The sequence below is a fragment of the Alcaligenes sp. WGS1538 genome (assembly GCF_043187505.1).
Classification (GTDB): Bacteria; Pseudomonadota; Gammaproteobacteria; order Burkholderiales; family Burkholderiaceae_B; genus Alcaligenes.
The window spans coordinates 1,357,155-1,413,298 of sequence record NZ_CP171109.1 but is presented as its reverse complement, the minus strand read 5'-3'; the positions used below and the strand labels follow the sequence as shown (position 1 = coordinate 1,413,298).

Annotated in this window: 50 protein-coding genes (2 of these 50 cut by a window edge); 18 read left to right on the top strand and 32 right to left on the bottom strand. The window is 66.8% G+C overall.

Annotated features, from left to right (window positions below):
- Both nhaA and ACF3ND_RS06525 read left to right on the top strand, forming a co-directional pair.
- Positions 1-538 carry the 3' portion of a Na+/H+ antiporter NhaA gene (nhaA, locus tag ACF3ND_RS06530; RefSeq protein ID WP_394065267.1) on the top strand. 818 nt of this gene lie to the left of the window's left edge, so 538 of the gene's 1,356 nt are visible here — the last part of the coding sequence; its start codon lies off the left edge, out of view; its stop codon occupies positions 536-538.
- A gap of 66 nt (positions 539-604) precedes the next feature.
- A complete protein-coding gene (locus ACF3ND_RS06525; RefSeq protein ID WP_394065266.1) occupies positions 605-1,072 on the top strand; it encodes a hypothetical protein in 468 nt (155 codons plus the stop codon).
- On the opposite strand, the gene ACF3ND_RS06520 is transcribed toward ACF3ND_RS06525, so the two are convergent.
- Both ACF3ND_RS06520 and ACF3ND_RS06515 read right to left on the bottom strand, forming a co-directional pair.
- The gene (locus ACF3ND_RS06520; protein WP_394065265.1) at positions 1,069-1,830 is read right to left on the bottom strand and encodes a hypothetical protein; all 762 of its coding nucleotides are present in this window, start codon (positions 1,828-1,830) and stop codon (positions 1,069-1,071) included. The genes ACF3ND_RS06525 and ACF3ND_RS06520 overlap by 4 nt on opposite strands.
- 152 nt (positions 1,831-1,982) lie before the next feature.
- A complete protein-coding gene (locus ACF3ND_RS06515) occupies positions 1,983-2,348 on the bottom strand; it encodes a YgiW/YdeI family stress tolerance OB fold protein (RefSeq protein ID WP_394065264.1) in 366 nt (121 codons plus the stop codon).
- Positions 2,349-2,501: 153 nt separating this feature from the next.
- On the opposite strand from ACF3ND_RS06515, the gene mgtE reads away from it, so the two are divergent.
- The 3 genes from mgtE to ACF3ND_RS06500 all read left to right on the top strand — a co-directional run bounded on the left by mgtE (position 2,502) and on the right by ACF3ND_RS06500 (position 7,996).
- Positions 2,502-3,842: a magnesium transporter gene (gene mgtE, locus ACF3ND_RS06510; protein ID WP_394065263.1), complete on the top strand. Its 1,341-nt coding sequence runs from the start codon at positions 2,502-2,504 to the stop codon at positions 3,840-3,842.
- A 187-nt stretch (positions 3,843-4,029) separates the two neighbouring features.
- Complete coding sequence (locus ACF3ND_RS06505; protein ID WP_394065262.1) at positions 4,030-6,990, top strand: MHYT domain-containing protein; 2,961 nt, start codon at positions 4,030-4,032, stop codon at positions 6,988-6,990.
- Positions 6,983-7,996 carry an HD-GYP domain-containing protein gene (locus ACF3ND_RS06500; RefSeq protein ID WP_394065261.1) on the top strand — a complete coding sequence of 338 codons (1,014 nt, stop codon included), beginning with the start codon at positions 6,983-6,985 and terminating at the stop codon, positions 7,994-7,996. Before ACF3ND_RS06505 ends, ACF3ND_RS06500 begins: the two co-directional genes overlap by 8 nt.
- Here the strand turns inward: ACF3ND_RS06500 and ACF3ND_RS06495 are convergent.
- The 3 genes from ACF3ND_RS06495 to ACF3ND_RS06485 are packed head-to-tail and all read right to left on the bottom strand — an operon-like array spanning position 7,993 to position 11,425.
- Positions 7,993-9,651, bottom strand: coding sequence for an ABC transporter permease (locus ACF3ND_RS06495; RefSeq protein WP_394065260.1), 1,659 nt, complete (start codon positions 9,649-9,651; stop codon positions 7,993-7,995). The two genes, ACF3ND_RS06500 and ACF3ND_RS06495, sit on opposite strands and share 4 nt — an antisense overlap.
- A gap of 39 nt (positions 9,652-9,690) precedes the next feature.
- Positions 9,691-10,614, bottom strand: a complete 924-nt coding sequence (locus tag ACF3ND_RS06490) for an ABC transporter substrate-binding protein (protein ID WP_394065259.1) — start codon at positions 10,612-10,614, stop codon at positions 9,691-9,693.
- Between the two features lie 40 nt (positions 10,615-10,654).
- Positions 10,655-11,425: an ABC transporter ATP-binding protein gene (locus ACF3ND_RS06485; RefSeq protein ID WP_394065258.1), complete on the bottom strand. Its 771-nt coding sequence runs from the start codon at positions 11,423-11,425 to the stop codon at positions 10,655-10,657.
- 64 nt (positions 11,426-11,489) lie between these two features.
- On the opposite strand from ACF3ND_RS06485, the gene ACF3ND_RS06480 reads away from it, so the two are divergent.
- Entirely contained in the window at positions 11,490-12,083 is a 594-nt protein-coding gene (locus ACF3ND_RS06480) for a helix-turn-helix domain-containing protein (protein ID WP_394065257.1), read from the top strand.
- On the opposite strand, the gene ACF3ND_RS06475 is transcribed toward ACF3ND_RS06480, so the two are convergent.
- The 11 genes from ACF3ND_RS06475 to ACF3ND_RS06425 all read right to left on the bottom strand — a co-directional run bounded on the left by ACF3ND_RS06475 (position 12,077) and on the right by ACF3ND_RS06425 (position 26,389).
- Entirely contained in the window at positions 12,077-12,505 is a 429-nt protein-coding gene (locus ACF3ND_RS06475) for a hypothetical protein (RefSeq protein WP_394065256.1), read from the bottom strand. The two genes, ACF3ND_RS06480 and ACF3ND_RS06475, sit on opposite strands and share 7 nt — an antisense overlap.
- A gap of 14 nt (positions 12,506-12,519) precedes the next feature.
- Entirely contained in the window at positions 12,520-13,632 is a 1,113-nt protein-coding gene (locus ACF3ND_RS06470; RefSeq protein ID WP_394065255.1) for an aminotransferase class V-fold PLP-dependent enzyme, read from the bottom strand.
- Between the two features lie 21 nt (positions 13,633-13,653).
- Complete coding sequence (locus ACF3ND_RS06465) at positions 13,654-14,952, bottom strand: MFS transporter (RefSeq protein ID WP_394065254.1); 1,299 nt, start codon at positions 14,950-14,952, stop codon at positions 13,654-13,656.
- A 101-nt stretch (positions 14,953-15,053) separates the two neighbouring features.
- Positions 15,054-17,408, bottom strand: a complete 2,355-nt coding sequence (locus ACF3ND_RS06460) for a mechanosensitive ion channel domain-containing protein (protein ID WP_394065253.1) — start codon at positions 17,406-17,408, stop codon at positions 15,054-15,056.
- A 105-nt stretch (positions 17,409-17,513) separates the two neighbouring features.
- Positions 17,514-19,970 carry a DUF3772 domain-containing protein gene (locus ACF3ND_RS06455; RefSeq protein ID WP_394065252.1) on the bottom strand — a complete coding sequence of 819 codons (2,457 nt, stop codon included), beginning with the start codon at positions 19,968-19,970 and terminating at the stop codon, positions 17,514-17,516.
- Positions 19,971-20,208: 238 nt separating this feature from the next.
- The gene (locus ACF3ND_RS06450; protein ID WP_394065251.1) at positions 20,209-21,810 is read right to left on the bottom strand and encodes a phytoene desaturase family protein; all 1,602 of its coding nucleotides are present in this window, start codon (positions 21,808-21,810) and stop codon (positions 20,209-20,211) included.
- 66 nt (positions 21,811-21,876) lie between these two features.
- Positions 21,877-22,701: an SDR family oxidoreductase gene (locus tag ACF3ND_RS06445; protein WP_394065250.1), complete on the bottom strand. Its 825-nt coding sequence runs from the start codon at positions 22,699-22,701 to the stop codon at positions 21,877-21,879.
- Positions 22,702-22,721: 20 nt separating this feature from the next.
- Positions 22,722-23,318, bottom strand: a complete 597-nt coding sequence (locus tag ACF3ND_RS06440) for a cysteine hydrolase family protein (protein ID WP_394065249.1) — start codon at positions 23,316-23,318, stop codon at positions 22,722-22,724.
- Positions 23,318-23,854 (bottom strand): aromatic-ring-hydroxylating dioxygenase subunit beta, encoded by a 537-nt coding sequence (locus ACF3ND_RS06435; RefSeq protein ID WP_394065248.1) that lies wholly within the window; start codon positions 23,852-23,854, stop codon positions 23,318-23,320. The genes ACF3ND_RS06440 and ACF3ND_RS06435 overlap by 1 nt, the downstream gene beginning before the upstream one ends.
- A 15-nt stretch (positions 23,855-23,869) precedes the next feature.
- Positions 23,870-25,168, bottom strand: coding sequence for an aromatic ring-hydroxylating dioxygenase subunit alpha (locus ACF3ND_RS06430; protein ID WP_394065247.1), 1,299 nt, complete (start codon positions 25,166-25,168; stop codon positions 23,870-23,872).
- 27 nt (positions 25,169-25,195) lie between these two features.
- Positions 25,196-26,389 carry an ABC transporter substrate-binding protein gene (locus tag ACF3ND_RS06425; RefSeq protein ID WP_394065246.1) on the bottom strand — a complete coding sequence of 398 codons (1,194 nt, stop codon included), beginning with the start codon at positions 26,387-26,389 and terminating at the stop codon, positions 25,196-25,198.
- Between the two features lie 196 nt (positions 26,390-26,585).
- Between ACF3ND_RS06425 and ACF3ND_RS06420 the strand changes: the two genes are divergently transcribed.
- Entirely contained in the window at positions 26,586-27,569 is a 984-nt protein-coding gene (locus ACF3ND_RS06420) for an AraC family transcriptional regulator (protein WP_394065245.1), read from the top strand.
- Positions 27,570-27,588: 19 nt separating this feature from the next.
- On the opposite strand, the gene ACF3ND_RS06415 is transcribed toward ACF3ND_RS06420, so the two are convergent.
- Positions 27,589-28,749: a 2-methylaconitate cis-trans isomerase PrpF family protein gene (locus ACF3ND_RS06415; RefSeq protein ID WP_394065244.1), complete on the bottom strand. Its 1,161-nt coding sequence runs from the start codon at positions 28,747-28,749 to the stop codon at positions 27,589-27,591.
- Positions 28,750-28,751: 2 nt separating this feature from the next.
- Complete coding sequence (locus tag ACF3ND_RS06410; protein ID WP_394065243.1) at positions 28,752-29,711, bottom strand: FCD domain-containing protein; 960 nt, start codon at positions 29,709-29,711, stop codon at positions 28,752-28,754.
- A gap of 155 nt (positions 29,712-29,866) precedes the next feature.
- On the opposite strand from ACF3ND_RS06410, the gene acnA reads away from it, so the two are divergent.
- Positions 29,867-32,521, top strand: a complete 2,655-nt coding sequence (gene acnA / locus ACF3ND_RS06405) for an aconitate hydratase AcnA (protein ID WP_394065242.1) — start codon at positions 29,867-29,869, stop codon at positions 32,519-32,521.
- Positions 32,522-32,542: 21 nt separating this feature from the next.
- Here the strand turns inward: acnA and ACF3ND_RS06400 are convergent, their stop codons facing one another.
- The 4 genes from ACF3ND_RS06400 to ACF3ND_RS06385 form a co-directional block, all read right to left on the bottom strand.
- On the bottom strand, positions 32,543-33,073 hold the full coding sequence (locus ACF3ND_RS06400; protein WP_394065241.1) for a CinA family protein: 531 nt from the start codon (positions 33,071-33,073) through the stop codon (positions 32,543-32,545).
- A gap of 243 nt (positions 33,074-33,316) precedes the next feature.
- Positions 33,317-33,784, bottom strand: a complete 468-nt coding sequence (locus tag ACF3ND_RS06395) for a MarR family winged helix-turn-helix transcriptional regulator (protein WP_394065240.1) — start codon at positions 33,782-33,784, stop codon at positions 33,317-33,319.
- Positions 33,781-35,700, bottom strand: a complete 1,920-nt coding sequence (locus ACF3ND_RS06390) for an FUSC family protein (protein WP_394065239.1) — start codon at positions 35,698-35,700, stop codon at positions 33,781-33,783. Before ACF3ND_RS06390 ends, ACF3ND_RS06395 begins: the two co-directional genes overlap by 4 nt.
- 159 nt (positions 35,701-35,859) lie before the next feature.
- Positions 35,860-36,309 carry a GNAT family N-acetyltransferase gene (locus tag ACF3ND_RS06385; RefSeq protein ID WP_394065238.1) on the bottom strand — a complete coding sequence of 150 codons (450 nt, stop codon included), beginning with the start codon at positions 36,307-36,309 and terminating at the stop codon, positions 35,860-35,862.
- A gap of 253 nt (positions 36,310-36,562) precedes the next feature.
- Here ACF3ND_RS06385 and ACF3ND_RS06380 point away from each other — a divergent pair, with 253 nt between their 5' ends.
- Positions 36,563-38,269, top strand: coding sequence for an FMN-binding glutamate synthase family protein (locus ACF3ND_RS06380; RefSeq protein WP_394065237.1), 1,707 nt, complete (start codon positions 36,563-36,565; stop codon positions 38,267-38,269).
- 25 nt (positions 38,270-38,294) lie between these two features.
- On the opposite strand, the gene ACF3ND_RS06375 is transcribed toward ACF3ND_RS06380, so the two are convergent.
- Entirely contained in the window at positions 38,295-38,456 is a 162-nt protein-coding gene (locus ACF3ND_RS06375) for a hypothetical protein (protein WP_394065236.1), read from the bottom strand.
- An 81-nt stretch (positions 38,457-38,537) separates the two neighbouring features.
- Between ACF3ND_RS06375 and ACF3ND_RS06370 the strand changes: the two genes are divergently transcribed.
- The 4 genes from ACF3ND_RS06370 (at position 38,538) to ACF3ND_RS06355 (ending at position 40,745) form a co-directional block, all read left to right on the top strand.
- Positions 38,538-38,948, top strand: a complete 411-nt coding sequence (locus ACF3ND_RS06370; protein ID WP_394065235.1) for a hypothetical protein — start codon at positions 38,538-38,540, stop codon at positions 38,946-38,948.
- Positions 38,949-39,005: 57 nt separating this feature from the next.
- The gene (locus ACF3ND_RS06365; protein WP_394065234.1) at positions 39,006-39,623 is read left to right on the top strand and encodes an SCO family protein; all 618 of its coding nucleotides are present in this window, start codon (positions 39,006-39,008) and stop codon (positions 39,621-39,623) included.
- Positions 39,624-39,642: 19 nt separating this feature from the next.
- Positions 39,643-40,113 (top strand): copper chaperone PCu(A)C, encoded by a 471-nt coding sequence (locus tag ACF3ND_RS06360; RefSeq protein WP_394065233.1) that lies wholly within the window; start codon positions 39,643-39,645, stop codon positions 40,111-40,113.
- A 302-nt stretch (positions 40,114-40,415) separates the two neighbouring features.
- Positions 40,416-40,745: a PsiF family protein gene (locus tag ACF3ND_RS06355; RefSeq protein ID WP_394065232.1), complete on the top strand. Its 330-nt coding sequence runs from the start codon at positions 40,416-40,418 to the stop codon at positions 40,743-40,745.
- An 88-nt stretch (positions 40,746-40,833) separates the two neighbouring features.
- Here the strand turns inward: ACF3ND_RS06355 and ACF3ND_RS06350 are convergent, their stop codons facing one another.
- Positions 40,834-41,412, bottom strand: coding sequence for a DJ-1/PfpI family protein (locus ACF3ND_RS06350; RefSeq protein ID WP_394065231.1), 579 nt, complete (start codon positions 41,410-41,412; stop codon positions 40,834-40,836).
- A 266-nt stretch (positions 41,413-41,678) separates the two neighbouring features.
- On the opposite strand from ACF3ND_RS06350, the gene ACF3ND_RS06345 reads away from it, so the two are divergent.
- Complete coding sequence (locus ACF3ND_RS06345) at positions 41,679-42,251, top strand: HdeD family acid-resistance protein (protein WP_394065230.1); 573 nt, start codon at positions 41,679-41,681, stop codon at positions 42,249-42,251.
- A 57-nt stretch (positions 42,252-42,308) separates the two neighbouring features.
- Here the strand turns inward: ACF3ND_RS06345 and ACF3ND_RS06340 are convergent, their stop codons facing one another.
- From ACF3ND_RS06340 to ACF3ND_RS06305, 8 genes are all read right to left on the bottom strand, one after another.
- On the bottom strand, positions 42,309-42,920 hold the full coding sequence (locus tag ACF3ND_RS06340) for an HAD-IB family hydrolase (RefSeq protein WP_394065229.1): 612 nt from the start codon (positions 42,918-42,920) through the stop codon (positions 42,309-42,311).
- 67 nt (positions 42,921-42,987) lie between these two features.
- Positions 42,988-44,367, bottom strand: a complete 1,380-nt coding sequence (locus ACF3ND_RS06335; protein WP_394065228.1) for an NCS2 family permease — start codon at positions 44,365-44,367, stop codon at positions 42,988-42,990.
- A gap of 345 nt (positions 44,368-44,712) precedes the next feature.
- Entirely contained in the window at positions 44,713-46,014 is a 1,302-nt protein-coding gene (locus tag ACF3ND_RS06330) for a sulfatase (protein WP_394065227.1), read from the bottom strand.
- 9 nt (positions 46,015-46,023) lie between these two features.
- The gene (locus tag ACF3ND_RS06325) at positions 46,024-46,992 is read right to left on the bottom strand and encodes a Bug family tripartite tricarboxylate transporter substrate binding protein (protein ID WP_394065226.1); all 969 of its coding nucleotides are present in this window, start codon (positions 46,990-46,992) and stop codon (positions 46,024-46,026) included.
- Between the two features lie 27 nt (positions 46,993-47,019).
- A complete protein-coding gene (locus ACF3ND_RS06320) occupies positions 47,020-47,973 on the bottom strand; it encodes a tripartite tricarboxylate transporter substrate binding protein (RefSeq protein WP_394065225.1) in 954 nt (317 codons plus the stop codon).
- 163 nt (positions 47,974-48,136) lie between these two features.
- Positions 48,137-49,882, bottom strand: coding sequence for an FUSC family protein (locus tag ACF3ND_RS06315; protein WP_394065224.1), 1,746 nt, complete (start codon positions 49,880-49,882; stop codon positions 48,137-48,139).
- The gene (mdtN, locus tag ACF3ND_RS06310) at positions 49,869-50,918 is read right to left on the bottom strand and encodes a multidrug transporter subunit MdtN (protein WP_394065223.1); all 1,050 of its coding nucleotides are present in this window, start codon (positions 50,916-50,918) and stop codon (positions 49,869-49,871) included. Before mdtN ends, ACF3ND_RS06315 begins: the two co-directional genes overlap by 14 nt.
- 7 nt (positions 50,919-50,925) lie before the next feature.
- Positions 50,926-51,180: a YtcA family lipoprotein gene (locus ACF3ND_RS06305; protein WP_394065222.1), complete on the bottom strand. Its 255-nt coding sequence runs from the start codon at positions 51,178-51,180 to the stop codon at positions 50,926-50,928.
- A gap of 227 nt (positions 51,181-51,407) precedes the next feature.
- Here ACF3ND_RS06305 and ACF3ND_RS06300 point away from each other — a divergent pair, with 227 nt between their 5' ends.
- The 4 genes in view from ACF3ND_RS06300 to ACF3ND_RS06285 are tightly spaced (at most 58 nt apart) and all read left to right on the top strand, a layout consistent with a single transcriptional unit that may run on beyond the window.
- On the top strand, positions 51,408-53,036 hold the full coding sequence (locus ACF3ND_RS06300) for a Na+/H+ antiporter (protein ID WP_394065221.1): 1,629 nt from the start codon (positions 51,408-51,410) through the stop codon (positions 53,034-53,036).
- A gap of 44 nt (positions 53,037-53,080) precedes the next feature.
- Entirely contained in the window at positions 53,081-54,547 is a 1,467-nt protein-coding gene (locus tag ACF3ND_RS06295; protein WP_394065220.1) for an amidohydrolase family protein, read from the top strand.
- 25 nt (positions 54,548-54,572) lie between these two features.
- Positions 54,573-55,265 (top strand): MarC family NAAT transporter, encoded by a 693-nt coding sequence (locus ACF3ND_RS06290; protein ID WP_394065219.1) that lies wholly within the window; start codon positions 54,573-54,575, stop codon positions 55,263-55,265.
- Positions 55,266-55,323: 58 nt separating this feature from the next.
- A protein-coding gene (locus ACF3ND_RS06285) for a TolC family protein (protein WP_394065218.1) crosses the window boundary here: on the top strand, positions 55,324-56,144 show its 5' portion. Its footprint extends 604 nt past the window's final position; the window shows 821 of its 1,425 coding nt (coding positions 1-821); its start codon is at positions 55,324-55,326; its stop codon lies off the right edge, out of view.

Here is a 56,144-nt window from a genome sequence, read left to right as displayed (position 1 = left end):
GGCCCAGAAGCTGGAGCGCCAGCAGGATGCCCACGAGGTGCTGCATACCCTGCGCGACATGCAGCTCGCGCAGCGCGAGATGCTGGCGCCCGTGGACCGCATCCCCGCGCTGCTGCATCCCTGGGTCGCCTTCGTCATCATGCCCGTCTTCGCACTGGCCAACGCCGGCGTCAGCCTGGGCGGGCTGGACCTGCAGGCGCCCGGCGCGCAAAGCGCCCTGCTGGGCGTGGCGATCGCGCTGATCGTCGGCAAGCCGCTGGGCGTGCTGCTGGGCACCTGGCTGCCGGTGCGCCTGGGCCTGTGTTCCCTGCCTCCCGGCATGGACTGGAAAGGCGTCACGCTGATCGGCCTGCTGGCGGGGATAGGCTTCACCATGTCCATCTTCGTGGCCAATCTGGCCTTCGATCAGGCCGGGCTGCTGGACGCCGCCAAGCTGGGCGTGCTGTGCGGCTCGCTGGTGTCCGCGCTGCTGGGCCTGGCCTGGGGCCTGGCGCTGCAGCGCCGCTACCGCCGCCAAGCGGCTCTGGCGGCGGCCTAGCAAAGCCCGACAATGGTATGCTGGACGACCCGCAGGCGCGCCTGCCCGTCCAGCCAGGACCACCGCATGACCGAATTCAATATTTCCAGCACCGCGCCGGACTGGCGCGGCCAGGCCCTGTCCAACTTCGTACTCTCGCCCTTCGTGCTGGACGGCAAACTGCTGGCCTCCGTCGAGGGCTTCATCCAGGGCATCAAGTTCGCGCCCCACGACGCGCGCCGCGCCGCTATTTTCGAGACCTTCGGCATGCAGGCCAAGCAAGCCGGCGCCCAGGCCGAGCGCCGCGTGGTCTGGTGGCAGGATCAGGAGCTGGCCTACGGCAGCGCCGCGCACCACGCGCTGATAGGCCGCGCCATCCGCGCGCGCATCCTGCAAAGCGAAGGCCTGGCGGCGGCGCTGGCCAGCACCCGGGGCCACGCCCTGGTGCATCTGACGCCCGAACCCGAATCGCCCGCGACCTCGCTCCCCGCCACGGTGTTTTGCGCCATCCTCACGCAATTGCGCGAGGAAATCCTGGCGGGCCCGTCCGCCTAGTCGATCACCAGCACGCGCTCGTTCAGCACGCGGCGGCAGTCCATCTCGTACTCCAGACCCACCACGGGCGGGCGGGCCAGGTGCCAGCCCAGGCCGTTGCGGATGGCGCCGCGCCGTGCCAGTTCGCTGGCCATGAAGGCATGCACATCGTGCACGGTGTAGGCATGGGTCGCCGTGGCGTCGGCCCACTCGAAGCCCAGCACCTTCATGCGACGCTCCATCTCATCCAGCACCCAGCGGGCTTTCTGCAGCATGCCTTCGGGCGACACGTCCTGGTAGGCCACGACCACATCCTTGTAGTCGCCGGGCGTCTCGGGAGCTTCGCAACTGCCCGCGATCACAAAGGTGGACTCCTCGATGTCGGTGTCCACCGTGTAGCTGAAGGCGTAGAAGCTGGGCCCGGCCGGCGCATCCACCAGGGGCGAGACATTGCTGCGCGCCACGGGATTGTGCTTGCCCTTGATCAGGCCCCAGTCGGTCAGGGTCTGGACATAGCTTTCGTTGAAGCTGTTGAAGCCGCTGTCGCTGACCGGTTCGGGCGAGCGCAGCTCGCAGGCGCACAAGGCGGTCAGGGGGCGTTCCTCGGCCTCCAGCACGGCCTGGATGAGGTCGAACCCTTCCTTCACGGGCACGGGCTCGGAAAACACCACGCGGCAGATCTCGTAGCCGGACTGGGCGGCCACGCCGGCCGAATAGCGGTTCACGCCCGTGGGGACGAAACGGTAGTTGCCCTTGTCAAATACCACTGCATTGCTCATTGTCGTTCCTGGTCTTGCGGCGGGCACCCTGCCCTGCCTGAATGAAGATCGCGCTCCGCCAGCGCGGCGCGAAAGCGGGCACTATAGCACCGTCCGCGCGCAAAAAAGCCCGCAGGCCTGGCCTGCGGGCCCCGGGCGGCGCGAAAAAGCTCCTACTTGAGGATGGCGATCGCCTTGACGTCGATCTCGGACTTGCCCATCAGGCTCTTGTCCATCTCGCCGCTGATCTCGACCGGCGTGTTCTCATCCACCGGCACCTTGGGAAAGATCTTGTCGTCGATCTCGACCTGGACCTCGCCGGTTTCATCAGCAAAGATGTACTTTTCATCCGACACCTTGCGCACCAGCTTGCCCCGCAGCGCCACCTGATCGTCATCCTTGGCATTCTTGAGCACCTGGTCCACGGAGGTCAGGGACTTGTGCTCGGACGGACCCACGTACTGGGCCTGGGCCACAGTCATCATGGCGCCGCCCAGTGCCAGGGCGGCGGCCAGCATCGTCAAGCGAGAGTTCTTCATGCTGCGCTCCTGTTGTAAGAAACAGAATTCATCCTAGCATCAAAGACGCATCGGCCTGCCTTCCTTCGCAGTTGGTTACAATGAGGCCCGTCGGCGACCGCCCTGGCGCGGCCGACTCCGCCTCGAGCCTCAGCATGCCCAACGGAGTTCTCCATGCCCTCTTCCCCAGCGACCTCGCTGCTTGATCTGCAGGCCCATCCGGCCGACCTCGTCCAGACGCTCAATCTGCTGGAACGCCGGCAGGCCGTCGCCTCCGTGCGCGACTTCGACGACCAACGCCTGCACACCCTGCTGGAGCGGCCCGAGCTGCGCTGGGCCAGCGATGTGCTGATGGACGCCGCGCGACAGCAACGCTGGCGCATGCTGGAAATCCTGGCCGAAGACCGTCTGGCCGACCTGCTCCAGGACCTGGAACCCGCCGAGCGCGAGCGCATCCTGGGCCATCTGTCCCAACCCACGCGCACCTCCGTGATGCGGCTGATGCACTACCCGGCCGACACGGCCGGCGGCATCATGACCACCGAGTTCCTCCAGGTGCCCCTGGACTGGAGCGTCACACGCACCCTGCAGCACATTCGCGAAGTGGAAAGCACGCGCGAGACCGTGTATGCCATCTACGTGGTCAATCCCTTCAAGCAGCTGCAGTTCGTGGTCCCGCTGCGCAAGCTGGTCTGCGCCGATCCGCAGGCTCCTCTGACGGACCTGTGGCGCGGGGAGACGCCGGTCACCGTGCAGGCCTACACGGACAAGGAGGCCGTCGCGCAGATCATCCGCCGCCACGACTTCCTCGCCGTGCCCGTGGTCGACGAGGAAAACGTCATCATCGGCATCGTCACGGTGGACGACGTGATCGACGCCCTGATGGACGAGGCGGCCGAGGACATGAACCGCTTCGGCGGCGCCGAGCACATCGGCAAGCCCTACCTGCAGGCCGGCTTCTGGACCATGATACGCAAGCGCGGCGGCTGGCTGGCCGCCCTGTTCCTGGGCGAGATGCTGACTGCCAGCGCCATGCAGCACTACGAATTCCAGCTGGAGAAAGCCGTGGTGCTGGCCATGTTCATTCCGCTCATCATGAGTTCGGGCGGCAACTCCGGCTCACAGGCCACCTCCCTGCTGATCCGCGGGCTGGCGCTGGGCGACGTACGCCTGGCGGACTGGTGGCGCGTGCTGCTGCGCGAACTGCCGGCCGGCCTGGTGCTGGGCACCCTGCTGGGCGCCGTGGGCTTCGTGCGCATCGAACTCTGGCAGCATCTGGGCCTGTACGACTACGGCGAACACTCCCTGCTGATCGCCTTCACCATCTGGCTGGCTCTTGTGGGCATCGTCACCTTCGGATCGTGCATAGGCTCCATGCTGCCCTTCCTGCTGCAGCGCGTCGGCTTCGATCCGGCCAGCGCGTCCGCGCCGCTGGTGGCCACGCTGGTCGACGTGCTGGGCCTGGTCATCTATTTCTCGGTGGCCGCCCTGCTGCTGACCGGCACGCTGCTGTAGCAAGAACGGGCTCCTTCCACCGTCAGAAAAAAGCCACTACAGTCACGTAGATTTTCAGTAACATATCCTCGCAGTTACATACGTCCGATACGCCGCCGACGCGGCTTTACCTGCGCCCCCCCGCCGCCGGCGGCGGTGGAGCCCGACACCAAGAACAACTCACGGCCCAGCCAGGCCCCACGGACCCATGCAGATTCTCGACCAGTTCTTCATCAGCGCCGACCAGACGGCCCCCTTCCTGATCGGCACATACAACAGCGGGCTGGTCGTCCTGTCCTTGCTGGTCGCCATCTTTTCCTCCGGCATGGCGCTGCAGACCGCGCACATCGCCCGCATGGCAGACCTGCGCCTGTACCGCCAGGTCGCCATCGGCACCGGCGCCATCGCACTGGGCGGCGGCATCTGGACCATGCACTTCATCGGCATGCTGGCCTTCGAGCTGTGCACCTCCATCCATTACGACCCGGCCATGACCATCCTGTCCGTGGTCCCCAGCGTCGCCGCCTCCTGGGTGGCCCTGCAGATCCTCTCCCAGGCCAGGGTGCAGCGTTCACACCTGGTCCTGGGCGGCGTGCTGGTGGGCCTGGGCATCGGCGCCATGCACTACAGCGGCATGGCCGCCATGCGCATGGCGCCCGCCTTGCGCTACGAGCCGGTCACCTTCCTGGTATCCATCCTGGTGGCCGTGGCGCTGGCCATCCTGGCGCTGTGGATACGCTTTCGCCTGCACCGCACGGGCCTGACGCTGCTGCAGCGCATCGTCATCAGCGGCGTCGTGATGGGCCTGGCCATCTCGGGCATGCACTACACCGGCATGGCGGCCGCGCGCTTCATCGGCGACGCCTCCCAGCCGGACAGCATGATCATGTTCAACAGCACCTTCGCCTCGCTGGCGCTGTCCACCTTCACCATCACCGTGACGGTGCTGGTCACGGCCGCCAACGGCCTGCTGCGCTATCGCCAGCTCTTCCTGAAGATGGAGGAGAGCGAATCACGCATCCGCGCCATCGTGGACACGGCGGTGGACGGCATCATCACCATAGACAGCAAGGGCACCATCCAGGACTTCAATACCTCGGCCGAACGGCTTTTCGGCTGGAAAGCGGGCGAAGTGCTGGGGCGCAACATCAATATCCTGATGCCCGAGCCGGACCGCTCGCGCCATGACGGCTACCTGGCCAACTATCTGCGCACCGGCGATCCCAAGATCATCGGCGTGGGCCGCGACGTGACCGGTCTGCGCAAGGACGGCAGCCTGATGCCCATGCGGCTGGCCGTGGGCAAGGTGCTCCAGCCGGGCGAGCCGCTGTTCGTGGGCTTTGTCTCCGACATGAGCGACTACAAGGCCATGGCCATGTCGCTGCGCGAGACGGCCGAGCGCGCCGAGCAGGCGGCCCAGGCCAAGACCGCCTTCCTGGCCAACATGAGCCATGAGATCCGCACGCCGCTGAACGCCATCATCGGCTTTACCGAACTGCTGCTGCGCGGCCAGCTCAACCCCCAGCAGAACAAGCACCTGTCCATCGTGCGCAACTCCGCCCGCTCGCTGCTGAGCCTGCTCAACGACATTCTGGACACCACCAAGCTGGAACGGGGCTCGGTCGAGCTGGAGAAGATCGACTTCTCGCTGAAGGATCTGTGCAGCCAGGTCGTGGCCTCGCTGCGGCTGGCGGCCGAGGCCAAGCACCTGGAGCTGCGCCTGAATTACGCGCCCGAACTGCAGGACCACTACCGGGGCGATCCGCTGCGCATCCAGCAAGTGCTGAACAACCTGATCGGCAATGCCGTCAAGTTCACCGAGAGCGGCTCGGTGCGGGTCGATGTGGAAAGCGGGCGCAACAGCGTGGTGATGCGCGTCAGCGACACCGGCATCGGCATGACGCCCGAGCAGCTGCGCCATGTCTTCGCCCCCTTCGCACAGGCCGACGTGTCCATCAGCCGCCGCTTTGGCGGAACCGGCCTGGGCGTGACCATCTCCCGCCAGCTGGTCGAGCTGATGGGGGGCGAGCTGGACGTGCGCAGCACGCCGGGCCAGGGCAGCGTATTCCAGGTGACCGTGCCGCTGGAGTCCGGCGCAGCGCCAGCCGAAATGCCCGACGACGGGAAGATGCCCCACCTGCCGCCCTTGCGCGTCCTGGTGGCCGATGACGTCGCCCTGAACCAGGAACTGCTGACCCTGGCCCTGGAGCAGCACAGCCATGCCGTGGTGGTGGCCGGCAACGGCCATGAGGCCCTGGAGCGCTTGCAGGACGAGCATTTCGACCTGGCCCTGATGGATGTGCACATGCCCGACATGGACGGGCTGGAGACCGCGCGCCGCTGGCGCGAGCAAGAACGCCGCGAAGGCCGCAAGCCCCTGCCGCTGATCGCCCTGACCGCCAGCGTCATGGAGTCGGACCGCCGCGCCGCCCGCGAGGCCGGCATGAACGGCTTCGCCACCAAGCCCCTGGATCTGTCGCGCCTGTTCCAGGAAATCGCCCTGGTCCTGGGGCTGGATCCTTCCCAGCCCGACAAGCAGGTCCCGCGGCCGGCCGATCCGCAGCTGATAGACTGGGACGCGGGCGTGCGCCTGTGGGGATCGCACGAGCGCCTGCGGCGCGCCATCCTGAGCTTCCTGTCCGATCTGGCCACCCGCTATCCCTTGAGCGAGGCCAGCCATGAGCAGCCCAACTGGGAAATCATGCTCAGCAGTCTGCACGGCATCCGCGGCACGGCCGCCAACCTGGGGCTGACGCCGGTCGCCAAGCTGGCCGGCGAACTGGAGGACAAGATCCGCCGCGGCGAGACCCGCCATACGCGCGACCGCATCTACCGCCTGCAGGACCTGCTCAACAGCGTGGCCATGGAACTGAACCAGGACAGCCGCCCCGCCACCGCGTCCGAACAGCCCGGCGCCGCCGCCCTGCAACCGGCCCAGGCGCTGGCGCACATGCGCCGGCTGCAGGACAGCGTCAGCCGCAGCGAACTGGACGAAGAGGCCTTTCAGGCCGTCTGCCGCCATCTGGAAGGCCAGGGCCAGATCACCACCTTGTCCAGCCTGAACAAAGCCATCGACGCCTTCGACTTTGAACAGGCCAATTCCATACTCGCGGGCCTGATCGCCGAGCTGAACGCGTCCCTGGCCGCCGATAAAACGCGACATGAATAATTTCACCGTGTCTCGCCCCACCCTGCTGCTGGTCGACGATGAACCCGCCAACCTGCAGATCCTGCGCCACACCCTGCAGAACGACTACCGGCTGCTCTTTGCCAAGGACGGCGCCAAGGCGCTGGAGCTGGCCCAGCGCGACCTGCCCGAGCTGATCCTGCTGGACATCATGATGCCCAAGCTCTCGGGCTACGATGTCTGCCGCGAACTCAAGGCCAATCCGCTGACCCAGGGCATCCCCGTCATTTTCGTCACGGCCCTGGCGCAGGCGCAGGACGAGCAACTGGGTTTTGACCTGGGCGCGGTGGACTACGTCGCCAAGCCCTTCAATCCGTCCATATTGCGTGCGCGCATCCGCAACCACCTGTCCCTGGTGCAGATGCGGGAGCTGCGCGAGAGCCGCCTGCAGATCGTGCGCTGCCTGGGGGTGGCGGCCGAGTACAAGGACAATGAAACGGGCCGGCATGTAATCCGCATGAGCCACTACGCCCGCATCCTGGCGCGCTGGGCGGGCTATTCGGACGAAGCCGCCGATGAGCTGCTGCACGCCGCGCCCATGCACGACATCGGCAAGATCGGCATTCCCGACGCCATCCTGCAGAAACCCGGCAAGCTGGACGCCGCCGAGTGGGACATCATGCGCACGCACACCCTGATCGGCGCACGCATCATCGGTCATCATTCGCACGGCCTGCTCAAGTTGGCGCGCTCCATCGCCCTGTACCATCACGAGAAGTGGGACGGCAGCGGCTACCCATATGGCCTGAAAGGCGAGGACATCCCGCTGCCGGCGCGCATCATCGCCATCGCCGACGTGTTCGACGCCCTCACCAGCGAGCGGCCCTACAAGCGCGCCTGGAGCATGGAGGACGCCGTCGCCCACATCCGGGAACAGGCCGGCAGGCATTTCGATCCCGCCCTGGTCGCGCTGCTGGACAAGTGCCTGCCCGAAATGCTGGACATCAAGCAGAAATGGGCTGACGAAACGGAAGAGTCCACGGTCTAGCCGGCGCGGCGCTGCAGCCGCAGGGCCGCGAGCATCAGGCCCAGGCTGGCCGCCATCGCCACGCAGGCCATGGCCATGCCCTGGCCGATGGAGCCCTGCTCGAACTGACGCCAGATATAGATGGACACCGTGCTGACGCCGGCCGGCGCCAGCAGCAGCGAAGTCACCAGCTCTCGGGAGGAGACGGCGAACACCATCAGCATCGCCGCCAGCACGCTGGGCCAGATCTGCGGCAGCGTGATGCGCCAGAAGGCCTGCACGCCGCTGGCGCCATGGACCCGGGCGGCCGCCGCCAGCGAAGGAGACATCTGGCGCAGCGCCGCGCCCGCATAGCGCACCGGATAGGGCAGCAGCAGGCAGGAATAGGACAAGACCAGGATGAAGAGGGTGCCATAGGGCGTCAGGGGCCAGAAGGCCTGGTTCCAGGCCAGGATCAGTCCCACCCCCACCACGATGCCGGGAATGGCCGCAGGCATCAGCGACAGCCCGTCCAGAAAACCCGCCAGGCGGGTGCGCGCGTCCTGTGCATGGCAGGCCGCCGCCACGCCCAGCAAGGCGGTCAGGCAGGCCGTGGCCAATGCCAGACCCATGCTGGAACCCAGGGACTGGAGCGCGCCGTCGCCCCCCTGCAACAAGGTCCGGAAATGATCCAGACCCAGATTGCCCCAGGCCACGCCGCCCGACACCGTGCGGCTCAGGGCGCCCAGAAGCAAGGCCGCCAGGGGCACGCCCACCGCCGACAAGGCCGTCAACGCGAAGACGAGCAGCACGGGCCAGCGCCACAAGCCCAGGCTCGCCGGCGCGCTGGCCACGGGGCGGCCGAGCTGGGTTTCAAATTGACGCCCCGCCAGCATGGCGCGCTGCACCGCGTAGACCGTCAGGGCCAGCAGCATCAGGATCAGGGACAACATGGCGGCTCCCGACAGATCCACGGGCCAATCCGACAGGCGGCGCTCGATGGCCACGGTCAACACGCTGAGCCCGGCCTGGGTTCCCAGCGCCGCCGGCACGCCATATTCCTCGATGGACAAGGTGAAAGCCAGCAGCAGGCTGGCCAGAATGGCGGGCAAGGCCAGCGGCAGGATGACGCGGGCGAACGCCTGAGCGGGCGAGGCGCCGCACACCCTGGCGACCCGTCCCAGGTAGCGGCCGCCGCCGGCCATGCTGCGCGATACGGCGAAATACACGACCGGGAAGGTATTCAGGCTCATCACCAGCGCCACGCCCCAGGGCGTGAACAGCCAGGCCGAGCCGTCCCAGCCCAGGACCTGGTGCACATAGCCCCGGCTCTGCAGCGCCAGCGTCCAGGACAGCGCGCAGATATAGGGTGGCAGAAGAAACGGGATCAGGAAAAGCAGGTCCCACAATCTGGCTCCGGGCAACGCGAACAGCGCTCGCGCCGCGCCCAGCGGGATGCCGATGGCGGCGCTGATCGCCGCGACCGTCAAGCCCAGCGCCAGGGTGTCGCCGGCCAGTCCCCAGACCTGCGGCTGGGCCAATTGGCGCGCCAGCCCTTGGAAAGCTTGTGTGAACGAGCCCTGGTGCCACTGCGGGAACACCGCCTGCAGCACGATCATGGCCACAGGCAGCCCGACCAGCAGCAACAGCGCGCCCGCGGTGGCGGACGAACCCCATCGTTGTCGAATCATCATCATGGCGAGACGGCACGGCCGTGCGGGCCGCGCCCTATTCGGTCAGTAGCGGTTGAACAGTTGGTTGAAGCGCTGCAGCAGCTCCTGGCGCTCGCTGGCGCCGGCCTGCACGTCCAGGATGCGGATGTCGGCCAGCAGGGGCCGCTGCGCCGCCACGCCGGTGCGCGCGGGCATGAGCCAGGCCTGGCCCACGGCCTGCTGCGCCGGGACCGAGAGAAGGAAGCGGACGAAACGCTGGGCCAGCTCGGGCTGCCGGCTGGATTTCATCACCATGATGGGCCGCGGCGCGATCACCGTGCCCGACTGCGGAAAGATGACCTGGACGGCTTCGCCTTTGGCCGCCGCCGCGTAACTGACATAATCCACGGCGCCGAACACCACCGCGCGCGCACCCTGCAGCACGGGAGCCAGAGCCTGGGCATTGGGGCCGGAAATCGTCATGCCCTGCTCCTTCAGGCCGGCCAGAAAGACCCAGAACTCCTCGCCCCTGGCGGCCTGCAGGCCCAGCAGCAAGTCCAGCGTGGCCCCCGAAAGCGCCGGGTCCGGCATGGTGACGCGATCGCGGTACTCGGGCCTGAGCAGATCGGCCCAATCCTGCGGGGCCGGCGCGCCCGAGGCCGGGTTCCACACCATGCCCAGCGCGGAGACGCCCTGGGCCACGTAATTGGGCTGCTTCAGGAAGGCGGGCACCTGGCCGTCCGCGTCGCCGGCTTCCAGGGGCGCGAGCAATCCGCGCGCATCCAGTTCGGCGGCGCTGTCCCACGACGCGGAAATCACCACATCGGCGCGCGGATTGGCCGACTCGGCCTCGACGCGCGCCATGACCTTGCCGGTGGTGGCCTGGAACACGTCCACTTTCACGCCCTCGCTGCGTTCGAAATCGGCGGCCAGCTGCTTGATGAGCGTGCCGGGGCCGGCGGAATACACCGTCAGGGTCTGGGCGGACGGGGAGGCGGAAAACATCATGGAACTCGTCAGAAAAGTAAACAAAGCAGTACGCAGCATATCAATGAACCTTGAAGTCGGGATTGGGGGCGATGTCCAGCAGACGACCGGCTTGCAGGCGCGCGATGCGATGCGCCAGTCGGCCGGCCTCCTGGGCATCGTGGGTGACATACACCGCCGTGGTGTTCATCTGGCGCAGCAAGGCGGCGATTTCCCCGCACAGGATCTCGCGCAGCTCGCGGTCCAGGTTGGACAGGGGCTCGTCAAACAGCAACAGGCGCGGCCGGGCCACCAGGGCGCGGGCCAGGGACACGCGCTGCTGCTGTCCGCCGGACAGCTGGAAGGGGCGGCGCGGCCCGAAACCGGCCAGGCCCACGCGCTCCAGCGCCCACTCCACGCGCTCGCGGCGCAGTGCGGGCTCCAGCCCGCGCATGCGCAGCGGAAAGCCCACGTTGTCGGCCACCGACAGGTGCGGCCACAAGGCGTAGTCCTGAAACACCATGCCCAGGTCGCGACGCTCGGGCGGCACGAACACGTGCGGACCGTTGAACTGGCGCGCGCCCAGCCGCACGCTGCCCGAATGCGGCTGGATCAGCCCGGCCAGCACCTTGAGCAGCGTGCTCTTGCCGCAGCCCGACGGTCCCAGCAGCGCCAGCACCTGACCGGCGGGCACCTCCAGGCTGATGCCGTCGAGCACGGGCTGAGCGCCGTAGCGATAAACGATGCGGTCCAGGGAAAGCGGACAGGCCGGCGGAACGTCAGGCGGGCAGGCGGAGTCCGCAGGATGGGCGTGCGCAGGCGCGCGCCGCCGCAGGCGGGAAAGCAATGACATGCAGTAAGCTCCTCTTTGGGATTCAATCAGCCCCTGCAGTCTAGGCAGCGCACATGACAGCCTGATGACCATGCGCTCGGGCGGCCATGGCTTACAATGCAGGCTTTGCCACCACCCCTTCCCCGTCATGGCCGCCCTGCGTATCCGTGAACTGCGACAGCACAAGAAACTCTCCCTGCGCAAGCTGGCCGAACTCGCCCAGGTGTCCCCGGGCCTGATCAGCCAGGTCGAGCGCGGCCTGACCCAGCCCAGCCTGGATACGCTGCGCCAGATCGCGCGCGCCCTGGACACGCCTCTTTTTTCGCTGCTGGAAGACAATCTGGAACGGGTGGCCGTGGTGCGCGAGCACGAGCGCATGACGCTGCATTCGGCCTCGGGCGTGCAGTACCGACGCATCTCTCCCGGTTTCGGCAAGATCGAGATGCTGGAGGGTTTTCTGCCGCCCGGCGGCGCCTCCGTGGGAGAGCGCTGGAGTCACCCGGCCGAAGAATGCGTGGTCGTCACGCAAGGCCGGCTGATGGTGGATGTGGATGGGCACATCCACTGCCTGGAAACGGGCGACAGCTGCTATTTCGACTCCAGCCTGCCGCACGCCTATCGCAATCCTTATGACCAGGACGTGCGCTTCATCGTCGCCATCACCCCGCCCAGTTACTGAGCCCGGCGCCGCCAGCCGCTGTGCAGCTGGGCCTGGATCAGGTCCAGCTCCGTTTCGTGGCAGCGCTGCAGGCGCTGCCAGCGGGCCTCGTCCATGCCCGCCGTGCGCGCGGCCATCATCACCAGCACGCAGGCGCACTCATCGATGGGCTGCACCCAGGCGCTGATGCGCGGGCTGCGCTCGGCGGCGCCGCCCACCCAATAGCGCAGCAGCCCCTGCTCGCGCAGGACCTCCACGCTGACGTGGGTCTGCCCGCCATCGAACAGGGACGTGCCCGCCACCACGCCCTCGCCCGCCGGCCGGGTGTCGAAACACCCCAGCGACCATTGCCCCAGAAGGCTCAGGTCAGCCATGAAATCAAGAACCTCGGCCGCCGGCCGCTCGATGCGACGGCTGGCCTGATGCGCCCAGCTCATTTCCATGTCCGCTCCCTGCATCACCAGCCCGCCTGCAGCGTATCGCACAGACGCAGCACATCGGCCTCCTCGCAGACATTGCCCGGCGACAGGCGCAGCACCGCATCGCGATGATCGCAATACAGCTCCTGCTCGCACAGCGCATCCACCAGCGCCTTGGCGCGCGCCGCGCTGCTCGCCCGCAGCATCACGCTGCCGCCGCGCTCCTGCACGGGCAAGGGCGTGAGCACCGGCCAGCCTTGACGCGCCGCGCGCTCCAGGATCAGGGCCGTGAGCGCCTGGTTCTGTTCCCAGAGGTTCTGCACGCCGGTCTCCAGCACGAAACGCATGCCCGGCAAGGATGCAATGCTGCCCAGCACCGACGGAGTCCCGTGGTCGAAGCGGCGCGCATCGGGCGCGTAACTGAACTGGTCCAGATTCCAGTTGAAGGGATTGTCCTGGCTGAACCAGCCCCGGAACTCCGGTTCGCACTGCTCGATCAGGTCAGGGCGCACATGCAGCAGGCTGGCTCCGGACACCCCGCACACCCACTTGAGCGAGGCCGACAAGGTGAAGGCCACCCCTTCGTGCAGCTGGAACGGCACCAGGCCGGCCGCCTGCGTCAGATCCAGCGCCATCAGGCTGCCGTGTTCACGTGCGCACTGGGCCATCCGGTCCACGTCCACCCGGTGCGACGACGTGGAGCTGACCCAGGTCACCAGCGCCAGCCCGACGCTGTCGTCCCAGGCGCGGATGAAGTCATCGTCGGTCACATAGGACAGACCCTGGCTGAGCGGCACGGTGCGCAGCGTGAAGCCCAGGCGCTGCGCGAGCTTCTGCAGCAGAAAGTGCAGGCTGGGAAAGCAGTCGCCCGCCACCAGCAAGATGCGGCCGCGCAGGACATGGGATGGCAAGGCGCCCAGGATGCTGTACAGCCCGCCGGTGACGTTCTCGCTCAGGGCGATGTCCTGGGCGCGCCCGCCGATCAACTGCGCCCAGCCCTCGATGAAGGCTTGCTTGCGGCCCAGCGCATAGCCCCACTGGCTGTCGTCCAGCGCGGACCAGACTTGCGAGAATTCAGCCAGCTCGGCCTGCATGCGGGCCTGCTTGCCTTCGAACATGCCGATGGAGTGATAGAGAAAATAGCCTGACATTGCTTGTGGTTTCCTTGTGAATCAATCCGCCAGCCTGCGGCCGGACGTTTCCTGTACGCCGGCCAGCGCCGCCACGCCCACCAGCGCGGCCGCCATCACATAGAAGGCGGGCGCCATGCTGGAGCCGGTCAGATTGGTCAGCCAGGAGGCGACGAAGGGAGCGGTGGCGCCGCCCAGGATGGTGGCGATATTGAAGCCCAGCGATACGCCGCTGTAGCGTACGCGTGTGGGGAACAGCTCGGCGTACAGCGGATAGCCCACGGACTGTACGATGATGAAAGGGACAATGGACACGGCCACCGCTGCTGCCGCCACGGCGAAATTGCCCCAGGAAGCCACCCACATGGTCAGCGGCACCAGCACCAGATAGCCCAGCAGCCCCACGGTCAGCAGCGGTTTGCGTCCGAAGCGGTCGGACAGCCCGCCGGCCAGCGGCATCAGGAAGGCGGACACCAGCGTCACCAGCGAAACCAGCCAGAACACGGCCGAGGCGTCGTACTTCAGGGTGCGGGTCAAATGCGTGCTCAGGTAGACCACGCCCACATAGCCGGCGGCATTCTGGGCGAAACCGATGGCGATCACCTGCGCCAGGGGACGGGCGTGCTCGCGCAGGATCACCGACATGGGAGAATGCTCGGGGCGGCGCTCCTTGAGCAGCTCCTGGAAGCGCGGCGAATCCTCGATGCGCGAACGCGCCCACACGCACAGCAGGATCAGCGGCACGGACAGCAGGAACGGAATGCGCCAGGCCCACTCCTGCATGGCCTGCTTGCCGAAGACCGTGCTGACCAGCCCGGCCACGCCGGTGGCCAGCGACAGTCCCAGCGTGGCGGCGGCCGGATTGAAGGCGCCGAAGAAGCCGCGCCGGTTCGGCGGCGAACACTCTGCGACGTAGGTGGCCGCGCCGGTAATCTCGCCGCCGGCGAAAAAACCCTGCAGCAGGCGGCACAACAGCAGCAGCGCCGGTGCCGCCAGCCCCAGGGTGGCGTAGGTGGGCAGCAGGCCCATCAGGGCGCTGGCCACGCCTATGCCCACGATGGTCACCATCAGAGCGGCCGTGCGGCCGTGACGGTCGCCGAACCAGCCGAAGAAGATGCCGCCCAGCGGCCGTGCCAGAAAGGCCCCGCCGAAGACGGCCAGCGTGGAGAGCAAGGCGGCGTTCTCGTTCTCGCCCACGAAGAACAGCATGCTCAGGGTCACGGCCAGCACGCCGTACAACTGGAAATCGTAGTACTCGATCATGGTGCCCAGGCCGGCGGCGCTGGCCGCGCGCCAGGGCGACACGCCCGGGGGCGCGGTGTTTGTCTGCTTGTCCTGCATGTCTCGTCCGTCCTATTGCGCGTGGTGCGCCCCATTTTGTTTAGTATAGCTAAACAAATTATACGGACGAATATTTCAGCATTCAATCAGTGCGGTCATGATCATGAGCGTGCGGACTCTTCTGCGTCCCGCCCCCCTTCCTGGACCAGCCAGCGCTGCGCCGGATGCAGGCTGATGCCATGCGCCCGCAGCCGGCGCAGCAGGTCCAGCATCAGGTTGCTGCGCACGCGGCGCAGCGGATGCATGCTGGCCAGAAAGCAGCGCATGCCGAAAGCCAGCCCATCACCCTGGATGCCGTCGCAGAACAACTGCGCGGGCGGATCCTCCAGTATCTCGGGCTGGGCGCGCACGGCCTGCTGCAACAGCTCCATGACCAGATCGGCGTCCACGTCCAGCGGCAGCAGCAGGCGCGCCTCCACCGCGCCCAAGGAGGCGGGCGTGTAGGTCAGGTTGCGCACCTGGCGGCCCACCATGTCGGCGTTGGGCACCGTCAGCATGCTGCGATCAAACTTTTCCACATAGGTGGCGCGCATGCGGATCTCGCGCACCGTGCCCTCGCTGCCGTCCACTTCCACCCAGTCGCCCACCTTGACGGATCGTTCCAGCATCAGGACCAGGCCGGAGGCGAAATTCTGGACAATGCCGCGCAGCCCGAAGCCCACACCGACCGTCAAAGCGGTGAATATCCAGGTGACGGATTCAATGGGCACGCCCAGCATGGACAGGCAGACCACCAGCAGGACGAAATAGCCGACATAGCTGACCGTGCTTGCGATGGCGTTCTGCAAGCCCGGCTCCAGGCTGGTGTTGGGCATGAAGCGATGGCGCAGCCAATTGCGCAGCACCTGGATCACGAATACGCCCAGCAGCATCACGCCCAGTGCGATCAGCCACAGATCCAGGCGCCACTGCACCGCGCTCAGGCGCAAGACCTCGCGCGAGACATCCAGTCCCGACTCCAGCATCTGCTTGGGCGCGCTCAACCAATCGGAACTGATGATCCAGATCGTCAAAGCAAGTACCGACACACGCGCCAGACCGAATACCACCACGATCACCTGGCTCTGCACGCGCGCCTGACTCTCATCCGCTTCGCGATTGCGCTCACGCAGGCGGGCCAGCAAACTGTCGCAGATGTCCTGCAGCAGCACCATGAGCAGATAGCCGATGGAGCCGAAGACCAGCATCATGGTCAGGAAATGAGAGATCAGATCGTCCGCAAGGCCTTGCCAGCCGCCCAGGAACAATAGCAGCGCCAACGTGTAGATTCCCGCCGCGCCGTAGTACGCCAGCCGCGACCAATAATAGCCGCGTTCGCTCAGCCCCTGCCCTTTTCCACCGGTCGGCGGCTGAGCGGACAAAAACCGTTCAGCCCGCAGCCCCCACAGGCCGTAGACGAACAGGACCAGGTACAGGACAGTGTCCACGCCATCCACCGAGAGCAGGAATATCTCGGACATGGGCAGGGTGGTCCTGAACATATCGGCCAGGAACTCGACGTAGGTCGTCAGCATGAACAACCAGGGGAAACAGCGCAACCGACGTTGCCCGCGGTCAGACAAAGGCAGCAGGCGCCAGGAACTGCGCGGCTGGAAGATGACCGCCTTCATGGCGGCCAGCACCAGGGCCCCCATGAAGGCCGCCAGCTGGGTGTAGGCGACCAGCTTGAGCTGCGGTTCCGATAGCCCGGGCCTGTCCAGCAGCAACAACATGATTTCCTTGCCCACGATCCAGGCCATGCCCATCCAGACCATGAAATTGGCCATGGCCAGGCCCGAGCGCCGCAAGCGCCCGCCGGGCGCGTGGCGCGTGATCAGGGTCGGCAAGATGCGCAGCAGTACAGCGCCCACGAGCAAGGCGGCCAGGACCAGCCACAGCGAGCCTTCGCCCTGCTTCCAGCTCGACCGGGCCAAGGTCTGGCGCCATTGCTGAACATAATCCGACAGCTTCTGGCTATCGGACGGCCAGGCCTGACGCAGTTGCGGCACGCCTTCCAAGAACAGCAGAGACGGCGAGCGCTTCCAGAGCTGCTCATCTTCATGGCGCTGGCCCGCGTCACGCAAGAGCTGGCGAGTCTGCTCGGCCTCGACCTGAACCAGGCGCGCCACTTTAAGCTCGGCCTGCAAAGTCGCCACCGCTCGCTGCAACTGGGCGCGTTCGATACGCACCGCGTCCGGCTCGGCATCATCTTCGGCTTCTTCGCCCAGTTCCTGCAGGCGCGCCTGCAGGAACTGGCTGCGCCGCTCCAGCTGCTGCACGGCGTGGGCGGACAGGTCCAGCACCTCGGCCAGGCGGCTGTCCTGCAGACGCATGGCTTCGGGGCGCAACTTCTCCTTGCCGTCCTCCAGGCGGAATTGCAGCAGGCGCACGCGGTCCTGGGCCTGCTGCAGTTGCATCAACAGTTCCCGATCGGCCGGTCCCACCGGCACGACCTGGCTTTGCGTCGCGACCGGCATCCACAGACTCAGACATAGAAAAACGATCAGCCACACTTCCCGCAACGCCTTCATATCGACCTTTACCGTGTTGTAAGGTAAGCAGCCCTGATTCCAGACACCAACTTATTGTGTGTCGGCTGCAAGGGGAAGGGTTCCATCCGTGCCCGCCGGGCTTGCCGCGGGCGTGGCGGGCAGCACCGTCATGGTCTGCGTATGGTGCAGCACCAGCCCGTTCCGGCGCAAGCGGTCCAGGATCTCGAACATCAGCGAGCTGCGCGTCTTGGCCGAAAGGCGCGGCGAAGACACGAAACTGCTGGCCGTGAACGCCAGGCCATTGGCGTCGAATCCGTCCAGGGTCACGCCCGGGGCCGGATCCTCCAGGACGTCGGGGTGGTCCTGCATGGCCTCCATCATGATATCGCGCACCCGTTTGGCATCCGTGTCGATGGGCATGTTGATCTTGACGTTGACCACGCCCAGCGGATTGGTCAGGGTGACGTTGCGCACGGGCTTGGTGATGAATTCCGAATTGGGCACGATCAGGGTGGAGCGGTCGAACATCTCGATCTCGGTGGCGCGCGCATTGATCTTGCGCACATTGCCTTCCACGCCGTTCAGGCTGACCCAGTCGCCCACCTTGATGGGCCGCTCGGCCAGCAGGATCAGGCCGGACACGAAGTTCTGCACCACCGCCTGCAAGCCGAAACCGATGCCCACCGACAGGGCCGAGATGATCCAGGCCATGCGCTCCAGGCCTATGCCCAAGGATGAGATCGTCATGGCCAGCACGACGAAATAGCCCACATAGCTGAAGAGATTGGCCGTGGACACACGCATGCCGGCGTCGATGCGCGTGGCGGGCAGCAACTGGTTCGTCATCCAGCGCTGCAGGACCTTGACGGCGAAGATGCCCACCAGCAGCACCAGCAGCGCCGCCAGCACGGAACCGGGCTTGATCTGCACCTGGCCGATGGAAAATCCCGTCATCAGGAATCCCAGGCGGCGCTGCAGCCACTGGGCGGGATCCTCGCCGAAAGGCAGCAGGACCAGCGTGACGGCCGCCACGATCAGGCTCAGGCGCGCCGCTCCGGACAGCAGGATCACAAGCTGGCTGCGGGCGCGCAATTGCGAATTGGAGAGCTCGTTGGCGGCGCGCTTTTCCTTGAACTGCAGCAGCAGGCTGTTGCCGATGTCGCCGACCAGGGCCACCAGCACGTAGCAGGTGCAGATCACCATGCTCAGCCACAGCGTCTCCTGCACGATCAGGCTGCTCAGCGCGATATAGCCCAGCAGAAAGGCCAGCAAACCCACGGCGATGACTACCCCCAGCACCATGGGCACGGAGCGGAACCAGCCGTTGGCCCTGGGCGCCGGTTCCGGCCTGGCGCCCTCCTCGGTCTCCTGCGCCGGCTGGCGGACGCGCAGGCCCTGGGTCAGGTTCCAGGCGGCGAAGGCGATCAGCATGCTCAGCGTCAGGGTGTTGAAGCTGTTCACCAGCAAGGTGGCGCTGAGCGTGGCATTGATCAGGCCCAGCAACTGCTGGGACATCCAGGTGAGCGTCACCATGACGCCCAGGGCGATGGGCAGCCAGGCCAGCTTGGTGGCCACGTCGCCCGGAATGGGCGGCAGGCGCCAGCTTGGCCGCTGCGGCGCCAGCAGCACCCGGCCCATGCCGGTCACGAAACCGCCCAGGTACAAGGCGAACACGCACTTGGAGACGAAGCTGTCCAGTTCGGCGGGCAGCTCGCCCTGCCAGTGCAGGAGCATGGAAGCAACGGAGCCGAGCAGGCCGGGCGCCAGCGTGTAGAGCACGATCAGGGCGGCGGCGTAGAACGAGCGCCGCAGGCGCGAGGGCTTGGTGTGATTGATGGTGAAGTCGGCCAGGCCGCGCGCCAGCAGAATCGCCACTCCCAGCACCAGCAGAGCCAGGGCGCCGGCCAGCCAGAATACGCGCGCGGGCGCATCCACCATGCGTCTCTCCAGATCGCCCACCATGCGCTCGACCCGGCCCAGATCGCCGGGCAAGTCGCGCTTGACGTTGCTCCAGAAACGCGGCGTCAGGATGGACTGCGAGCGGCGTCCCAGCTCGGCCTGGAAAATCTGCCGGCGCTGCTTGGATATCTGGTCTATGCCTTGGCGGGTCTCCACCCCGATCAGCCTGGCCAGCTTGATCTGGCCGTCCAGGTTGGACTGGGCCTGCTGCAGCTGGGCCCGCTGGTGGGCGATGTCCTCGGACTCCCCGGCCTGCTCATCCACCGGCCCCAGCTGGGTCAGGCGCGCCTCCACGCTGCTCAGCTCCGGCTCCAGCCGGACGCCTATCTCCTGCGCCTGCTCCTGGGCCTCGGTCAGGCTGTTGCGCAACTCGACCAGATCGGAATCAGTCAGATCATCCGGCTTCTGCAGCCGACCCTGCACTTTCTGCAAGGTCTGGCGCAAACCGTCAAGCGCCTTGCCGGCCTCCTCGGCCTGGACGGCGGCGGGCTCGGCGGCATGCGCGGGCGCGCCCGCTTCCCCCAGGAACAGGACAAGAAAACAAAGGCTGAACAGGGCGCACAGGCCCAGGCGGCGCATGGACTGCATCAGGATGGCTCCAGGTATCCGGCAAGGCCGCGCGCCGGCCCTACTGTCGGACCCGGCACGCACGGCAGCGTGAAAACATGCACAGAATACTCAAGAATCGCGGCCATAGTGCTACCCGGTGAAACCGGGAACACATCTTTTTTGCAGGAAAGCCCGCCCCAAAGCGTCCGGGCCGGCAATATGCCGGCCCGGGACGCTGATCTGATTGCTGCAAAGAACGGGTCAGGCGCGCCGGCCGCTACCGTATCTGCTCGGCCACCATGAAGCCCGAGGCTCCCGCCAGGCCGGGGCCGGGGTGGGTGGAGGCGCCGATGTGGTAGACGTTCTTGTAGGGGGTGCGGTGCGAGCGCGCGCCCTGGCTGCTGGCGAAGGGACGCATCCAGAAGAACTGGTCGGGCGAGCACACGCCTGAATAAGGGTCTCCCCCCACCAGGTTGCAGTTGGCTCTTTCCAGGTCGGCCGGCGACAGGGCCTTGATGCCGATGATCTGCCGGCGCAAGCCCGGCAGGATAGCCTCCAGCTGGTCGACGATGCGCTCGCACACGGCCTCGCGCACCGCCTCGTTCCATTGCCCGTCTTCCGGCACGGCGATCTTGCCGGCCGCATCGCCGCGCAGGCGCGAGGGCATGTCCTGCATCTGCATCCACAGAATCCACTTGCCCTGCGGCGCGCGCCCAGGATCCACGGCGCATGGCTGGCCGATGGCCACCGTGGGCTTGGCCGGGATCAGGCCATTGTTGGCCTGGGCCACGCTCATGCTGACATCCTCCAGGCTGTCGGACAAATGCAGCAAAGGCACTTTCAGCAATTCCGGATCGCTCCAGTTGGGCATGCCGTCCAGGGCGATGTGGATCTGCATGTCGCCGCGTCCGAAACGATAGGCCTGCGCCTGCTCGCGCACCGGCTCGGGCGCGCCCGGCAGCAGGCGACCGTAAAGCTGGGGCGGCGTGACATTGCACACCACGGCCTCGGTGGCTTCATACAGCCGGCCGCCGGCGCGCACGCCGCGCGCCTTCTGTCCGTCCAGCACGATTTCCTCGACCTCCGTATTGAGCTGGACGCGTCCGCCGGCCTTCTCGACCAGGGCGCACAGGGCGCGCACCAGGTTCCGGCCGCCGCCCTTGACCACCGGCATGCCGCCGGCCACCACCGCCGCGAAGGTCAGCTTGCCGATCAGCGCCGAGCAGGCGTCGTCCGGCCCCAGCCCGGAGTGCAGCACCCAGGGCGCCATCATGCCGCGCACGCGATCATCCTTGACTTCGCGTTCGGCCCAGCGACGGAAGGACTCCAGGGATTCGCGGCCATATTGCATCAGGCCGTCCAGGCGGCGCTTGCGCCACTGGGAGAACAGCAGGCCCAGCAGGCCGCGGCTGTAGGGCTCGGATCCCAGCAGGCCGAAGGTCAGTGCGGCGTCGCGCTCGAACAACTGGCTGGCCATCTGTCCGAAGGCGGCGCCGTCGCCCGCGGCAAAGGCGTTGATGCGCTGCACGGCGTCGCCCACGTCATTGCGCAGGGCCAGGCCCCGCCCGTCGCTGCCCACCACCCCCGTGGTATAGCCATTGTCCAGGAACTCCACGCCCTGGGCCGCCAGGTCGTCCTTCAAGCGCGCATAGGCCGCGCCCGAGGTGAACAGCGGATACCAGGACGAGAACACTTCATGCGTGAAACCGGGAAACAGCTCCTCGGTGCGTATGCAGCCCCCCGCCCTGTCGTTGCGCTCCAGCACCAGCACCCGCTTGCCGCGCTGGGCCAGCAAGGCCGCGCAGACCAGGGAATTGATGCCGCTGCCCACCACCACGACAGCATGCCGCTCGTTGTTTTTTATTGTCTCGCTTGTCATCCCACCATCCTTGTTCTTGCCGCCCCCTGGGCGGCCAACGCATCTTGTACCGCATTTCGCGGCGGATCAGGAAGCCTGTTTCTGCGCCCAGACCTGGAACCAGTGGCGGGGCGAGCGCCCCTGCTCCGGCCCCAGCACGGAAAAGCCGCCGTCCACCGGCAGGTCCACGCCCGTCATCCAGGAAGCCGCGCCGGACACGGCGAACAGCACCGCCTGGGCCACTTCCGAGCCCGAGCCCACGCGGCCCAGCGGGTGCACCTGCGCGCCCACCTGGTCGGCCTGCTCGCGCGAGCCGCCGCTCATGCGCTCCACGGCAGGCGACCAGGTCCAGGCGGGCGAGACCGCCAGCACGCGGATGCCCGCCGGCGCGAGCTCCACCGCCAGGCTCTTGGTCAACTGCAGGATGGCCGCCTTGGAGGCCGGGTACAAAGCCCGGCCGGCCACGCCGAACTTGCCGCCCGTGCTGCCCATATTGATGATAACCCCGCCCCGCTCCATGTGCGGGCTGACCTTCTGCGCGAGGATCGCGCCCGACACCAGGTTCACGTCCAGCGTCTCGTGCCACAGCGCCCGGCTGGAAGCCAGGCCCTCGTCGCCGTAGCTGCAGGCGTTGTTGACCAGGATGTCGATGCGCCCGGTCTGCTCCAGGGCGGCCTGCACGCAGGCGTCCAGCTGCGCGTCGTCGCGGATGTCGGCCGCCATGAAACGCGCCCGGCCCACGGCCTGCAGGCGCGCCTCGGTGGCGCGCCCTTCATCCTGGCCCCGCCCCACGATCAGCACCCAGGCCCCGGCCGCGCACAGGGCCAGCGCGATATCCGCGCCCAGCCCCTGGGTGGAGCCGGTCACGATGGCGACCTTGCCCTGCAGATTGACTGAAAAATCCTGTTCCATTCTTCCCCCTGCCGGCGGCCTCAGCCGCCGAATACCGTATCCCAATCTTCCTGCTGGTCGATATGGGCGATCAGGCCCATGCTGGCCAGCGAGGCTTCATGCGTGCCGGGCGGCGCCGCGCAGGCCGTGGCGGCCACGGCCACTTCGAACCCCATGTCGACGGCGTGCCGCACCGTGCTTTCCACGACCGAATGCGTGGCCACGCCGGCCACCACCAGCCGGTCCGCGCCCAGACGCCGGACCACCGGCTCCAGCTGCGAACCGAAGAAGGCGTTGATGCGCGTGTGGTGCACCTCGAACTCCTGCGGCAAGGGTTCCAACCCTTCGTAGAAGTCCGCGCCCCAGCTGCCGGCCTGCATGGCCCCGATGCGCTGCACATTGCGCAGGATGGGGGCGTTGGTGAGCAGATCGGCGTAGTCGGGCCGGTAGCCGACCCGCACGTGCACCACCGGCACGCCGCGCGCGCGGGCCTGCGCCAGCAGCCTGCCGGCCGCCGCGATGACCTGCTGGCGCAGCGGGCTGTCGGCCGTCAGGCCGACCCGGATGCGGCCGTCCGCATGCAGCACATCGTTCTGGTAGTGCAGGGCCAGCAGGGCCGTGCGGCTCGGCGCGCTCATCAGATGTACACCTGGATGGCGCCGTGCACCGCATCGCGGTCCACCAGATTGACCTGCTTCATGCGCAGCTTCCAGCCGCCGTCCTCCCGGGCCTGCAGCTTGTGGATCAGCGAGCCGACCCGGTGCACCTGCTCCTTGCCGCGCCACTCCATGCAATGGAAGGCGGAACGCACCACCAGATAGCCGTCCGGATCCGTGCCGTCTATCATCACATTGCTGACCACGCGGCAGGACTGGGTGACAGGCTGCTGCGACCAGTTGCGGCTGTTCTCCAGGCGGCGGATGCGCAGCTCGCGCAGCAGCTTGTTCTCCCAGCATAGCGAAATGTGCTCATAGGGACTGGTCTGGTCGAAGCTGTGCGGGATCCAGTACATGCCGTCCTCGGTCCACAGGTCCAGCCACTCCTGCCAGCGGCGCTCGTCCAGCAGGCGCGCTTCCCGGTAGATGTACTGCTCCACCCCGCGGATGGCGTCCTGGCTCAGGCTCACGGGCGTTACACGGTCCACGCCCACATCAAAATCAATATCAAACAACATGGCAGGTCTCCTCGGTCAAGCAGTCATGAACTTTTTCCAGGCGCGGAACTGATTGCGCATGGGCAATTCGCTGGTGCCGTTGGTGGCCACCATGCCGCCTTCGATGGCCTTGTCCGTGCCGTTGTAGCGGTGCATGCTGATCCACTCGCCGCCTCGGGTCAGATTGCCTTCCTGGCAGCGGCCATACACCTCGATGTCGTCCGGCATCACGTTGGACGAGGGCGAGTTGATCAGGTTGGCGTACATCAGGCCGCGCTTGTAGATTTCCTCGGGGGCGCCCTTCAGGCGGAACAACTGGATCTCGACATGAGTGCGGTCCACGGCCACGGGACGGATCACGCGGAACTGCTGGAACACGGTGTGCGGCGAGCCGCTGCCGTAGATGATGGTGTTGTGGCGGTTCTGGCCCAGGATGTTCAGCGCCTTTTCCTCGCCATAGGCTTCTTTCAGCGATTCATAGTGGGCCTTGGACACCGGGTCGGTCTCGATGGCGCCGGGATTGAAGATGCCTTCCATATAGCCGTGGCCGTTCTCGAAGGCGTACAGGTCCAGCTTCTCCCAGAAGCCGTAAGGCTCGCCGTTGCCGTCCATGATGTGCAGCTCCAGGGGCATGGAGCCGTAGTCCTGCGCCTGCTCGCGCGCCGCCGTGTAGGACGACTCATGCGTCACGTTGGCATGCATGGTGTCGTGCAGGTTCTCGTAGAACACCTTCCAGTTGGAGGGCTGCCAGACCTTGAAGGTGCCGCCCGCCACTTCCACCTCGCCCACGGGCGAGCGGTCGCACAGATTGTCGATGGAAGTGATCACATGGCCCAGGAACTCCTTCAGGCCCGGGCCCTCGGCGCTCTGGTTGGCGAACACGAAGCCGCGATAGCTCTCCACCCGCGCCACGCGGCGCATGGAGAAGTCCGGATGCTTGGGATCGAAACAGGTGCCCTCGAAGCCGTTCTTCATGGGCGCGGCCAGATGCTGGCCGTCCAGCTTGAAAGTCCAGGCATGGTAGGGGCAGCGGAAGAACTTGCCCGTATTGCCGCAGCCCTCGGCCACGACCTTGGCGCCCTTGTGCGGGCAGCGGTTGTACAGCACGTACACGTTCTTGTCGCTGCCGCGCACCATGATCACGTCCTGGCCGCCCAGCGAGGTGGTGTGATAGTCGCCGGGGTTGGGGACCTGGCTTTCGTGGCCTACATAGATCCAGGCGCGGCCGTAGATGCGCTCCATCTCCAGGCGGAAGATCTCGGGATCGGTATAGACCGATTTGTGCACGCTGTCCTCACGGACCAGCGCGGCCAGGGCTTCGTTGCTATAGCTCATGATTGCCTCCTTGCTGCCGGGCGCCCGTCAGGCGCCCTTCTTGTTGCTGTCCATCTTGCACTGCGGCACAAAATGATCCTGGAATTGCTCGAAAACGGTGGACACGATCTTGTTGCTCATCTGGCCCTGCGCATTGGGAGCCACTTCGCGCATGTAGTAGGTCTGCACCGGATACTGGTTGTTGTTGAAGGCGAAGGCTCCGCGCACGGACTCGAACGGCGCGCGGCGCAGCGCCTGGCGCAAGGCCTCGCGGTCGTGGACCGCCTTGGGATCGGCCTTCAGGGCGCCGTCCAGCAGGCGGGCGGCGTCATAGCCCTGGGCCGCGTACATGGAGGGCAGGCGGCCATAGGCCTGCTGGAAATCCTTCACGAAGCGCTGGTTGGCGGCGTTGTCCAGATCCGGCGACCATTGCGCGGCGTTGGCCATGCCCTGCATGGAATCGCCGATGGCGGCGATCGTGTCCTGGTCGGCCGAGAAACCCGGCGTGTAGACCGCCATCTGGCTGGACAGGCCGGAGTTGACCAGCTGCTTGATGAAGGCCACGCCCATGCCGCCGGGCAGGAAGAAGAACACCGCATCCGCGCCCGAGGCCCGCATCTGGGCCAGCTCGGCGGCAAAATCCACCTGGCCCAGCTTCACGTAGACTTCATCGGCGATGTCGCCCTTGAAGGTGCGCTTGAAGCCCTCGATGGATTCGCGCCCGCCCGGATAGTTGGGCGCGATCAGGTAGACCTTCTTGTGCGCCTTGTCGGTCACGTATTTGCCCATGGCGGCCGGGATGTCCTCGTTCTGCCAGGACACGGCGAAGAAATTCGGGTTGCAGCGCTCGCCGGCGTAGTCCGCCGGACCGGTGTTGGCCGAAATATAGATCGTGTCGCTGCCCAGGATGGTGGGCATCACGGGCAGCAGCACGTTGGAAAACGCCATGCCGGTGATCACGTCCACCTTGTCGCGCTTGATCAGGCGCTCGACGGCCTGCCGGCCTTCCATGGGTTTCTGCTGGTCGTCGACCACCGTCACCGCGGTCTCGATCCCGCCCAGCTTGCCGTCGGCGTGCTTGACGCCCAGCTCGAAGCCGTCGCGGATCTCCGAGCCGATGGCCGCGCCCGGCCCCGACAAGGTGGTCAGCAGGCCGACCTTGAACACATCCTGCCCCCAGGCCGTGGAACTGGCCGCCGCCAGGGCCACAGCGGTCATACAGCTCGCCAATCGCTTGTTCATGCTTGTCTCCGTCCTCTGTCTTTCGTAGAAGGTGCTAAGTAAAGACGTCAATTCACAGCTCCGCCCCGATCTGATAACGTGCCATCGACAGGACTTACTGTTTTAAGTTTGAAATACATTAGGCCAGGGACGGGCCTTCGGGCTATCCGGAAACAGCAAGCCTTATCCGGATCCGGCAGAAATTAGGAGAGACATCATGCAGGCGTGGTTCATGTCGGGGCTGACGCCCCTGCAGCGCAGCGCACCGCGCTTCCAATCACGCTGCCCGGACCAGACACGCAGCGAGACCGCCGGCGTGCTGACCGAGCACCGCCTGACCTGGAATGGCGGTCAGGTGGACGCTTCGCTGCGTTACGCGAAAAGCCACAGCTTTTCCTTCGTGCTGCTCAAATATGGCGCCGCCGTGCAGGTTTCGCCGGGCGCGCTGGAAGATTTCCTGCTGTTCCAGGTGCCCATCCAGGGACGCTCCTGCATACGGGTCGGCCGCGAGCTGGTGCGCGCCGACCCTCATACGGCCGGCGTCATCTCCCCTTCCCTGCCTCTGGAGCTGGACTGGGAACAGGGCTGCGAACAATTCCTGATCAAGATCCCGCGCGTGCGGCTGGAAGAGGTGGCCCGCCGCTACCTGGGCCTGAACCTGGAGCGGCCTATCGAATTTGCCGCCACGCTGGCGCTGGACTCGCCCCAGGGGCGCGCCTGGCAGCATCAGGTGGGCAGCCTGCTGGCCTACGGCGCCCAGCCGCCGGGCGAACTGGACGGCTGGCTGCGCCAGGTGGAGGACAATCTGCTGCTGCACTTGTTTCATACCCAGCCGGGCAACTACAGCCAGCAATTGCGGCTGGGCTGCGCGCCGGCGGGCTCGCGCCGCGTGCAGCGCGCCGAGGATTTCATGCGGACCCATCTGGACGAGGCCCTGACGCTGGAACAGATTGCTGGCGCGGCCTGCGTCAGCGTGCGCAGCCTGACGCAGGCTTTCCGGGACGAACGCGGCCAGAGCCCCATGCAGTTCCTCAAGCAGATCCGGCTGGAAGCGGCGCATGCCGCCCTGCAGGCCGCGCCGCCCGGGACACTGGTCAGCGACGTGGCCTTGCGCTTCGGCTTCGGCCATCTGGGCCGTTTCTGCGCCGACTACAAGGCCCGCTTCGGCTGCAATCCCTCGCAGTCCTTGCGGGCCAGCTGATCAGTCCATCAAAGGGGAGTCAACCCTCCAAGGCCTGGCCGGGCACCCAGAGGCGGCCATCGAAGAGGCGCCGCGCCGTGCGGTAGAAAGAACCGGCGCGCGCATGCCACTGGCCGTCCTGGCGGTCCACTTCCGCGCCCACCGTGAGCACGCCCGACGGCATGCCCAGACGCAGCGGCCCCTGCGGCGCCACCGACGCGGACAGGCATTGCGCAGGCAGGCTGCCCTGCATGCGCGCAGCCACGGCGGTGCACAGCGAAATGGTCAGCGGCAAGGCCCGATGCGGCTGGCCATTGGATATCACGCGCGCCACCAGATCTATGTCACCGGCGCAGATGGTTTCGCCGGACAGGGTGGGACTTTCCTGGGCCGGCGCCACGATGCAGACAAAAGGCACGATGCGGATCTGGCGCGCGGCATCTTCGTCCGGAGCAATGCCCATGCGCACCGAGGCCTGCACCCGGATGGCGTCCAGGCGCTCCAGGATCTGCGGCTGCGACTCCAGCCAGTCCGGCAGCTCCAGCCCCGTCAGGCCCACATCGGCGGCGCGCACGAACACGGCTGCGTTGGCCGCATCCACCAGCGAGACCTCGATGCGGCCCACGCCGGGCACGTCCAGCCATTCGGAAACCTGCCCGGTCGGCAGCAGCGCGCCCGTGGACGCCCCGCCCGGCTCGACGAAATCCAGGCGTATGGGCGAGCCAGTCCCGCCCACGCCGGGAATGGCCAGATCGCCGTCGTAGCGCGGCTGGCCATCCTCCACCGTGAAGCGGGCGTGGATGATTTTCTGCGTATTGGTGTTGAAGATGCGCACGCAGGCCTCGCCGTCCTCGACCTGCACCAGCCCCTCTTCCACGGCGAAGGGCCCGACGGCCGAGCTCATATTGCCGCAATTGCCGCGGTAGTCCACCTTCTGCTCCTTGATGGACACCTGCGCGAAGGTATAGTCCACATCGGCGTCGGGATGGCTGGACGGCCCGATGATGCACACCTTGGACAGCGAAGACACGCCTCCGCCCATGCCGTCAAGCTGGCGCCCATAAGGATCGGGCGAGCCCATGGCTGCGGCGAACAGCGGCGTCCAGTCATCGCGATTGGCCGGCAGGTCGCGGGCGTGCAGCATCAGCGCCTTGCTGGTGCCGCCGCGCATGAATACGGCGGGAAGGGATTTCTGTTTCATCGTCATTCCTGGTGCTTGGCTTGCGCCGTTGTGTTGAAAAGAGAAGATGGGTGTGCGGCGCGCTGCAGCTGCTGCACTTTTTCATGGCTGGCATTGCCCAGGTGGCGCGCCAGCAGTTCGGCGGCGCGGGCGCGCTCGCCCTGCTCCAGCAGGTCCAGAATGGCCAGGTGCTCCAGACACTGGCGGCGGATGCGCTGCCTGTCTATGGTCTCCTGATATTCCAGCAGGCGCCGCAACTGATTCTGGCGCGTGACCGTCTGGGCGATGAAGCGGTTGCCGGACAGGGACGCCAGCGCCTCATGGAACGTGGCGTTGGCCTGGTACATCTCGGCATGGCCGGCATGGCGCCAGCCGCCCTCGGCCAGGGCCTGCTGCTGGCGCCGCACCCGCCGCAGCACGGCGGTATCGATGGCAAAGCCGGGCAGCAGCATGGCGGCGGGCTCCAGCAGCTGCCGCAGCGCGTAGCTCTCTTCGCAGGCCTGGGGGCCGTCTATCATGGGCAGAAAGGACCAGCCCTTGCTCGCGCGCTGCTCCATCCAGCCTTCGTTGGCCGCGCGCGCCAGGATGCGGCGCAGGCGCTCGCGCGTCAGCCCGTAGCGGCGCATGGCGTCGTTTTCCGAGAGCGTGTCGCCCCACAGGCCCGAAAGCTTGTCGCGCGCCAGCTGAAGATAGGCCTCGTCGTCCTGGCTGGCGCCCAGTTCCTGTTCCACCACGCCCAGTTCGTCCGCACCCTTCAGCAGGAACAGGCCGCGTCGCGGCGGCTGCGGGCCCACCACGCCTTTTTCGGCCAGGTAAGCCAGCGCGCCGCGCACGGGCGAACGGGAAGCGCCCAGCGCCTGAGCCAGCGATTGTTCGGTCAGGTGATGCCCGGCCTGCAGATGACCGGCCCGCACGTAATCCAGCAGGCGGTGCGCCAGCGTGACGTGCAGGGAATTGAACTCGTTCTTCATACAGGCATCCATGAAAACATCCACGACGTGGTCGCCGTTCTATTGTATTATATACAAACAAAATACAATTTTATTGTTCCGCAACCACTCCAGACGCATATTTTGTCTGGCCTTTCACGGTAAGGCCGCCCCCCTCCGGCCTTCATAGTACGGATGAATCGCTTGCCATGTCCCAGTCTCCTGCCCTCGCCAAGCTGTCTGTGAACGGACGCTCCCTGCATTACGTGTCCATCGCCGACATTCCCGGCGTCGACACCCTGCCCTATTCGCTGCGCGTCCTGCTGGAAAACCTCTGCCGCCAGAAGCTTGTGCGCGGCGCGGACGTGGACGAGGAAATCCGCTCCCTGCTCGCGCGCAAGGTGGGCGACGGCATCACTTTCTATCCGGCGCGCGTGTTCGGCCAGGACATCCTGGGCCTGGTCATGCTGCTGGACATGGCGGCGCTGCGCGAAGGCGTGGAAGCGGCCGGCGGCGACGCCAGCCGCGTGCGCCCGCAAGTGCCCATCGACGTCATCATCGACCACTCCCTGCAAGTGGACAGCTGGGCCAACCCGCAGGCGGCCGACATCAACCTGGCGCGCGAATACCAGCGCAACGGCGAACGCTTCGCCTTCCTGCGCTGGTGCTCCAGCAATTTCGAAGGGGTCAAGGTCGTGCCGCCCGGCAAGGGCATCATGCACCAGCTGCACATCGAACACATCGGCCAGGTCGTCTGGTCCGAACAGACGGACAGCGGCGAACTGGTCTATCCCGACAGTTGCGTGGGCACGGACAGCCACACGCCCATGGTCAACGGCCTGGGCATCCTGGGCTGGGGCGTGGGCGGCATCGAGGCCGAAGCCGTCATGGTGGGCCTGCCGGTGGCCATCGCCCTGCCCGCCGTGGTCGGCATCGAACTGAGCGGCTCGCTGCAGGACGGCGTGCTGCCTACCGACCTGGTGCTGGTCATCACCCAGAAGCTGCGCGAGCTGGGCGTGGTGGGCAAATTCGTGGAGTTCTTCGGCCCCAGCGTGGACCAGCTTTCGCTGGGCGACCGGGGCATGATCGCCAACATGGCCCCCGAATACGGCGCCACCGCCGTGTTCTTCCCCGTCGACCAGGCCGCCCTGGACTATATGCACATGACGGGCCGCCCCCAGGAGCAGATTGCCCTGGTGGAACAATACAGCAAGGCGCAGAAGCTGTGGCGCGATCCGCAGGCGCCCGCCCCCGTCTACGACACGGTGCTGAAACTGGACCTGAGCGGCATCAAGCCCAGCCTGGCCGGGCCCAGCAACCCCGAAGACCACCTGGACCTGGATACCGCCGCCGCGCAGTTCCCCGCGCACCACCAGAAGATCGCCCGCCGACCCTACGATCCCCAGCGCGCCGTGCCCGTGGAAGGCGAGGACTACGCCCTGCACGACGGCGACGTGGTGATCGCCGCCATCACGTCCTGTACCAATACGGCCAACCCCGCCAACATGATGGCCGCCGGCCTGCTGGCGCGCAACGCCGTGGCTCGCGGCCTGCGCAGCAAGCCCTGGGTCAAGACCTCGCTGGTGCCCGGCAGCCAGGTCACCGCGGATGTGCTGCAGCGCGCCGGCCTGCAGGACAGCCTGGATGCGCTGGGCTTCAATATCGCCGGTTTCGGCTGCACCACCTGCAACGGCGGCTCCGGTCCGCTGCCGCCCAACATCGTCAAGGCCATCGAATCGGAAAAGCTCGTGGCCGCCGCCGTGCTCTCGGGCAACCGCAACTTCGAGGGGCGCATCCACGCCAATGTGCGCGCCGCCTACCTGGCCTCGCCCGCGCTGGTCGTGGCCTACGCGCTGGCCGGCAACATGAACGTGGACCTGACGCGTGAACCGCTGGGTCGGGACGAACAGGGCCGGGACGTGTTCCTGAGCGACATCTGGCCCAAGGCCGCCCAGGTCCGGCAAGCGATCCAGGACTCCTACGAGCGCGACTTGTTCATCGAACGCTATGCCGAACTGTACGACGGCGGTGCGCCCTGGGACGCATTGGCCCGCCAGAGCGACGGCGGCCACTACCCCTGGGAGGCCGACAGCACCTACATCCGCAAGCCGCCCTACTTCGACGGCCTGCAGGGCGAGCCCGCTCCCGTGGCCAACCTGCGCGGCATGCGCCCGCTGGCCATCCTGGGCGATTCCATCACCACGGACCACATTTCCCCGTCCGGCTCCATCAGCCTGGGCACGCCGGCCGCGGACTTCCTGCTGTCCAAAGGCGTGGCCCAGAAGGATTTCAACAACTACACCACGCGCCGCGCCAACCATGAAGTGGTCAAGCGCGCCACCTTCGCCAACATACGCCTGCGCAACAAGATCGTGCCCGGCGTGGAAGGCGGGGTCACCAAAGTCATGCCGGAAGGCGAAGTCATGCGCATCTTCGAGGCCGCGCAGCTCTACCAGGAGCGCCAAGTGCCGCTGCTGGTCATCGCCGGCAAGAACTACGGCTGCGGTTCGTCCCGCGACTCGGCCGCCAAGGGGCCGGCGCTGCTGGGCGTGAAGGCCGTGGTGGCCGAAGGGTTCGAGCGCATCCACCGCACCAATCTGGTGGGCATGGGCGTGCTGCCGCTGCAGTTCCAGGACGGCGTCAATGCCGACACGCTGGGACTGGACGGCACGGAGACCTTCGATGTGCAGGGACTGGAGGAAAACCTGGGCGTGCGCTCGCAGGCCGAGCTGATCATTCACCGCCTGGACGGCAGCCGGCAGACCGTGCCGGTCACCGTGCGCCTGGATACCGTGGAGGACGTGGAATACTGGCGCCACGGCGGCATTCTGCCGCGCGTGTGGCGCTCCTATCTGCAGGCCTGATGCTCCACGGAGGGCCGACGATCAGACGCCAGGGCTCAGGCCCTGGCGTTCCTGTTTCAGCACCTGCAGCCAGTGCTCGATGCGCAGGATGGCGTAGTCGGCGCTCTGGCGGCGGATTTCTTCGCGCGAGCCATCGAAGGCGATGGTCTCGGTATACACCACCAGGGGATCGAACGGATCACGCGGCTTGAACAGCCAGGCATAGCATTGGGTTCCCGCCGGAATGCGGGGCGCGGCCGTATCGTCGGCCACGCCGGTGTTGGCGATGATGAGGTTGGCCGGCGTCAGCTCCGCCGCGCCCTTGGCCATGGCCCGGGCCACGGCTTCGCTGGTCAGGTTGTTGGCCGCCAGCACGGCCTGGTCCACCCCCAGGCAGCGATACTTGGCTTGCGGCGAATACGTGACGAAGGCGCAATCGAGCAGACCGCCGGCGCCGGGCTGATCCGCCAGGGTCGAGGCTATCAGTCCCGCCGTGCAGGACTCCGCCGTGGCGATCGTCCATTGCGAATCGATCAGGTTTTTGACTATCCGTGCAAGATCCTGCTCTGTCATGGCGCACCTCCTTATCAGCGGAAACAAGGAGTGTTTATTCAAACATAAAGCAGGAAAGGACGAAACCCGGCCCGGCTCCAGGGATTCTCCGAATGAGTCGAGCGGTAAGCGGGCGTTGCGGCCCGGGATGGAAAACGAGGCGCCCGACCCTGGCGGCGGCCCTTGCCATGGCGAGGACGGACAAGGCCGCGGCTCGCCCCGATCCGCAAAGACGCGCGACGCGGCGACCTGCCCGGAGAGTCCCTAGAGCTCGAACAGACCGGGAACCTCGGCCGGACCCTGGCCCAGATTGCGCGCCAGCACCTGGAAGCAGCGCAAGGCCGCCTGCATGTCCCGTGGATCCATGCCTTCGAACAGGCGCGCGCGCAACTGGCGCAGCAGATCCAGCACATGATCGTGAAAGGCGCGCCCCTTGTCCGTCAAACGGATCAGGCGGGCGCGCCGGTCCTCTTCGTCGGGCACCCGCTCCACCAGCCCGCCCGCCTGCAACTGGTCGATGACGCGCACCAGCGTCGGCCCTTCCAGGCGCATCATCTGCGCCAGCTGTCCCTGACGCGTCTGGTCGCCCAACTGGGCCAGATAGCGTATGGGCAGCACAGTGGCCTCGGACACGCCGTACTGGCGCAGCGCCAGGTCCAGCTCGCGCCGGTACAGGCGCGCCAGCACGACCAGGGACAGGCCGAATTGCTCTTCGAGCGATTGCTCCATCATGGCTTCCTCGCAAAATCCGCCCCGCCCCGGGCGGGGTAGGCGTAATCCAGGACCGGGCGGGCCCCGTCCAGGGCCTGCGCCACGTCCAGCACCGCGTCGGCCAGCACCGGGTCGGCGCACTCGGGAGCCAGCCGCGTCAATTGATTGGCCGCCTCGCGCGGCTGCCGCTCGAAGCCGTCCAGCAAGGCGCAGACATGCTGCACGCAGCCCCGCTGCCGCGGGCCCACGGTGGCCAGCCGCTGCAAGGCCACGATGCCATAGCCCAGATTGATCAGGGACACCGCCCCGCGCGGCGCCTCGGCGCCCGTCCACTGCAGCAGCCGCACCAGCTGGCGCGCCGCCCGGCTGCGCCAGGCCTGCACGTGGCGCGGCGGCTGGCGGCGTATCAGCGGATGGATTTCGCGCACCATGCGACGCGCCAGCGCGCGTCCCCGGGAGTGAGTGCGGCGCGGCAGAAAATAGAAAGCCGTGCAGACCACGGCCGAGCCCGCGATCAGGGCCGCCGATCCTTGCACGATGGCCGGCAGGGCCACGGCCGCCATGCCGGCCTGGCTGGCCAGCTGGAAGCACATATTGGCATCCAGCGCCCACAGCGCGGTAGGCCGGTTGGCGCGCGCCAGGCCGCCCGCGACCATGAAGGGCAGCACCGAAGCGATGACCTGCCAGTCCTGCGTCAGATGAAGCTGCACGGCATAGCGGTACAGCCCCGCCGCGCCCGCGCCCACGGCAATGCCGGTGAAAATGTATTTGGCCATCAACTGCGGCCGCGGCATGGAACCCAGAATCATGGAGAAGATGCACACGCCGATGGCGGCCAGCTCCAGGACCGGACTGCCCAGGGCGTAGGCGCCGGCGCCCGCCGCAAACCCGGCCGCGCCCGAAATGGCGCCGGTGCGCAGCGCCAGCGGCCAGTCCACCGCCGCCGCGGGGACGCGCACGGCGCGGATGCGGCGCTGCAACTGCTCCGGGCGCGGCGCGAACAGGCCCTGCCGGGCGCGCCGGATCTGCCCCATGGCGCGCCGCAGGCGCGCCAGGCTGACCTCCTGCCCGCCCGAAGCAGGGCGTTTCTCCAGCACGGCAATATCCTCCCCGTCCTGCAGGGCCTGGGCCTGGTCCAGCAGCCACTGCGCATGCGCAGGGTGACAGGCAAGACCGCGCGCGCGTTGCCGGGCGATCACCTGGCCGGCCGCGACCAGTTCGATGGCGGCATACAGCAAGGCATCCACATAGGGAATGCGCCGATAGGCGTCCAGCGAACCGGCGGCAGTCAGACGGGCCTGCGCGTCCAGTTCGCAGATTTCGCGCACCACGCGCGCGCTCAGGTTCCTGTCCTCTTCCTGGAATCGCGGGCCCAGATGGTGAGCCGCCAGGCGCAAGGCGTCGGCGGCGAGCTGGCGCACGCGTTGGTAATAATCGGCGCGGCGGCTGTGCGGAGTCGCCCAGCCCGAGATCAACGTCGCGACCAGCACCCCGATCAGGGTGCATTCCACCCGCGACAAGGCCAGTTCGACAGACGCCTCGGGCGCCAGCACGGAAGGCAGCACCACCACGGCGGCGGTGATGCCGGCCAGCATGGGCATATAGCTGTGGGCGCCGCGCAGCACATGGGTCAGCGCCGAGCCGGCCGCCACCACCAGAGCCATGCTCAGCAATTGCAGATAAGGATCGGGCAGGTGCAGGAAGGCCAGCCCCAGCGCCGCGCCCAGCAAGGTGCCGCCGACGCGAAACAGCGCACGCTCGTAGATCAGGCCTCGCGACGCCTGGGAAATCACCCAGACCGGCATGGCCGCCCAGTACGGGTTGTCCACGCCCAGCAGCACGGCGATCGTGAAGGACAGCCAGGCGGCCAGCGCCAGACGCAGGCCCTGCCGGACCGAGGCCCGGTCCAGCTGGATCAGCTTGGAAGAAGAAGACATGGAAATGGGAAACGGCTAAAGCTCAATTATATAGTTAGCTTAGCTATCTATTTAAGAAGCGTTCCGTAACAAAAAGAATCATGCCCAGACTTCATGCTTGTTCCTGGACTGGGCCCGCCCCGTCTCGGGCTCGCCGGCTCTCCGCCAGGCTCCCGGCCATCAAGTCCGCTCTTTTTCCAGCCGCATCATGATGTGGGGAATGCCCGCGTCGTCGAAGATCGCGCCGTATTCGACAAAACCGCGCTTGCGGTAGAAGAGCTGCGCCTGGCACTGGGCCGCCAGGCGCAGCTCCGCGTGCCCCGCCTGCCAGCCCAATTCGATCAGGTGATCCAGGATGCGCCTTCCCAGGCCGCTGCCCCGCCAGGGCGCGGCGACCGCCAATCGGCCGATGTGGCCGTCGGCCAGCAGACGTCCCGTGGCGACGGGCCGCTCGCCCTCGTAAGCCACGACATGCACGCTGAGCGGGTCCTGAGCGTCCACCTCTTCCTCCAGGGGCACCTTCTGCTCCTGCACGAATACCGCCAGACGGACCTGCAGCGCCTGCTCGCCCAGTTCGTCCCACGTTCCGGTGCGCAGGCGCAGCGCCTGCGCCTCCTGAATGCTTTTCATGCTTTTTTTCCTGTGAAACCAGCGGCGGCACGCGACGTGCGCTCCAGCCTTGCGGCCCGGCCGGCCTGACCGCGATGCGGAAGCGCTTGCGGCGCCGCATCGCCCCGTCCTTGCCTGACCTCGCCGTCGACGGCGAGGTTTGCGCAGAGGCACATGGCCAAATCGTACTGCGCCGTTCTATGATGTATCGATTCCGGCGTCCCGACCCACGAGGTCGAGCTTGCCGTCGTGTTCATTTTTGGCAGGAGTCATTATGCAACAGTGGCTGACACGCTACACAGCCTTCTATGTGATCATCGCCCTCACCGTCCTGTCCCTGCTGCTGGCCCTGGTCTCGGGCGCCGGCTGGCTGTGGGTGGCCGTGCCGGGCATGGCGCTGTGCGCGCTGGGCCTGGTGGACCTGACCCAGACGCGCCACGCGATACGCCGCAACTATCCCGTGATCGGCAACCTGCGCTTTCTGTTCGAAGCCGTCCGCCCCGAGATACGCCAGTACTTCCTGGAAAGCGACACCCAGCAGCTGCCCTTTTCCCGCGCCGACCGCTCCCTGGTCTACCAGCGCGCCAAGCAGCAAGTGGACAAGCGCCCCTTCGGCACCCAGCAGGAGGTCTACGGCAACGGGTACGAGTGGATCAACCACTCCATGAACCCCACCCACATCACCGATCCGGAATTCCGCATCAACGTGGGCAGCCCCGCCTGTACCCAGCCCTACTCCCTGTCCGTGCTGAACATCTCGGCCATGAGCTTCGGCGCCCTGTCGGCCAATGCCGTGCTGGCCCTGAACAAGGGCGCGCGCATGGGCAATTTCGCCCATGACACCGGCGAAGGAGGCGTCAGCAGCTATCACCTGCGCCACGGCGGGGACCTGATCTGGAACATAGGCTCGGGCTATTTCGGCTGCCGTGACGAGCAGGGGCGCTTTTGCCCGGAACGCTTTGCCGAGCGGGCCACCCAGGATCACATCAAGATGATAGAGATCAAGCTGTCGCAGGGCGCCAAGCCCGGCCACGGCGGCATCCTGCCCGGCGCCAAGGTGACGGCGGAGATCGCCGCGGCTCGCGGCGTGCCCGAAGGCGTGGACTGCAATTCGCCCTCGCGCCACAGCGCCTTCTCCACGCCCGTGGAGCTGATGCGTTTCGTGGCGCAGCTGCGCGAATTGTCCGGCGGCAAGCCGGTGGGCTTCAAGCTGTGCATCGGCCACCCCTGGGAATGGTTCGCCATCGCCAAAGCCATGCTCAAGACCGGCATCACGCCGGACTTCATCGTGGTGGACGGGGCCGAAGGCGGCACGGGAGCGGCGCCGGTGGAATTCGTGGACCACGTGGGCACGCCGCTGCGCGAGGCCCTGCGCCTGGTGCACAACACCCTGGTGGGCATAGGGCTGCGCGAGCAGATCCGCCTGGGGGCCTCGGGCAAGATCATCAGCGCCTTCGACATGGCGCGCATCATGGCCCTGGGCGCGGATTGGTGCAACAGCGCGCGCGGCTTCATGTTCGCGGTGGGCTGCATCCAGGCCCAGGCCTGCCACACCGACAAATGTCCCACCGGGGTGACCACGCAGGATGCGCTGCGCCAGAAGGCGCTGGTGGTGGACGACAAGTCCCTGCGCGTGGCGAGCTTTCATGCCAACACCCTGAAGGCCCTGGCCGAACTGCTGGCGGCCGCCGGCCTGGAGCATCCGGCCGAACTGCGCCCGCACCACATCGCCCGGCGCATCAGCAACGGCGAAGTGCGCGTGCTCTCGGCCCTGTTCCCGGATCTGCAGAAGGGCGAGCTGCTGCGCGGCCACTACCGCCAGACCATCTTCCGGGTGGGCTGGCCCATGGCCAATCCCGATTCCTTCGAACCGGCCTACAGCCTGAGCAAGGCGCTCTCCAGCCTGAACGACGAGGCCGAACCCGACGAACCCCTGAAAAAACAGGATTCGGCCGACAGCGCGGGACAGGCGCTGGCCTGATCCCCGCAGGCAGCGGCGGCGCGCCTCAGCGCGACTGCCGCACCGCTCCCACGCCCACGTCCATTTCCCCGTACACCTGTACGCCCGAACGGCTCAGGCCGGGGTCGCCGCCGCTATCGCGCGCCGCGCAGGCGCCCAGGCTGGCGGCCATCAGTACAAGGGCCACGGCCCGAACGACTTGTCGCATATCAACTCCTTCACGATTGCCTCCCACTGTGCCAGAAAATCCCGCAAGCGGGGTTTCCAACTGTACTAGAATGCAGGGATCATGATGAGGCACACGGCACTTTTCCCGCATCGCTCAGGCAGCCGGCTCCTGCTGGCCCTGGCGCTGTGCGCGCTGCTGCTGCGCGGCCTGATCCCGGCCGGCTACATGCCGGCCTCCGGCCCGGACTACGCCGGCGCGCTCACCTTCTGCGTGCAGGCAGAGCCCGGCCTGGCAAGCTGGAGCGGGCAGGCGCCCCCGCCCGTCCAGGACGGCCATGCCGCCCATCCGGCCTGCCTTTTCGGCCAGGCCCAGGCGCAAGGCGTACTGCCCCTGAGCGACGCTGCGGCCTGGGCGCCGGCCTTCCTGCCCGTGCATACCTGGAACGCCGCCGCGCCGGCTCCCGACCCGCTGCTGCCCATGCCCGGCCCCGCCGTGGGCGCCCGCGCTCCTCCCGCCCTGCTGCTTTCCTGACGGCATCTTGCGCGGCCGCCACCGGCCGCACCATTCTGAATCTAGCGGGACTTACCTATGAAGGCTTCACAACCACGCCGCCGGCTGCTGCTCGGCCTGCTGGCCGCGCCCCTGGCGCTGGCCGCCTGCAAAGACGAGGCGCCCAGACAGGCCGCCTTGACCAATCTGGAAGGCGTCAACATGAGCGGCGCCGATTTCGCCAAGGATTTCAGCCTGACCGACACCGAAGGGCAGCGGCGCACCCTGGCCGACTACCGCGGCAAGATCGTGCTGATCTTCTTCGGCTTCACCCAGTGCCCCGACGTCTGCCCCACCGCGCTGACGCGCGCCGTGGACATCAAGGAGCAGTTGGGCGAAGACGGCGACAAGATCCAGGTCCTGTTCATCTCCGTGGACCCGGAACGCGACAGCAACGACGTATTGCGGGCCTATATGCAGGCCTTCGACCCCAGCTTCGTGGCCTTGCGCCCCAGCGCCGAAGAACTGGCCAAGACGGCCAAGGACTTCAAGGTCTTCTATCAGAAAGTGCCCACCGGCTCCAGCTACACCATGGACCACAGCGCGCTGACCTACGTCTACGACGCGAACGGCCGCCTGCAGCTCGCCCTGCGCCACACGCAGACCACCGAGGAAGCCGTGGCCGACCTGCGCCAGGTGCTGGCCCTGTCCCGCTGAACGAACAAGGAATTTCATCATGCAACGTACCATTGTTTCCTCCCTGCTCTCCCTGGCCCTGCTGGGCGCCGCCGGCCTGGCCCAGGCCGAAGTCACCGTCACCGATCCCTGGGTGCGCGCCACCGTCGCCGGCCAGCAGGCCACCGGCGCCTTCATGAAACTGCAGTCCTCCGACAAGGCCCGCCTGGTCGGGGTTCGCAGCCCGCTGACCGAACACGCCGAAGTGCATGAAATGGTCATGGACAAAGAAGTCATGCGCATGCGCCAGGTGCAGCAGATCGAACTGCCGGCCGGCAAGACCGTGGAGCTCAAGCCCGGCGGCTACCACATCATGCTGCTGGGTCTGGACAAGCAGGTTCAGGAAGGCACGGACGTGGACCTGACCCTGCTCGTCGAGACCGACGCCGGCCAGAAGCAGGAAATCACTGTCCGCGCGCCCGTGCGAGCGCTCAACGCCAAGGCGGGCGGCCACGGCCACAAGGCCCATTGAAGGGCGGATGCAAATTACGGGTTTTCCTTAATTTGCAAGGCAAAGCCGCCGAGCGTAAAGTGAAGTCACTGACACAGCGTCAGTGAGCTGCCCTAAAACCGCAGCTTTCCTCAACTGCCATCATGGCAGTTCACCGCCGCAAAAGCGGCAAACAGGCCCTACCGCAACGGTAGGGCCTTCGTGTTTTCAGCTCTGTTCAATTGCTGACATTTCCCATCTGGTACGGGCTGGCGCCCTGGATTATGCTTGGCGCAAGGCTGCCGACCGGCAGGCCTTGTTCCTGACCTTTGGGGAGAATCTTCATGAAACTGGCCCTGACCCTCGCTTCGGCGGCAAGCTCCTTGTTTCTTCTGGCCGGCGCCGTCCACGCCGCCCCGGCTGCGGATGCCGCCAAGCCCCTGACCCCGCAACAGCAACGCATGAGCACCTGCAATGCCAACGCCAAGGACCTTGCCGGCGACGAACGCAAGGACTTCATGAGCCGCTGCCTGAAGGGCGAGATCACCCAGCCCGAAAAAGCGCTGAGCGCTTCCCAGCAGCGCATGCGCGACTGCAACGCCCAGGCAAGCGCCAAGGCCCTGAAAGGCGACGAGCGCAAGACCTTCATGAGCACCTGCCTGAAGGCGCAATGATCCCCGCCTGGTCTGGCGGCGGAATGAACGCCGGTCGGCTTTCCGCCGGCCGGCGTCCTGTTCCGGCTGACCCGGACCATGCCGCCGGCTAGTGCGAGATCGTCGTCCCCAGCACCTTCAGAAACTGCGCCAGCCACTGCGGATGCGCGGGCCAGGCAGGCGCGGTGACCAGCTTGCCGTCCGTCACGGCCTCGGTCACGGCAATGTCCGCGTAGCGTCCGCCCGCCAGCTCCACATCAGGGCGGCAGGCCGGATAGGCTGAACACTGGCGGCCCTTCAGCACATCGGCGGCAGCCAGCAGCTGGGCGCCGTGGCAGACCGCCGCCACCGGTTTGTCGGCCTGGAAGAAATGGCGCACCATCTCGATCACGCGCGGATTCAGGCGCAGGTACTCGGGACCGCGGCCGCCCGGGATCACCAGCGCGTCGTAGTCCTGCTCGCGCACCGCATCGAAATCCGCATTCAGGCGGAAGTTGTGGCCCCGTTTCTCCGAATACGTCTGCTCGCCCTCGAAATCATGGATGGCCGTGGCGATGGTGTCGCCGGACTTCTTGTCGGGGCAGACGGCGTCCACCTGGTGGCCCACCGCCAGCAAAGTCTGGAACGGCACCATGGTCTCGTAATCTTCACAATAATCACCGCAGATCATCAGGATCTTCTTGCTCATCACTGCTCCTTTGACTATGGACACAAGCCCCGCTGCACCAGGGCGCAAGCCGGACGCGGGCCGCGCCGGCAACCAGCCCATGATGGCCCAGCCAGATGGCAGGCGCAAGACAGCCGGCGCTGCGTGCGCGGCGCAGGCAAGCATGACGGCGGTCACGGACGGTGCTGGACCGGGCCTGGCCCAGGTCTGATCCACGCTAGGCCGGCGCGCGCGACTGCGGTACAGTAGATATGTCATGTATGGTTTCTTCTTACAGGAGCACGCATATGGCCTTAGCCCCCCAAGACCGCAATCCCTCTGAACTGCTGCGCCAGTTGCCCTTGAAACCCGGCTGGCTGATCGGGCTGGGCATTGCCCTGATCATCCTGGGCCTGCTCGCCCTGGCCTACATCGTGGGCGCCACGGTCGCCAGCGTCGTGTACGTGGGCGTGCTCATGGCCATCGGCGGCGTCCTGCAGCTGGCCCACGCCTGGAGCGCCAAGGGCTGGAAAGGCTTTCTGCTCTGGAGCCTGAGCGGCGTGCTCTACCTGCTGGCCGGCGTGGTCGCCATCAGCAATCCTCTGGTAGGCGCCACCATCCTGACACTGATCTTCGGCGCCTTTCTGATCGCATCGGGCGTGTTCCGGCTCTGGGTCTGGTTCCAGAACCGCGCCCAGCCCGGCGGCGGCTGGCTGGCCGTCTCGGGCCTGATCACCCTGGCCGCGGGCCTGATCATCGCCGTCGGCTGGCCCGGCAACAGCGTCTGGGTGCTGGGCCTGATCCTGGGCATAGACCTGCTGACCCAGGGCTGGGCGACCTTGCTGCTGGGCATGGCCATCAAGCGGGCCGGCCCGCGGTAAGCCTCCCCGCCAACAAAAAACCGCTCCGTGGAGCGGTTTTTTATCGCCATCAGCCCATTACTCCGGCAGGCGGGGCAACGCGGCCTGCGAACCGCGCAGCCAGGGCCGGCGGGTACAGGCCAGCATGGCCGCGTCGCCCTGGCTGTCCCCATAGGCCATGTCCAGCTGCACCGCAGGCGTGCCCAGCCAGCCCTGCAGGCGGCGCACTTTCTCTTCGCCCCAGCAATTGGCGCTCTTCAAGCCGATATAGCGGCCCTGGGCATCGAAACCCAGTTCAGTGGCCAGCACCTGGGCCAGGCCTTCCTGCCGGGCCCAGATGTCCAGGTAAAGAGAGGGGGAAGCGCTGACCAGCACCACGGTGTCGCCGCGCCGGCAGTGTTCGCGCAGACGCTCCAGCATCTCCGGACGCAACAGCCTGGGCAGGTGGCGGCTTACATAAGCCTGGGCCAGGTCCTCCAGTTGCCGGCGGTCCAGGCCCGCCAGGGCGCTGGCCAGGAAGCGCGCCTTGATGGCCTGGCGCCGCGCCGGTCCGCGATCCAGGCGCGCCACACGCGGCGCGCAGGCCAGGTAGGCTTTCAGGCAGACGCCCCAGCCGCGCATGCGCCGCACGAAGTCCTGCAGGCTGTCCCTGTCGGTGATCGTGCCGTCGAAGTCAAAAGCTACCAACACGGGCGCCCCTTTCTGTCTGGAAAACAGGCAGTTTAAGGGCAAAGGGCGCCCTTCTCAAACCATCGCCCTACAAAGCCCAGCCGCCCAGATAGAACACGGCCAGGGCCACGGCGATCAGCACCGTGCCCACATTGAGCTTGTTCAGCTCGCCGGCGAACAGGCGCCCCAGCACCAAGGTGCAGAAACCCAGCATGATGCCGGTCACGATATTGCAGGTCAGCACGATGAAGACGGCGCAGACCAGCCCGGCCATGGTGTCCACCGAATCCTCGGTGTTCAGGTGGCGCACGCCGCCCAGCATCAGCAGGCCCACGTACATCAGGGCGGGCGCGGTCGCGTAGGCGGGCACCAGCGCCGCCAATGGGGACAGGAAGATCAGCGCCAGAAAGCCCAGGCCCACTACCACGGCCGTCAGGCCCGTGCGCCCGCCGGCCGCCGTGCCGGCCGCCGATTCAATATAGGCCGCTGCCGGAGCGGCGCCCAGCGTGGACGACACCATGGAGCTGACCGAGTCCGTGGTCAGCGCGCGGCTGCCATTGATGATCTGGCCCTTGTCATCGAGCTGGCCGGCTTGGCCCGCCACGGCGCGGATGGTGCCGGTGGCATCGAACACGGCCGTCATCACCAGGGCCAGCACGCTGGGCAGGACCACAGCGTTCATGGCGCCGCCTATGTCCATGGCGCCGATCAGCGAGTGTTCGCCGCCCAGCGCCGGCATGGCGAACAGGCCCGTGAAACGCACGGCCGGATCGAAAGCCAGGCCGATGGCCGACAGGACCAGGATGACGATCAGGATGCCTCCGGCCACGCGGCGGCGCTCCAGGCCGAAGATGGCGGCCAGCCCCAGCACGGACAGCCAGACCGGCATGGCCGTGACATCGCCCAGCGCCACCGGCAGGCCGGCGCCGGCGTTGCGCGTGACCAGGCCGACTTCATTGGCGGCGATCAGCAAGAGGAACAGGCCTATGCCTATGCCCGTGCCGTGGGCGATGCCCAATGGCAGATTGCGCAGGATCCAGGTGCGTATACCCGTGGCGGAAATGGCGGTGAAGATCACCCCCATCAGGAAAATCGCGCCCAGCGCCACGGCCGGGGTCAACTGCTGGCCCAGCACCAGGTCGAAGGCCGTGAAGGCCGTCAAGGAGATCGCGCAGCCCACGGCAATGGGCAGATTGGCCCAGAAACCCATCAGCAGCGAGCCGAAGGCGCTGGTCAGGCAGACCGCCACGAACACCGCCGACGTATCGAAACCGGCCTTGCCCAGCATGGACGGCACCACGAAGACCGAATACACCATGGCCAGGAAGGTGGTCAGCCCCGCCAGGATCTCCTGGCGCAGGGAGCTGCCTCGCTCCCGGTAGGCAAAATGTTTCTCCAGCCAGCCGCCGGCCGTCGGGGCTTCCAGGGCCTGCTGCCCCGCCCGCAATGCGGTTTCTTGCTCAGCCATGATCCATGCTCCTTTATCAGTATTTGATGTCTGAAACGGTGCTTTGCCGTCATCAGGAATCATTAATGGACAGACCCGCCCCCGACAGGGGAGCGGCATCCCTCATGGCCTGAACCAGGAGCGTGCGCCAGGCAGCGGCCAGCACCCGTCCTGCCCGCGGGAAAACGCAGGCATGCATGCGGAAAAGAAATAGGTGAGCGGGGGTCGTCTCCTCCCCGACCGGCGCCTTTGCGGCGTTTCTTCTGATCCCGGCAATGGGAAATGAGGCCCCATTCTACGAGCCGGCCCGGCGCGGAAAATCACGTCAAGGTAATGAGGGTTATCAGGCTCCGGCCGGAACACGCTTCAGCGCGACGGCATGTCGCAGGGCCCATAGACCAGGTCCGCGCGCGCTTCGGGCGGGATGGGCGGCATGCTGCGCTCCCATTGCAGGTAGCGTTCGCGCATATTCTGCAGGCGCGCGGGATCGCGCCGCGCCTGATTCGCCCGCTCGCGCTCGTCCTGCCCCAGATTGAACAGGTACTCCAACTCGTCCACCTTCAGGTATTTCCAGTCTCCCTGGATCAAGGCGCGCTGGTCCCGATGCTTCATGCGCCAGAACAGCGGCCGCTGCACGTCCGGACCTGGTCCGCCCTGCAGCAGCGAGGCCAGCGACACGCCATCAGGCTCGAAGCCGGCGCGAGCCCGCACGCCCGCCAGCTCCCAGAGCGTCGCCGTCCAATCCATGGTCATGCACGGGACCGCGCACACTCCGGGGCGCACCGCCGCCGGCCAGTGCGCCAGCAAGGGAACCCGGATGCCGCCCTCGGTCAGATCCATTTTCCCGCCGACCAGAGGCCAATTGTTGGAATAGCGCTCGCCGCCATTGTCGCTGGTGAACACGACCAGGGTGTCATCGAGCAGATCCTGCTCGCGCAGCGTCTGCATCAGAACGCCTATGCCCTCGTCCATCTCGCGGATCATCTGCTGGTAGACATGGATGGAGCCGCTTTCCAGATCGCTCAACGCGGCCGGAAGCTCGTACTGCGCATCATGCAGCATGGCGCGCGTCTGCCACGGCCAATGGGGAGCGGTGTAGTGCAGGCTGAGCAGGAACGGCTCCCTGTCCCGGCCACGCTGGCGCACGAACTGCACGGCGCGCTCGCTGAACAGGTCCGTCAGGTAGCCCTGGGCCCGGATCGGCTCGCCATCGCGGTACAGCGCCCCCTCTCCTTTGTTGTCCGTATGGCGCAAATAGTCCGCCCCGCCCGACAGAATGCCCCAATGCTCCTGATACCCGCTTTTCAAGGGACCGAAGTGCGGCGGATAGCCCAGATGCCATTTGCCGATCAGGGCGGTCCGGTACCCTTTTTCGCGCAGCAAAGACGGCAAGGTGGGATGCTCCGGGGGCAGGCCGGCCACCTTGTCGCCCTTGAAGCGCGGCGTCAGCGGCTCGTGGGCGCCGCCGCGCAGACGATACTGGTAGCGCCCCGTCATCAGGGCGAAGCGTGTCGGCGAGCAGACCGGCGAATTGGCATAGGCCCGTGTGAAGCGCAGGCCATTGCGGGCCATGCGATCCAGATTCGGACTGGTATCCGGCAAGCCGCCGTAGCATCCCAGGTCCGCATGCCCCAGGTCGTCGGCCAGAATGAAGACGAAATTGCTCATCCCGCTCCCTTACAAAGTGCCCGCCAGGCCGGCATCGGTGATGACCTGCCGGTACCGGGCGCTGTCCTGGTCGATCTGTTGCTGGAACTCGTTCCTGCGCTTGATGGTCACGTCCATGCCCAGTTCGCGCAATTTGGCCGCCAGGCCGGGGTCGGACAGGGCCTGGACAAAGGCGTCCTCCAGCCACTGGCGCTGCGCGGGATCCGTATCCGCCGCCACGAAAAAGCCCGTCCAGCTGGCCACGTCCACCCCCGGAAACCCTGCCTCGGACGCCGCCGGCACCTGGGGCAGGATGGGCGTGCGCTCCTGGCTCGTCACCATCAAGGGGCGCAGCTTGCCTGCCTTCAGATGCGGCAGGGACGGGGCCAGGGCATCGATCAGCACGGGGACATGAGCCCCCAGCACCGCCTGCAGCGCCGGCGTGCTGCCATTGAAAGGCACGGGCGTGGGCGAGATGCCCGCCGCGCGCGTGACCACCTCCATGGCGATGCGGCCCGGCAAGGCTCCGTGTGCATACATGGCATAGTCCATCTGGCCTTGCTTGAGGCTTTCCACCCACTGCCCCACCGTCTGGATGCTGGACTCGGGCGCCACGCTCAGGACCAGCGGCATGAAGGTCGCCATGGCCACCGGCTCGAAATCCCTGGCGGGATCGTAGGCCGGCTCCTTGTACAGCACCGGATTGAACACCATGGTGGCGTCGATGGCCGTCAGCACGGTGTAGCCGTCCGGCTTGGCGCGCGCCACGTGACGCGCGGCAATCGTGGTGTTGCCGCCGGGCCGGTTCTCCACCACGATGGACACCGATTGCTGCTCGGCCACCTTCTGGGCGATCAGGCGCGACAGGGTGTCCGACCCGCCTCCGGGCGCGAACGGGACCACCATGGTAATGGGCCGATCGGGGTATTGCGCCTGGGCCGCGCCCGCCGGCATCGCTCCCGCCAGAGAAGCCATGGCCAACATATAGGCAAGTTTCATCGTCTCGCTCCGTCAATGAATGAAGAATCAGTCCAGCCGTATGGCCAGACGCTGGATCATGGGTCCATACAGCCGCGACTGCGCCTGGATGAACTGCTCGAAATCCTGGCCCGTGCGTATATCGACCAGCATGCCCTTGGCCTCCAGCCGGGCGCGTATGTCGGCCTGAGCCATGGCCTGGACGACGGCGTCCTGCATCGCCGCCACCGCCGCGTCCGGCGCCTCCCGAGGCGCGACCAGTCCCCACCAGCTAGAAAACGCCAGGGGCTGCCCCAGCTCGGCCAGCGTCGGAATCCGATCCGCCTGCGCCAGGCGCTCATCGGACGCCACGGCCAGCGCGCGCAGCCGTCCCTCTGCCAGCAAGGGGGCGCTGCCCACCAGCAAGTCGAACATGAAATCCACTTCGCCCGCGGCCAGGTCCGTCAGCGCCTGGGCCGCGCCGCGGTAGGGAATATGGTCGGCCTCCAGTCCCAGGTCGCGGGAAAACTGGGCGCCAGCCAGGTGCGCGACCGTGCCGATGCCTGCCGACCCATACCGCAAGCGGCGCTGCTGCCCCAAAGTCCGCACATCGTCCAGAGAACGGAGGCCGCTATCGGCGCGCACCAGCAAGAGCAAAGGGGCCTGCGCCAGCAAGGCGACCGGTTTCAAGCGCTCGGCCGCCTTTTGCTGTTCGGCGCCATGGAACAAATAAGGATTCAAGGACAGCAGGCCGGTGTGGGCGATCAGGAAATTCTGCTCGCCCGCCCGTTGACCCAGCGTGGCCTGGATGGCCGACATGCCGCCCGCGCCCGGCTTGTTCATCACCACCACAGGCTCGGCCAGCTGCCGGGTCAACGATGGCGCCAGGTCCCGGGCCAGCTGATCGACCGCTCCCGCTGGCGGAAACGGCAGGACAAGATTGATGGAAGCGGCCAGAGCGGCCAGCGGGTACAGACACAACAGCAGGATCCCCGCTCCCATCCGTAACATCGTCGCGCACATGAACACCTCCTTTATATTTAAAAAATATACTTCGGTATACTTTTAAATATAAAGTACCAACCCAGCAGTCTCCATGCTTGATTTCCCTAGTCTTTGAATGGCGACAGGACCGGCCCTGATCCGCGTTCCGCAGCACGGCAGGCAGCCAGGATCCGCTCGAACCTCAGTCCTGGCGCGAGACCTTCGCGTCCGCGCCTTGCAGGAATTGCTCCCGCAACTGCTCCCACTGCTCGGTCAAGGCCTGAACGGCTTGCGGCTCGGGCCGCAGTTCCTGCGGCTCCAGCTTCACCAGCGCCAGGCCGTACCGGGCCGCCGACAGGTCCTGCGCCACCCCGGCCGATTGCTGCACGGCCTGCGCGGGACGGCGGCTCCACAACTCTCCCAGTCCGGCCAGGCCCTGCGCCGCCCCGGCCAGGCGCTGGCGCACAGAACCAACGATGCTCACCGGCCAGACCAGGGTGAACATCAGATACATGACGGTATTGCCCAGCAGGATGCCCATGACGCGGTCGCGCGCCGAATCCAGATCGAAACTGGGACCAAAGCCCTGCAGAGTCACCAGATAGAACGCGAAGGCGATCTGTATGCCTGCATAGGAGATGCGCTCCGGCCCGTAGAACACCCAGGCCCCCAGCAGGGACACCAGGAACACCACGGCCATCAGGCCGCCGATATCCACCAGATGCGGCATGATGAACAGCACCGTCAAAAAGCCCAGCGCCGCGCCCGCCAGGCAGCCGGCGATGCGCAGCGCCAGCTTGTGCACGGTTTCTCCCGTCGATCCCAGGGCTGCCACATAACAGGTGATCATGGCGGTGTGGATGCCCTGCCAGTCCAGGGCGCTGTAGATCAGATAGCACAGCACGGCGGCCGCCGTCGCCTTCAAGGCGTGATGCTGATAGATGGGATTGGTCCAGGCATCGGGCACGAAGAAGGGTTCGCGCGGCGGATCGGCGCGCCCGATGGGCGTGACGCCCGCCAGAGACTGCAAGGCCTGATGCAGCTCGAGCGCCGCCGGGTCGCCGTCGGCCGGCGGCGCGGGCAGATCCACAGCCTGGGGCGCCAGACCTTGCTCCAGAGCCTGGGCGCCCTGTTCGCAGGCCCGGGCCAGCGCCAGGCCTTGCGCGGGATCCGCATCCGCTTCGCGCAACACGGCCACGGCCAGCAGGACGCGATACGTGCTCAGGATGGCCTGATCCAGTTCCTCCTGGCGCTGCGCCGGCAGCAGGTGGAACAGGCGCACCCAGCCCAGGCGCTTCTGCTGCTCGGTCACGCCCAGCGCCAGCTCGGCCCACAAGGCCTGCGCGTCCGCCCGCCCCTCCAGGCCTCGGGCGGCCAGGCGCAGGCGCGCGCCCAGTTCGCGGCGCAGCACCTTGTGCGGATACAGGCCAAAACACAGATTGAAGACCAGCACCAGGCCCATGGGGGCACTGGCCATCAGCCAGGCGTACAGCAAGGCGCGCGTGGCGATCTCCCCCACCGGCACGTAGCCCAGCAGCGTCAGCACAAAGGCGATCACCAGGGCGATGATGCCGCCCAGCGGACCCAGCTTGCTGGCCACGCCCAGAAACAGCAGCGCAAAAGATGTCAGCACCATGGCCAGCAAGCGCAGGGCCGGGTATTCGATGGTGAACTGGATCAGCGGCACCATCAGCAGCACGACCAGCGACACCAGCACCACCAGCGCCAAGGCCAGGACCGAGCTTTCGCCCGAATCGGACTTCATCACGAAGAAAATGACGAAACAGCTGACGGCGGATTCCGGGATGCCGTAGTTCATGGCCAGCATGACCATCAGGGCGCACAGGGCGGCGACCCGCCAGCTCAGCGCCAGGCGGCCGGGCGTGGGCCGCAGGTCCTGCAGGAGCGCCCGCCACAGGCCGGACTGGCTTGCGCTAGCAGTGGCCATCGGCGTGGATGATGGACGTGGCCGAGGCGCCCATGCGCATCAGGTCCTCGGGCGGCTGGTCCAGCCGGATGCGCACCGGAAAGCGCTGCGCCACCCGCACCCAGTTCAGGGACTTCTGGATGAAGGGCAGGCTGCGCGGCAGATTGATTTCTTCCTGGCTGCTGACGCCCCAGCCTATCTCCTCCACCTTGCCGCTCAGCTTGCGCGACGGATCGGCCAGCACATAGACCGTGGCGCAGGCGCCCGGGCGAATACGTTTCAGGTCGGTTTCGCGATACATGCCGGTGGCGTGCCAGGCGTCCGTGGCGACCAGGGTGAAGACCGACACGCCGGGCAGCAGGTGTTCGCCCGGGCCGGTGCGCAGGCCCACGATGCGGCCATTGACCGGCGCCTTGACCTGCGTGTGTTCCAGGTCGCGCTGCGCCATGGCCAGGCCCGCCTGGCGCATCTGCACCATGGCCTGCTCGGCCTGCGTGTCGCCCACCAGGGCCTGGGCGGCGCCCGCCTGCTCCAGGGCCTGCTTCAAGGTGACTTCCGCGTCCCGCATCAGGGTGTTGGCCTCGTCCAGCTGCTGCCGGGACACATAGCCCTTGGCCGCCAGATTGGCCAGGCGCCGCTGGCTTTGCGCCGCCATGGCCAGGTTCGTGCGGGCGCGGGTGATCTGCTCGTCGGCGATCGTGGCGTTGTGCCCTTCGGCGCGCACCGCCCGCTGCTTGACCTCCAGCGTGGCCTGCGCCAGCGCCAGTTCGGCCTGCGCCTGCTCCAGCCGCAACTGATAGAACACCGGATCCACCGTGAAGAGCAGTTCGCCCTGGCGGACATATTGTCCGTCGCGCACCGCCATCCGCTCGATGCGTCCCGGCAGCGAACTGGACACATGCACCACGTCCGCGCCCAGCACGGCATCTTCCGAGGCTGGATTATCCGCCGCGCGCTGCAGGTAGCGCCAACCCAGGACAAAGGCGGCGATGACGGCCGCGGCCGTCAACAGCCATGCCAGGCTCTTGCGGGAACGGGAATGCGATGGCGAAGTCATGGCGCGGTCACTCGAAGAAAAGAAGAAGCGCGGCAAACGCCAGGGCCAGCGTCATGCAGGCGTACACCGGCAGGCGGACCGGCAAGGCATCGTCCACGCCCGCCCGGATCAGGCCCCAGCGGATCAGCAGGGTCAGCACGATCGCGCCCAGTACGGCCAGCAGCCAGGCAGGAAAATAGGAACCGGCCAGATAGACCGTGGGTGCGCTGGAGCATCCCCCCAGCAGCGGCAAACTCATCATGCAGCCGATGCGCGCAAGCATGCGATGCTTCTCCGACTTTCTTCAAGACTATGAATGGCGCCTGCGCCTTGCGGTATTTACTCACGAACCCCGGCCATTGTACCGGCGCCCGCGCCGCGGGTCCTGCGCCCTTGCGCTTATTTATTCCATAACTAGACAGTATAGGCTTGCCCGGCGCGATTACGGTTATAGTGGGAACCACATTTCAGATCCGTTTTTTTCAAGCGCGCCATTTTCAGAAAAACTCCATGAATGACGTCAATCTGACCCTGACCATGCTGGCTGCCGTACTGATCAGCAACAGCCTGGTCAAGATGATTCCCTTTGCAGTGCCCGCGCCGCTGGTGCAGATCAGTCTGGGCTTCATGATTGCCGGCTGGTTCAATCATGGCATGACGCTGAATCCAGACCTTTTTTTCTATCTTTTTCTGCCGCCCCTGCTGTTTCTGGACGGCTGGCGCATTTCCAAGGAAAGTCTGATCCGGGATCGCATCGGCATTCTGGTGCTGGCTTTCGTGCTGGTATTCATGACGGTTTTCGGCCTGGGGCATCTCCTGCATTGGCTTATTCCCGCCATGCCGCTGCCCGTGGCCTTCGCGCTGGCCGCCATCGTCTCGCCCACCGACCCGGTGGCCGTGTCCGCCATCACCCGCCGGGTGCCGCTCCCTCCCCGGCTCAAGGCCATACTGGAAGGAGAATCGCTGTTCAATGACGCCAGCGGCCTGGTGGCCTTCCGGCTGGCTGTGGCGCTGGCCATGGGCGGCTCCTTTTCGATGGCCTCGGCCGGCCGCAACTTCCTCTGGCTGACCCTGGCGGGCCTGGCGGCGGGCGTGCTGGTCACGCGCGGCCTGTTGCTGCTGCGCAATGCCTTCGTGCGCCGCTGGGGCGAAGAGCCGGGCGCGGAAATCCTCTTCAGCCTGCTGCTGCCCTTCGCCGCCTACTTTCTGGCCGAGCAGCTCGAGGCTTCCGGCATCCTGGCCGCCGTGGCGGCCGGGGTCACCATGAGCTACGCGGAACTGTCGGGCAATGCCCTGGCCGCCACGCGCACCCAGCGCAAGGCCGTCTGGGACACCTTGCAGCTGAGCCTGAACGGCCTGATGTTCGTACTGCTGGGCGAACAATTGCCGGCCATCTTCCGCGGCGCCGTGCAGGTCGTGCAAGAGACCGGCCACCACAACCCCGCCTGGCTGCTGGTCTACGCCGTCGCCATCTGCCTGGCGCTGGTGCTGCTGCGGTTCCTGTGCGTCTACGGCTATCTGTGGCTGCGGCGCGGCCTGTCCCTGCTGGGCGCCAACCACGACACGGGCCAGGCCAACCCGCGCCTGGTCCTGGTGCTGTCGGTGGCCGGAGTGCGCGGCGCGGTGACCCTAGCCGGCGTCATGACCCTTCCCCTGCAACTGCCCGACGGCAGCCCGTTCCCCGCCCGCGACCTGGCCATTTTCCTGGCGTCGGTCGTCATCATCGTCTCCCTGCTGATGGCCAGCCTGAGCCTGCCGCCCCTGATGAAGAAGGTCAAGCTTCCCGAGCTGCATCGCCGCCAGGGCCAGGAGGAACTGGCCGACCAGGCCGCCCGCCAGGCCTGCGTGCAAAGCGTCGCGCACACCCTGAACGAGCTGATCGAGCAGAATCCCGATGTACCCGGCGAGCGCTACGCCGCCATGGCCAACCGCGTGCTGGCCAGCCTGAACCAGGACCGCGACGACGGCAAAGCCGCCGAGGATCCGGCCGAGCAGGATCTGGAGCAACGCATGCAGATGCAGGCCATCGCCGCCGCCCGCAATGCCGTATTCGCCCTGGCGCGCCAGCACCAGATATCCGATGAGATCGCCCGCGAGAAAGTCCGCCTGCTGGACCTGATCGAGGTGCGCATGTCCTGAGCCCGCGTCCAGCCCCAACCGCCCCTGACTCCAGAAGAACACTCATGCAGACCCATACCTATCTCGGCCAGTCCCGCGCCTCTCGCCAGCAACGACATGCCTATCGCCGCGGCCTGCCCGCCTGCGTCTGCGCCCATCCGGCCATCCCCCTGGTCCATCGGCGCCTGGACGCGGCCGCCGCGCCGGCGGCGCCGAACGGCCTGCCGGCCTTCCAGTCCGACAATGCCCTGGAGCAGAAGCCGCTCGCCCTGGCGCCCACGCTGTTCCTGACCAATCTGCGCCTGTTCGACGGCTTGCGCACGCAACTGCAGCAGGGCCTGGCGGTACAGATCGAGCAGGGCCGCATCGCCGCCATCGTGGACAGCGCGGACGTCCCGCCCGACGCGCCGACCCTGGACTGCCGCAACAAGGTGCTGATGCCCGGCCTGATCGATGCGCACTGGCACAGCCTGCTGTGCGGCGTGGACCAGATGACGGCCATGATGGCCGACCCCGCGGACCTGTACCTGATCGCCGCCAAGCAAGCCGAGCGCACCCTGCTGCGCGGCTTCACCACGGTGCGCGACGCCGGCGGCCCGAGCTTTGCGCTCAAGCGCGGCATAGACATGGGCCTGCTGCACGGCCCGCGCATCTACCCGTCGGGCGCCATGATCGCCCAGACCGGCGGCCATGCGGACTTTCGCATGCGCTACGAAGTGCCGCGCGCGCAAGACGAGCTGAGCCATACGGAGCGCGCCGGGGTCGCCTGCATCGCGGACGGCGCGGACCAGGTGTTGCGCCGCGTGCGCGAACAACTGATGCTGGGCGCCAGCCAGGTCAAGCTGATGGCCGGCGGCGGCGTGACTTCCCTGTACGACCCCCTGGAAGGCCTGCAGTTCAGCGATGCGGAGTTGCGCGCCGCCGTGGGAGCCGCCGAGGACTGGGGCACTTACGTCATGGTGCACGTCTACTGCGCCAAAGGCATACAGCGGGCCGTCAAGGCCGGCGTGAAGTCGATCGAACACGGCCAGCTGGCCGACGAGGAAACCGCGCGCATCATGGCCGGCGAAGGCGTCTGGTGGAGCCTGCAGCCCTTCCTGGGCGACGAGGACGCCAACACCCAGCGCGATCCGCGCAGCAAGGCCAAGCAGCAACAGGTCGCCGCCGGCACCTTGCGCGCCTATGAGCTGGCCCAGAAGCACCGGATCCAGACGGCCTGGGGCACGGACATCCTGTTCAGCCCGCAGCACCTGCCGCGCCAGGGCCACATGCTCGCCAAGCTCACCCGCTTCTACGATCCGCTGACCGTGCTGAAGATGGCCACCGGCGACAACGGCCGCCTGCTGCGCATGTCGGGCCTGCGCAATCCCTACGAGGGCGAGCTGGGCGTCATCCAGCCCGGCGCCCTGGCCGACCTGCTGCTGATCAACGGCGAGCCGGAGCAGAATCTGGACTTCCTGGATCAGCCCGAACAAGGCCTGGCGCTGATCATCAAGGACGGCAAGATCTACAAAAACACCCTCCCTGCCTGACCTCACGATCCATCACGGAGCGCCCATGCAAACCGAACTGATGCAGTTATTCAAGCTGACCGGCCTGGGGCTGGCTTTCCTGCTGCCGCTGGCCAATCCCCTGACCTCCATGGTGCTGTACCTGTCCCTGGGAGAATCACTGACTGCGCAGCAAAAGCAGCAGCAACTGCGCCAGGCCACGCTCTATGTGATCGCCTCGCTGCTGGTGACGTATTACGCCGGACTGTGGATCACATCAGCCATGGGTATCTCCGTAGTGGATATGCGCATCGCCGGCGGACTGATCGTGGCCTACATCGGCTTTCGCATGCTGTTCCCGCCGGCGATCAGCGACGTCGTTTCCCAGGCCGCCGACCAGAACAATGCCGCCAGCAACAATATTGCCTTTGTGCCCCTGACCCTGCCTTCCACGGTGGGGCCCGGCACCATGGCCCTGGTCATCAGCGCTTCGTCCAAGATGGCAGGCATGCGCGATCAGTATGCCGAATGGGTGCTCTGGACCGTTCCGGTAATTCTGGCGCTGCTGATCGGCCTGCTCTTTTTCATTTGCCTGCGATCCTCGCTGAGCATCGTCAAGCTCATCGGCCACAACGGCGTCGATGCCATCTCGCGCATCATGGGCTTCCTGCTGGTCTGCATGGCGGTCCAGCTGGTACTGGAAGGCGGCCAGCAATATGCCGCCAGCCTGCTGACTCATCACGCCGGCCCTGCTTCCTGAGTCTATGCACACCTTCTGCTTGCCTTCCTTGCGTTTTCCTCTGGCCGTGGCGGCCGCCTTGGTTCTGTCTGCATGCGCCGCGCCGAAGGCGCCGCCGCCTGCAGCCGGAACAGGATTTGACGCGCCCGAACCGCCCCGCCTGACGTCGCTGCACGACAAGGCGCCGGAGCAATCCGCGAACACGCCCGACATCCGGCCCGGCCATGAATACACCCTGCCCGAGCTCATCGATCTGGCCCAGCAGCTCAATCCCAGCACCCGCATCGCCTGGGGCGAGGCCCAGCAGGCGGCGCAGGCCGCCGGCATGGTGCAGAGCGCCTACCTGCCCCTGATTTCCGCCAATATCGTCGGCGGCTATGTGCGCAGCGACCGCAGCGACAGCGCGCGCCTGCTGGGACGCGACGTGGAGCTGGACTACGACACGCACCTGAGCGGCGTGGTGCCGGCCCTGACGCTGCAGTGGCTGTTGTTCGACTTCGGCAAGCGCGCCGCCCTGCAGGAGGCTGCCGACAAGCTGGCGCTCGCCAGCCGCATCACCTTCAATGGCGTGCACCAGGCAGTCATCGCGGAAGTCTCCATCAGCTACTTCAATTACAACTCGGCGCGCCGGCGCGAGCAGATCGCCGCGCAGGGCCTCAAGAACGCGGCCCTGATCGAGGACATCGCCCTGGAGAAAGAACGCAACGGGCTGGGTACGCGCATCGAAGTGGCGCAGGCGCGCCAACTGAAGGCCCAGGCCCGCCTGCATCACGTCAACGCCGGCACGCTCGCCCGCCAGGCCTACCAGACCCTGCTGGGCGCAGTGGGGCTTGCGCCCGATACCCGGCTGGAGGTGGCCGACAGCGCCGGACGGCCGCTGCCCGAAGACCTGGACATTCC

Coding starts and splice junctions, on each gene's coding strand:
- ACF3ND_RS06525 (WP_394065266.1), top strand. CDS start 605: ATGACCGAATTCAATATTTCCAGCACCGCGCCGGACTGGCGCGGCCAG.
- ACF3ND_RS06520 (WP_394065265.1), bottom strand. CDS start 1,830: ATGAGCAATGCAGTGGTATTTGACAAGGGCAACTACCGTTTCGTCCCC.
- ACF3ND_RS06515 (WP_394065264.1), bottom strand. CDS start 2,348: ATGAAGAACTCTCGCTTGACGATGCTGGCCGCCGCCCTGGCACTGGGC.
- mgtE (WP_394065263.1), top strand. CDS start 2,502: ATGCCCTCTTCCCCAGCGACCTCGCTGCTTGATCTGCAGGCCCATCCG.
- ACF3ND_RS06505 (WP_394065262.1), top strand. CDS start 4,030: ATGCAGATTCTCGACCAGTTCTTCATCAGCGCCGACCAGACGGCCCCC.
- ACF3ND_RS06500 (WP_394065261.1), top strand. CDS start 6,983: ATGAATAATTTCACCGTGTCTCGCCCCACCCTGCTGCTGGTCGACGAT.
- ACF3ND_RS06495 (WP_394065260.1), bottom strand. CDS start 9,651: ATGATGATGATTCGACAACGATGGGGTTCGTCCGCCACCGCGGGCGCG.
- ACF3ND_RS06490 (WP_394065259.1), bottom strand. CDS start 10,614: ATGATGTTTTCCGCCTCCCCGTCCGCCCAGACCCTGACGGTGTATTCC.
- ACF3ND_RS06485 (WP_394065258.1), bottom strand. CDS start 11,425: ATGTCATTGCTTTCCCGCCTGCGGCGGCGCGCGCCTGCGCACGCCCAT.
- ACF3ND_RS06480 (WP_394065257.1), top strand. CDS start 11,490: ATGACCATGCGCTCGGGCGGCCATGGCTTACAATGCAGGCTTTGCCAC.
- ACF3ND_RS06475 (WP_394065256.1), bottom strand. CDS start 12,505: ATGGAAATGAGCTGGGCGCATCAGGCCAGCCGTCGCATCGAGCGGCCG.
- ACF3ND_RS06470 (WP_394065255.1), bottom strand. CDS start 13,632: ATGTCAGGCTATTTTCTCTATCACTCCATCGGCATGTTCGAAGGCAAG.
- ACF3ND_RS06465 (WP_394065254.1), bottom strand. CDS start 14,952: ATGCAGGACAAGCAGACAAACACCGCGCCCCCGGGCGTGTCGCCCTGG.
- ACF3ND_RS06460 (WP_394065253.1), bottom strand. CDS start 17,408: ATGCCGGTCGCGACGCAAAGCCAGGTCGTGCCGGTGGGACCGGCCGAT.
- ACF3ND_RS06455 (WP_394065252.1), bottom strand. CDS start 19,970: ATGCAGTCCATGCGCCGCCTGGGCCTGTGCGCCCTGTTCAGCCTTTGT.
- ACF3ND_RS06450 (WP_394065251.1), bottom strand. CDS start 21,810: ATGACAAGCGAGACAATAAAAAACAACGAGCGGCATGCTGTCGTGGTG.
- ACF3ND_RS06445 (WP_394065250.1), bottom strand. CDS start 22,701: ATGGAACAGGATTTTTCAGTCAATCTGCAGGGCAAGGTCGCCATCGTG.
- ACF3ND_RS06440 (WP_394065249.1), bottom strand. CDS start 23,318: ATGAGCGCGCCGAGCCGCACGGCCCTGCTGGCCCTGCACTACCAGAAC.
- ACF3ND_RS06435 (WP_394065248.1), bottom strand. CDS start 23,854: ATGTTGTTTGATATTGATTTTGATGTGGGCGTGGACCGTGTAACGCCC.
- ACF3ND_RS06430 (WP_394065247.1), bottom strand. CDS start 25,168: ATGAGCTATAGCAACGAAGCCCTGGCCGCGCTGGTCCGTGAGGACAGC.
- ACF3ND_RS06425 (WP_394065246.1), bottom strand. CDS start 26,389: ATGAACAAGCGATTGGCGAGCTGTATGACCGCTGTGGCCCTGGCGGCG.
- ACF3ND_RS06420 (WP_394065245.1), top strand. CDS start 26,586: ATGCAGGCGTGGTTCATGTCGGGGCTGACGCCCCTGCAGCGCAGCGCA.
- ACF3ND_RS06415 (WP_394065244.1), bottom strand. CDS start 28,749: ATGAAACAGAAATCCCTTCCCGCCGTATTCATGCGCGGCGGCACCAGC.
- ACF3ND_RS06410 (WP_394065243.1), bottom strand. CDS start 29,711: ATGGATGCCTGTATGAAGAACGAGTTCAATTCCCTGCACGTCACGCTG.
- acnA (WP_394065242.1), top strand. CDS start 29,867: ATGTCCCAGTCTCCTGCCCTCGCCAAGCTGTCTGTGAACGGACGCTCC.
- ACF3ND_RS06400 (WP_394065241.1), bottom strand. CDS start 33,073: ATGACAGAGCAGGATCTTGCACGGATAGTCAAAAACCTGATCGATTCG.
- ACF3ND_RS06395 (WP_394065240.1), bottom strand. CDS start 33,784: ATGATGGAGCAATCGCTCGAAGAGCAATTCGGCCTGTCCCTGGTCGTG.
- ACF3ND_RS06390 (WP_394065239.1), bottom strand. CDS start 35,700: ATGTCTTCTTCTTCCAAGCTGATCCAGCTGGACCGGGCCTCGGTCCGG.
- ACF3ND_RS06385 (WP_394065238.1), bottom strand. CDS start 36,309: ATGAAAAGCATTCAGGAGGCGCAGGCGCTGCGCCTGCGCACCGGAACG.
- ACF3ND_RS06380 (WP_394065237.1), top strand. CDS start 36,563: ATGCAACAGTGGCTGACACGCTACACAGCCTTCTATGTGATCATCGCC.
- ACF3ND_RS06375 (WP_394065236.1), bottom strand. CDS start 38,456: ATGCGACAAGTCGTTCGGGCCGTGGCCCTTGTACTGATGGCCGCCAGC.
- ACF3ND_RS06370 (WP_394065235.1), top strand. CDS start 38,538: ATGATGAGGCACACGGCACTTTTCCCGCATCGCTCAGGCAGCCGGCTC.
- ACF3ND_RS06365 (WP_394065234.1), top strand. CDS start 39,006: ATGAAGGCTTCACAACCACGCCGCCGGCTGCTGCTCGGCCTGCTGGCC.
- ACF3ND_RS06360 (WP_394065233.1), top strand. CDS start 39,643: ATGCAACGTACCATTGTTTCCTCCCTGCTCTCCCTGGCCCTGCTGGGC.
- ACF3ND_RS06355 (WP_394065232.1), top strand. CDS start 40,416: ATGAAACTGGCCCTGACCCTCGCTTCGGCGGCAAGCTCCTTGTTTCTT.
- ACF3ND_RS06350 (WP_394065231.1), bottom strand. CDS start 41,412: ATGAGCAAGAAGATCCTGATGATCTGCGGTGATTATTGTGAAGATTAC.
- ACF3ND_RS06345 (WP_394065230.1), top strand. CDS start 41,679: ATGGCCTTAGCCCCCCAAGACCGCAATCCCTCTGAACTGCTGCGCCAG.
- ACF3ND_RS06335 (WP_394065228.1), bottom strand. CDS start 44,367: ATGGCTGAGCAAGAAACCGCATTGCGGGCGGGGCAGCAGGCCCTGGAA.
- ACF3ND_RS06330 (WP_394065227.1), bottom strand. CDS start 46,014: ATGAGCAATTTCGTCTTCATTCTGGCCGACGACCTGGGGCATGCGGAC.
- ACF3ND_RS06325 (WP_394065226.1), bottom strand. CDS start 46,992: ATGAAACTTGCCTATATGTTGGCCATGGCTTCTCTGGCGGGAGCGATG.
- ACF3ND_RS06320 (WP_394065225.1), bottom strand. CDS start 47,973: ATGTGCGCGACGATGTTACGGATGGGAGCGGGGATCCTGCTGTTGTGT.
- ACF3ND_RS06315 (WP_394065224.1), bottom strand. CDS start 49,882: ATGGCCACTGCTAGCGCAAGCCAGTCCGGCCTGTGGCGGGCGCTCCTG.
- mdtN (WP_394065223.1), bottom strand. CDS start 50,918: ATGACTTCGCCATCGCATTCCCGTTCCCGCAAGAGCCTGGCATGGCTG.
- ACF3ND_RS06305 (WP_394065222.1), bottom strand. CDS start 51,180: ATGCTTGCGCGCATCGGCTGCATGATGAGTTTGCCGCTGCTGGGGGGA.
- ACF3ND_RS06300 (WP_394065221.1), top strand. CDS start 51,408: ATGAATGACGTCAATCTGACCCTGACCATGCTGGCTGCCGTACTGATC.
- ACF3ND_RS06295 (WP_394065220.1), top strand. CDS start 53,081: ATGCAGACCCATACCTATCTCGGCCAGTCCCGCGCCTCTCGCCAGCAA.
- ACF3ND_RS06290 (WP_394065219.1), top strand. CDS start 54,573: ATGCAAACCGAACTGATGCAGTTATTCAAGCTGACCGGCCTGGGGCTG.